The sequence below is a fragment of the Streptomyces sp. NPDC001933 genome (genome assembly GCF_042890955.1).
Taxonomy (GTDB): Bacteria; Actinomycetota; Actinomycetes; order Streptomycetales; family Streptomycetaceae; genus Streptomyces.
Genome location: NZ_JBIASS010000013.1, coordinates 1 through 55,372 on the forward strand (window position 1 = coordinate 1; position 55,372 = coordinate 55,372).

A 55,372-nucleotide genomic window follows, 5' to 3' on the forward strand; every position below is an offset into this window, starting at 1 on the left:
GTCGTCGGCGACCTCTTCCAGGTCGTTCCCCAGCTCACCGACGAGGTCAAGTCCCGCAAGGGCTGACCCCGGCCAGGCCGGAACACCCCCCATCCGACGGTCCGGGGCCGTGTGGTGCACACGCACCACACGGCCCCGGACCGTTTCCGGTCACCATTGACGCAGGTCCGACGGCCTTATAACTTCACTATACGGATTGTTGATTCCGGGAAGCGGAAACAGCGTGACTGTGGAAGGTGTGGAAATGGGTCAGCAGGAGAAGGTGGCAACGAGCCTCGCAGGTGCGGTCAGCGAGGAGATCAGCGCTTCCCTCACCGCGGTCGACGCCGAGCTGGCACGCCGCTACCCCGGGGACCCGGGTACGCGCCAGCCGGTCCACACGGTCTACGTCCCCGGCGACACGTTCGCGGCGGGCACCATCCGCTCCTGGGGCGACCAGGCACTGGAGGCGCTCGACGAGCACGCCCCCGACGCCGCCTCGTTCGCCGCGGTCCTCGGCATCCCGGACGAACTCGCCGGGCCCGTCCACGACCGGGTGCGCGCCAAGCTGGAGCGCGAGCCGATCGAGGACCTCCGCATCGACTTCGAGGACGGCTACGGCCCCCGCCCCGACGCGGAGGAGGACGAGTCCGCCGCCCGCGCCGCCCGGCTGGTCTCGGAGGCGTACGCGAACGGCACGGCGGCCCCGTACATGGGCATCCGGATGAAGTGCATGGAGGCTGCCGTACGCGACCGGGGCATCCGCACCACGGACGTCTTCCTCACCGGTCTGATGCAGGCCGGCGGCCTTCCCGACGGACTGGTCCTCACGCTGCCCAAGGTGACGTACCCCGAGCAGGTCACGGCCTTCGTCCGGCTCCTCGAAGCGTTCGAGGAGGCGCACGGGCTGCCCGCCGGGCGGCTCGGCTTCGAGATCCAGATCGAGACGAGCCAGTCCATCCTCGCCGCCGACGGCACCGCCGCCGTCGCCCGCATGATCGACGCGGCGCGGGGCCGGGCCACCGGCCTGCACTACGGCACCTTCGACTACAGTGCCTGCGTCGGCGTCAGCGCCGCCTACCAGGCCAGCGACCACCCGGCCGCCGACCACGCCAAGGCCGTCATGCAGGTCGCCGCCGCCGGCACCGGCGTACGGGTCTCGGACGGCTCCACCAACGTCCTCCCGGTCGGCCCCACGCCCCAGGTCCACGAGGCCTGGCGGCTGCACTACGGCCTCACCCGCCGCGCCCTCGCCCGCGCCTACTACCAGGGATGGGACATGCACCCGGGCCACCTGCCGACCCGTTACGCGGCCGTCTACACCTTCTACCGCGAGGGCCTGGAGCAGGCCGCGGCCCGCCTCGCCGCGTACGTGGCCAAGGCCGGTGGCGACGTCATGGACGAGCCCGCCACCGCCAAGGCCCTCAGCGGCTACCTGCTGCGCGGCATCGACTGCGGCGCCCTGGACACCGCCGAGGTCGCCCGGCTGACCGGGCTGACGCGGGACGATCTGGACGCCTTCGCCTCGCCGCGGCGCGGGGGACTGACGGTGACGGCACCGTAGGGCCCCGCCCGTACCTCGCCCCTGAAGAAAGCTCTCGACGATCCCCGTGAAGCACCGGGGGTCGTCGAGCCACGGGAAGTGACCGGCGCCCGGCCGGACGACCGGCTCCGCATGGGGCAACAACCCCACGATCGTGGCCGCTACCCGGGGCAGCGGCCCGCCGTCCAGCTCGCCCGCGAGGACCAGGACCCGGGCATCCCACCCGGCAAGTGCGTCGAGGGCTTCGGCGGGATCGAAGGCGCCGGGAGCCGCATAGCGGTCGGCGGCCCCGTAGTTGCTCTGCTCGGCGTCGGTGGCGGCGTGTGCCCGGGCGGCGCCGTCCCAGCGGCCGTAGAAGAACGGGGCGATGGCCGTCCCAGTCGTCGTCGGTGACTTCGCCCGCCCAGACGGCTTCGTAGGCCCTGTACGCGGCCGCGAACCACGGTTCTCCCGCGCGCAGGGCCACGGCTTCGCGGCGGTGCTCCTCGGTGAATTCGACACCCAGGGCGCGTGCACGGGCGGTGATCAGCGCGAGGCTGCGGACGCGCCGCGGATGCCGGGCCGCGTGGAGGAGTGCGAGATCGCCACCCGCCGAGTGCGTGAGCACGTCCACCCGGTCGAGCCCGAGGTGCTCGCGGAACGCCTCCACGTCGGCGACCTGCCGGTCGACGCGACAGGTCGCCGGATCGGTGGGACGGCGGAGTCCCCCGTACCCCTCGCATCGAGCATGATCAACCGGCGCCGGCTCGACAGCCCGCCGAGATCGCCGAGGCAGGCGGAGGCGCGCATCGGGCCGCCGGGCAGCACGAGCAGCGGCTCTCCCTCGCCCCTGACTGAGGTGGTAGGCGAGTTCGGTTCCGTCGGGAGCGGTGAAGGTGGGCAAGGCGCCATCCTGATGACCGGCCGACGGAACCGGCAATCGGTTTACGCGGCCCCGGGCCCGTCCGTCCCGCTCAGGCGGGCGGCAGTTCGCCGGAGCCGCGGGGGATGAGGGACGTCGGCAGCTCCACCCGTGCCGGGGCGTGGTCCGCGCCGTCCAGGCGGCGGAAGAGGTGTTCGGCCGCCGTCCGGCCCACGGCCGCGGCGTCCTGCGAGATGACGGTGATGCCGAGGAGATCGGCGAGCTCGATGTCGTCGAAGCCGACCAGGGCGACCCGGCGGTCCTGCTCGGCCAGTACGCGGACCGCGGTGACCGTCACACGGTTGTTGCCAGCGAAGAGTGCCGTCACCGGCTCCGGGCCCGTGAGCATCGCCTCGGCGGCCGCTCTGACCCGCGCGGGCTCGGTGGAGCCCAGCGAGACCCAGCAGTCCTCGACGGTGATCCCGGCGTCCGACATCGCCGAGTGATATCCGCGCAGCCGCTCGGTCGCGGTGTGGATGCGCGGCTGGTCACCGATGAAGCCGATCCGGCGGTGGCCGTGCGCTATCAGATGGGCGACCCCCTCGCGCGCGCCGCCGAAGCTGTCGGAGAGGACCATGTCGGCGTCGATCCGGCCCGCCGGGCGGTCCACGAAGACGGTGGCGACGCCCGCCTTTATCTCCGGCTCCAGATAGCGGTGGTCGTCACCGGCGGGGATCACGATCAGCCCGTCCACCCGGCGCGCGCACAGCGCGAGCACCAGCTCCTGCTCGCGCTCCGGGTCCTCGGCGCTCGACCCGTTGATGAGCAGGGCGCCGTGCGCGCGGGCGACCTCCTCCACGGCGCGGCTCAGCGGCCCGTAGAACGGGTCCGCGAGGTCCTCCAGGACCAGGCCGATCGAGGCGGTGCGGCCCTTGCGCAGGACGCGCGCGCTGTCGTTGCGCCGGAAGCCGAGCGCCTCGATCGCCTCCTGGACCCGGCGCTCGGTGTCGGGCGTGACCCCCGGCTCGCTGTTGACCACGCGCGAGACCGTCTTGAGGCCCACTCCGGCGCGGGCCGCCACGTCCTTCATGGTCGGCCGGTTGCCGTAGCGGGTCTCGGAGTGACGGGCGGTCTCGGCCACGGTGCGCTGTCCTGTCCTCGGGTGCGGGCGGTCCGGCGGATCCGTGGCAGGTGCCACGGAGGCGGCCGGAGGCTGTGCCGACGAGCATAGGCCCTGGACAACGTTGTCAGCTGAATGGAGACTGGGCAGACTGTTTCCAGAAGCCGCAGGTCCCCGCCCTCTACTCACGGAGCCACACCGATGCATACCGACCTCGTCGCCGCGCTGGACATCGGCGGTACCAAGATCGCCGCCGCGCTGGTGGACGGCGGCGGCGCGCTTCTCGCACGGGCGCAGCGGCCGACGCCCGCCCGCGAGAGCGCCGAGTCGGTGATGGGGGCCGTGACGGAGGTGCTCGCCGAGCTGTCCGGATCCCCGCTGTGGGAGCGGGCGACGGCGGTCGGCATCGGCAGCGCGGGTCCGGTCGACGCCTCGGCCGGTACGGTCAGCCCGGTCAACGTCCCGAGCTGGCGGGACTTCCCGCTGGTGGAACGGGTCGGCAAGGCGGTCGGCGGGCTGCCCGTCGAACTGGTCGGCGACGGGGTCGCGATGACGGCCGCCGAGCACTGGCTGGGCGCCGCCCGGGGCTACGACAACGCGCTCTGCATGGTCGTGTCGACCGGTGTCGGCGGCGGGCTCGTCCTCGGCGGCAAGCTCCACCCCGGCCCCACGGGCAACGCGGGGCACATCGGCCATGTCTGCGTGGATCTGGACGGCGACCCCTGCCCGTGCGGTTCGCGCGGCTGCGTCGAGCGCATCGCCAGCGGTCCCAACATCGCCCGCCGGGCGCTGGAGGCAGGCTGGCGGCCCGCACCGGACGGCGATGCCTCGGCCGCCGCGGTGGCCGCCGCGGCGCGTGCGGGGGACCCGGTCGCGGTCGCTTCCTTCGAGCGCGCCGCGCAGGCGCTGGCCGCCGGGATCGCCGCCACCGCCACGCTCGTCGAGATCGACATCGCGGTGATCGGCGGGGGCGTGGCCGGCGCGGGCGACATCCTCTTCGCGCCGCTGCGCCGGGCCCTGCGCCAGTACGCCACGCTCTCCTTCGTCCGGCGGATCGAGGTGGCTCCGGCGGTGATGGGCACCGACGCGGGACTGGTCGGCGCGGCCGCCGCGGCGGCGCGGGTGGGTCCGGGCGGCGTGGCGGCCGCCCGGGGCTGACCGGCGGCGGGTGGTCTCCGGGGCCGGTTCCCCGGAAACCACCCGCCCGCCGAACGCGTGGCGCCGCCGCGACCGCCGCCCCTCGTCAGCAGGTGATCCGGAGGTCCGCCCAGTCCGCGTGGTCGGAATCGACGCCGTCCCCGCCGTCGCCGACCACCAGACGTACCACCTGCGCGCCGCTCACATCGGCGGTGAGCGGCTGGGCGGGCATCGCGTTGGTCAGCACGCCGGTCGATGCCACCTTCGCACCGTCGGCCCAGACCTCGAAGGCGACCGTCCCTCTGGCGCCCTTCTCGTCGTCGACCCCGACCCGCGCCGTCACGGTGCCGCACGCCCCGCCGGTGTAGAACTCGACGGCGCTGTCGGCGTGCACGCCGAGCCCCTTGGCGAAGACCTCGCCGCCTATCGTCAGCGGATCGCCGTCGCCCGCACCGCTCTCACCGTTGCTGGTGTCCTTCTCGACCGGGCCCCAGCCGTTGGATGCCGAGAGCTGCGGCAGATCGCTCAGGTAGCCGCCGCCCGACGGCGGCGCGACCACGACATGGGCCCGGAGCGGGACCATGGATTCCACCCGGGTGCCGGCCGGCGAGCGGTACCGGACGGCGAAGGTCAGGTCGTATGCACCAGTTGCCTGCGCGGGGGCCGTCACCTGCCAGCGGGTGGTCAGGGAGCGGCCGGTGGGCAGGGCCGGTGAACCGGTCGGCGACACCGCCTTCACCTGCCAGCCCGAGGGGCCGGTGAGCTGCGCCGAGACGTTCCTCGCGGGGGTGCGGCCCAGATCGGTGACCGTGGTGGTCAGCGTGGCGGTGTGCCCGGCTTCGATCAACGGGCGGGAGTCCAGGCCGAGTTCCACCGCGGGCGGCTGTGCGGCCCACTTGTCGTCGGCGGCGACGCGCAGCAGCACCGTCCCGTGCGCCGGGACGGTCGCCGCCAGGGTGCCCGCGGTGTTGTAGGACCTGTGCTCCCACAGGTCGCGCATCGTGTATCCGTCGGCCTTCGGCAGCCCCACCTCGGCGGCTGTCGTCGCGATGCGCTGGGCGCTGCCGGTCTCGTTGAAGAGGGCGACGGCGCGGCTGCCGTCCGTCATCTCCTTGGCGACCACCCAGCGCCCGCCGGCGGAGGAGAGCACGGTGCCCTGCTTGCCGAGCGGGTCCTGATCGACGGCGATGACCTCCTGGTTGGAGAGGATCTCGAAGGTCTCCTCGCTCGCCTTGCGCAGATCGGAGCCGATGAGCAGTGGCGCCGCCATCACCGACCACATGGAGAAGTGGGTGCGGTACTCCGTGTCCGTCATGCCGCCGTTGCCGACCTCCAGCATGTCGGGGTCGTTCCAGTGCCCCGGGCCGGCGGCGGCCGCGAGGGGCAGGTTCTTCTTCATGATCGACAGCATGCTGCCCCAGCTGTCGTTGATGTCGCCGGTCGTGCGCCAGAGGTTGCCGAGTTCGCCGGCCCACTCCCAGGGCTTGTTCTCGCCCCATTCGCAGATGCTGTAGACGATCGGACGGCCCGTCGCCGCCAGTGCGTCCCGCATCGTCGTATAGCGCTTCTTCGCGTCGACACCCTGGTTGTTGCAGTTGTCGTACTTCAGATAGTCGATGCCCCAGTCCGCGAACTGCTGTGCGTCGCTGAACTCGTGACCGAGTGCCCCCGGGAGACCCACACTGTCGCAGGTCTTGGTGCCGGCGCTGGTGTAGATGCCGATTTTGAGGCCCTTGGAGTGCACATAGTCCGCGACGGCCTTGATGCCGTTCGGGAAGCGCTTCGGATCGGCCTCCAGCTTTCCTTCCGCATTGCGCTGCGGCTTCGCCCAGCAGTCGTCGAGATTGACGTACTGATAGCCCGCCGCCTTGAGGCCCTTCTCGACGAAGATGTCGGCGATTCCCTTGATCATCGACTCGTCGAACTCGGCCCGGCAGTGCGTCGAGTTCCAATTGTTGAAGCCCATCGGCGGGGTGAGCGCAAGGCTGTTTCCGGACTGCGGAGTCACGGTGTGAATGGGCGCGGAATCGGTGAGAGGCGAGTTCGCGGCGGCGGGAACGGTCGTCCCCGCGGCGCACAGCAGCCCGGCCATCAGCACTCCGATGACTCCATGACGGCTGGTTCGGGTTGTACGGGTTGGAAGATGACGCATCGTTACGTTCCTCCATACTCGTCCATGATCGGATGACAGCATGTGCACGCCAAGGCGTGCGATTACGTTAGGGCGTGTTGAAGTGTGTTGGAAGAGGGGTGGTGGCGATTGCCCCGGCATCTCGTCAAAACCCTTGACGGCACCATCAGTTGGGGGTGAGATCCAATCGCACGTTCGGTTGTGTTGGGTTGCATCTCCGAAGGAGTGGGGCATGACGCAGTCTGATTACGACAGGTCGGGTGTGCCGGGCAGTGTCGCGGGACATCGGATGTCCCGGCGGAGTCTGCTGCGTGGCGCCGCCGTTGGTGCCGGAGCGGTCGTGCTGCCCGCGCTGCTCACCGCCTGCGGGAGCGGACCCGGGGGCGACGGGAAGACGATCACCTTGGGGTCGAATTCCTCCGACCCGGTTCCGAAGAAGGCGTTCGCCGACGCCTTCGCCGCGTACGAGGCACAGTCGGACGGGCGGAAGGTGAAGGTCAACACAGTCGACCACAACACCTTTCAGGAGAACATCAACCGGTATCTCCAGGGCAAGCCGGACGACGTCTTCATGTGGTTCGCCGGATACCGGATGCAATTCTTCGCCGAAAAAGGACTGCTGCACGACATCAGCGACAACTGGCAGGACTACAAGGGATTCTCGGCCGCGCTGAAGGCCCAGTCCACCGGAGCGGACGGCAAGCAGTACCTCACGCCCTACTACTACTATCCGTGGGCCGTCTTCCACCGCAAGAGCCTGTTCGCGGACCGCGGCTATCAGGCGCCGAGGACGCTCGACGAATACGTGGCGCTCGCCGAGCAGATGAAGAAGGACAAGCTCGACCCCATCGCGTTCTGCGACAAGGACGGCTGGCCCGCCATGGGCACCTTCGACTACATCGACATGCGGACCAACGGCTACGAATTCCACAAGAGCCTGATGGCGGGCGAGGTCGCCTGGACCGACAAGCGGGTCCGGGAGGTCTTCGACACCTGGCGCCGGCTCCTCCCGTACTGCCAGCCGGGCGCCAACGGCCGTACCTGGCAGGAGGCCGCCAACAGCCTCCAGAAGAAGGAAGCCGGCATGGCCGTCCTCGGACTGCCGCACCCCGGGGCCCAGTTCCCCAAGGGCGAACAGGGCGACATCGACTTCTTCCCCTTCCCCGAGATCAACCCGGAGCACGGGCAGGACGCCGTCGAGGCACCCATCGACGGCTTCCTGCTGGCCAAGAAGTCGAAGAACCTCAAGAACGGCAAGAGCCTGGAGAGCGCCAAGGACCTGCTCAAGTGGCTGGCCACCGGGAAGGCCGAGGACATCTACCTGAAGAGTGACCCGAACAACATCGCGGTCAGCGACCAGGCCGACATCTCCGCGTACTCACCGCTCCAGAAGAAGGCCGTGGAGCTGGTCTCCGGGGCGAAGCAGATCTCCCAGTTCCTGGACCGGGACACCAGGCCGGACTTCTCCTCCACGGTCATGATCCCCGCGATCCAGAAGTTCATCAGCGACCCGGACGACGTGGACGGCCTGGTCAACGACATCGAACGGCAGAAGAAGACCGTCTTCGCCGCCGACTGACCCCGGACGACCCCGATGACATCCGACCGAACCTGGAGTACCGACCGTGTCGTTCATCCCGGCCCGGCGCACCGGACGGCGGGTCTCGCGGCGGTTCACCGGCCGCGACCTCACCGTACTCGGTGTGCTGCTCGGCATACCCGTCCTGCTCGACATCGCCGTCGTCTGGGGACCGACCCTCGCCTCCGTGGCGCTCTCCTTCACCGGCTGGGACGGCATCGGTGACATCAAGTGGGTCGGTACGCAGAACTACGAGAACCTCTTCACCAACTACCCGCAGTTCTGGCCCGCGGCCCGGCACAATCTGCTCTGGCTCGCCTTCCTCGGCCTGGTCGCCACCCCCTTCGGGCTGCTGCTGGCCGTGCTCATCGACCGGGGGGTGCGCTTCAGCCGCTTCTACCAGTCGACGCTGTACATGCCCGTCGTGCTGTCCCTCGCCGTGGTCGGATTCATCGCCCAGCTGGTCTTCTCCCGCGACCAGGGCGCCCTCAACGCGGTCATCGGCGACACGGGTTCACCGACGGACTGGCTCGGCGACCCGGACCTCAACATCTGGATGGTCATGCTCGCCGCCGCCTGGCGGCACACCGGCTACGTGATGATCCTCTACCTCGCAGGACTCAAGGCCGTCGACCCCTCGCTGAAGGAGGCCGCGGCGATCGACGGGGCGGGGGAGACCCAGACCTTCTTCCGCATCGTCCTGCCCGCCCTGCGGCCGGTCAACGTCATCGTCGGCGTCATCACCGTCATCGAGTCCCTGCGCGCGTTCGACATCGTGTACGCGGTCAACCACGGCCGCAACGGACTCGAACTGCTCTCGGTCCTCGTCACCGACAACATCATCGGTGAGGCCAGCCGGATCGGCTTCGGTTCCGCCATCGCCGTCGTCCTGCTGGTCGTCTCCCTGGGGTTCGTCGTGACGTACCTGGTCCAGGAGCTCCGAGGGGAGAAGAACCGTTGACCGCCCAAGCCACCCAGACCCGGCCCGCCACGCCGCCCGAGCCGCCGGTCCGCGCCGCCCGGCGCCGGACCCGCCCCGGCCGGATCGGGGTCCACGCCTTCCTGATGGCGGTCTCCCTCGCCTTCCTCGCCCCGCTGCTGCTCGCGGTGTACGCGTCGCTGCGGCCGTACGACGAGACCGCCGAGCACGGCTACTTCTCGCTGCCCCGCCATCTCTCCCTGGACTACTACCGACAGGCGTTCTCCGACTCCGGCATGACGAAGTACTTCGTCAACACCATGATCATCGCGGTCCCGGGGGTGCTGGTCACCCTCTTCCTCGCCTCGTTCGTGGCCTTCGCGCTGGCGCGCCTGAAGATGCGCGGCGGGCTCGTCCTGCTGATGCTCTTCACCGCCGGGAACCTGCTGCCGCAGCAGGTGATCGTGACGCCCCTGTACGTGGTGTTCAACCGCATCCCGCTGCCCTACTGGATGTCCGACTCGATGACGATGTTCGACTCGTACTGGGCCGTCGTCGTCGTCCAGGTCGGATTCCAGCTCGGCTTCTGCGTCTTCGTCCTGGCCAACTTCATGCGGACCCTGCCGCAGGAGATCCTGGAGGCCGCCGTCGTGGACGGCGCGGGCGTCTGGACCCGGTACTGGCGGATCACCCTGCCGCTGTGCCGCCCGGCCCTGGCCGCGCTCGGCACGCTCCAGTTCACCTGGATGTACAACGACTTCCTGTGGGCGCTGGTCTTCATCTCCGACGGCGACAAGCTCCCCATCACCTCGGCGCTGAACAACCTCAGGGGCCAGTTCTTCACGGACTACAACCTGCTCGCCGCGGGCTCGGTGATCGTCGCCCTGCCCACGCTGGTGGTCTTCCTGCTGCTCCAGCGCCACTTCATCGCGGGCCTCACCCTCGGGTCCAGCAAGGGTTAGCCACTGACCTGCGAAAACAGCTTCACGAGCCAACTCCGACGAGACCCTTTTCGTTCTCTGACGGGGAGGCAGACTTGGTCTGATCAGAGGCGGCCGGCCCGTTCGGCAGGGTGCTTACCCCGCCTCTACTGGGAGCCTGGGGAGAATCTGGGGAGATCTTTTGGGAATCGGCTTCGGTGGCATCCTCGAACCAGGCGTCCATCGCTGCCCTGCCCTGCCGCGCCCGTCGGCCTCCGGCATGAAGTGCCCGTAGACCCGCAGCGTGATTGCGGGGCCGGCATGGCCAAGCCACTTCGACACTGACACGACCGACTCGCGCGCGTCCAGCTGGACCGACGCGTAGGTGTGCCGCATCGCATGGAAGCCGAACTCCCGCGTGTCTCCATAGGCGAGATTGGCCGTGGAGCCCTTGGGAAGAGCCTCCGGGGTGGCGATCACCCCAGCTCGTCGTCGATCGCGTAAGCGAGGATGTTGGAGAGGTACCCCCAGACGGCGTTCGCTGTACCTGGCGCAACCGACTTCTCCATCTCCTTGAGCCAGATGCGCAGCGTGCCGACCTTGATGTCGCGCAGCTTGGCTTCGCCTGGATGCGGCAGGATATGCGTCCAGACGCGGCCCTTGATGGTCTCCAAGGTCGCCGGATCGGCCTTGAGTGCCGGCCACCAGTGAGTCTCGACGTAGTCGCGCAAGGAGATGTTGCCATCGCGCGGATCGATGAAATCGCCCCTAGTGGGTTCGTGTTCAGCCTTGGCTTTCCAGGCGTTAGCACCATTGGGGCCGGTCCCGGACGGCGCCGCGCCGTTCGTCCTCGCTCTCATCCCGACCGCGGTCACGTTCGTCTCCGGTTGGGCTGCCAAGCACAGCCCGCGCCGTCCGACCAGCGCCTGAGCACCGGAGTAGCACATGCCTGATGGGCCGACTCTCGGCGAGGTGATGCGCCGACTCGAAGATGCCCGCACCGACCTCAAGGACGATTTCCGGGAGCTGGGGCTCAGGCTCGACAGCAAGGTGTCCCTGGAGCGCTATCAGCTGGAGCAGGTGGCGCGCGAGCAGGCCGCCCGGAATCGCCGGGATGAGGATCAGCGCGCGGCGGACCGACGGGCCGCGGACCGGCGCCTCATCTTCACCGCTCTGATTGCGCCGGTCCTGCTGCTGATCCTGACCGCGTACCTGAATGAGCAGGGGGCCGGGCATGAGACGGCACAAGAGCGCGGGTGCTGAACGGCGCCGTACAGATCCGGCGTTCGCGTTGGCCGCCGCGGTGGTGCTGGCCGGGTTCGCGTTCCTGGTCGTGACGATGCAGGGGCTGTCCCATGACCTGCGGACAGCCAACGTTGCGCGCGACGCGCTGGCTCAGCAGATCGAGAGGCTGGGGGAGTCCCCGGTGGCCGGCCCGCCCGGGAGCCGCGGCCGGCCCGGTGCATCCGTCGTCGGCCCACCCGGACCGCAGGGCGGCCAGGGCGAGCCAGGGCCGATCGGTCCGACTGGCCCTGTGGGCCCGAGCGGTAGCCCCGGCGCCGACGGTGAAGACGGCGCATCCGTTGCCGGCTCGCCTGGTCCAACCGGCGCCCCGGGCGCGGACGGTCAGTCCGTCGTGGGCCCGGCTGGCCCGAAGGGCGATACCGGTCCCGTTGGTCCATTGGGCGCCGACGGAAAGAACGGACCGACGGGCGCGACGGCAAGTCCGGGCAGACCTGCCCGGACGGCTACAGTCTTCAGGTGCCGCCGGATGATCCGGATGCCCTGGTGTGCCGCCGTACTGGCGCTGACGCACCGTCCCCGGACCAGTCCCGCAATCTGCTGGGGCTCGGCACTCTAGCGGCAACCTCGATGTACAGGAGACTTGATGGCTGACTTTCCGCCGCAGCAGGTACAGCGGCACGTGGACGACAGCGCCGCAGATATGGAGACGCTCGTCGACCTCGGACTCGTTGAGGAGCAGCCGGTGCCGCAGTACGCCGGGCTGTTCCTTGAGCCCGACATCCCGCCGGCCGTCGACGAGCCCGAGTGACAACACCCCTCTCGCTTCGGCGGGAGGGGCGTTCCTGTCGCCTACGGGCAGGACTCGTCGAACTTGACCGCAGTGAATTCAACTGGTTGCCCGTTGAGTGGGGCGCCAGCCTTCGGGTCCTGGGTGCAGATCTTCCAGTTGCTCTCCATCAGGACCATGCGGTCTTCACCGGCGTCAGCGACCGTGATCGATGCACCCGAATCGAGCGCTCCTCGTGCCGCCTTGACGGACTTCCCAGCAAAGTTGGGCATGGTGTTCCCGGCAGGAGCAGGCTCCTTCTCGTCCTTGGACGGGCAGGATTCCTCAAGTTTCACCGCTCCGAAGTCGAGTTTGGTGTCGACCGGAATGCTCTTCCCTGGCGTCTGGTTCTGGGAGCAGACCTTCCAGCTCCGGTCGAAGGCCTGCATGCGGTCGCGGCCAGCACTGTCGTGGGATGTCAGGAGATGGAAGCCGTCGGCCTGCGCCTTGTCCTGTGCGGACTGCAAACCCATGCCGACGAAGTTCGCGACCGTTGCGCGCTCAACAGGCTTGCTGTCGTCCTTCTCTGGCTGTGCCGTGCCCGAGGCGGCGGCGGAAGGTGGCGGAGTGGCGGGCTGCTGGGCAGTAGTGGCCGGGTCGCAGCCCACCAGGGTCGCGATGGTCAGGCAAGCGAGCACGGCAGTAACTGTGCGGGTGTTCAAGTTGTCCCCCCAAGGGTGGTTCGTGAAGGAATGACCGTACCGGGCCTCTCTGCCGCGTGAGACACGTACTCCTGATGTGACGTATTTGTGATCAAACAGTGAGGGGAAGGTGTCATCGCTTGGGGGCAGGGTGGGCCGCTAACCGTCCGACCCGCGTAGTCTGTTGGGCGGCGTGGGGCCAAAAGAACGGAAACGCTCACGCTCAATGTCCCTGACCGCGCAGCCGACCTCTTCGGCAACCAGTTCATCCGTGACGACTTCGAGCAGGCACTCAAGGCCGCCGGACGCTTCCAGCAGATCCAGCGATCTACCTTGACGGCGGACCCTTCTCTGGCATCGTCCAGGTTGTCGACCAAGCCCTGCAAGACCTCGATCTCGCAACCGTGGCTGCCGGCGACCGCACCATGGTGGCTGGCGTCCGCACTCTGGCCCGGCAGCTCAAGCTCACCGGCTACGCCATGGCCTATGCATGCGAGGCGGGGGAGCCAGCTCGTGACGACTGGTCGAACCTTCTGACGTTCGTCCGCCAGCAGTTCACTGGGTGGGAGGAGCAGGCGGACCATGACGGGCCGACCCTGTGCATTCACTGGATCGTCGACCCCTGCGAGCACTTCCTAACAGGTTCGGGGCCAGCGGGGGTCGCAACGACGCCTCGTCGTGCGACGTGAGGACATCGGCCGTTAGGCCGTTTCGTTTGGATCGCTGCCGCTGGCCGAGGCAGTCGTTGATGATGTCCGTGTGACTAACCGCATCAGCGCTCTGATCTCGGCCTTCGGAGTCCTTGCCGGCACGTTTCTGCTCGTCCTTGCCGTTCGTGAGTACCGTTCCGGGGCGTCGGTCCTCTGGCTGGTGGCTGGATCCGTGATTTTCCTCAGTGCCCTGCACACGCTCGTGCGGGACATGCGGCGGCTCCGTACAGGGGCAGCTGTGTGACGAGCGGCGATGGTTCTGGCCGACCTTGTCGGTCGTTGTTGGTGTGTGCCGTTGGCTGACGTGCAGTGGGCGGTCCGGCCAGCGGCGTGGAGAGCGGTACTGCTGGTTGACACGTCGTGGTCACAGGGTGGGGGGCGCGTGCTGCGCGTGGATCCGTTCCATGTCGGTACGGCTGTATACCGCCCTCTTCGGTGCCTCCGCGCGCTTCCGCGGTCTTGAGCTGGATGTTCAGAGAGGGGATATTCTTGCGGCCGGGGGCCGGACGAGAATCCCGGCCCGATTACGGCGGGCCGGGATTCTCTGGTATGTGCATCAGGCGGTTGCCGGTTCTAGTAGTCGCCGAATCCGCCGCCTTCGCCCTTCTCGTCGTAGTGGCGCTTGATGACGCGGAAGCTGGCGACGACGCCGTGCTTGACCTTCACTCCGCCATTCAACTTCTCGTGGTGCTTCCTCCCATGGTGCTCGCCCTTCTCGCAGTCCTCGTCCTCGTCCCTGCCGGGGCGGATGTTGTTGGCGGAGCTGAAGCGGCCGACGGTGGCGATGGGGGCGCCGTTGTCGCACACGGCTCCGCGGAAGACCTCAACTTCGTTGCGGCTGTCGTTGCGGATGTTGATGCTCTTGGCACCCAGGCCGCTGACTACGGTGATGCAGCCGTCGGGGCGGCCGGAGTATTCGCGCTCGTTGATGTGGATCCGGCCCTCCTCGTAGTGGCGCTTGCCCCCGCGCTCGTTGCCGCCACCCCCGTAGCCTTCATTGCCCTTGCCTTCGTTGCCCTTGCCGCCTTCGCCACCCATGGGGGCCTGGGCGGGGAGGACGACCGGGGCCACCTGGGCCTGGGGGGCGGGGACCGCGGAGGCGTAGGTGATGCCGGTCGCGGTCAGTGCCGCGGCGGCCGAGACGGCCGCCGCGATCGCGTGGGAACGGGTCATGATCATGTCGCTTGTTCTCCTTCTTGGACTCAGAGACAGTCTTGCTGTGACAGCCGGTGCGTGATTGAACGTACTAACACCCTCCATTGCTGTCATATCGAGCAAATCGGGATCCCTGTTCTAGTGGGCCGATCGGGTCTGCAGAGCCCCCTTACGCCGCCTCGACAAGAAATTGATTAACCGTCAAAAATGCTTTGAGCATGGGTGATTGAAAGGCAATTAGTCCTTGCGGGTGATCTTCTGACGTCTAGTCACCCTCTGGCAGTGGGAAGTGTCGGCAAGTCGCTGCTTGACATGTGGCCTGCCTGGGTTTCAAGGGGCCTGACGACGTCGCCGAAGCGGTCGCCGCCCGGGTCGCCCCCCGGTTCTTCTACGAGGGCGGTCACCGCTGCTTCGCGCTCGTGGAGGGATCCGTCCTGCGCTACCGCACGGCCGACCTCGACGCCATGGAAGGGCGGCTGCGCCATCTCCTGGCCGTGATGCCGCTCGCGCCCGCCGATCGGGCCGCCAACCGCTCACGCCTCGGCAGCTGCGGCGGCAGGCCACCGGTCTTCGACCGCGACGCTTGCAAACAACGCAACACGGTCGAGCGCCGCATCAACAAACTCAAGCAGTGGCGCACCCACCCGCTACGACAAGACCGCCACCATCTACCTCGCCGGACTCCACCTCTCCGCCATATTCATCTGGTCAGCGAGATGCTCCGAAAGAAGCGTCCTAAGGGCTGTCCCGTAATCCCTGGTGGATCAGCGTGCGGCGTCAGACGCGGTGCATCGCAAGGCGGAGGGACGCCCGAATACTGGATGTATTCGGGCGTTCCGACAACGCGGCGAGGTGCCGTGGCTGTCGTCGCACGCCCGCCAGGGATTACGGGACAGCCCTTAGGTCGCAACCGAGGTGCCCTGTAGCTCAGTCGGCTACGGGGCGCCTCGGTCGACCTCCTTGTGGGGGAGGGGGCACCTCTACGGCTTGGTCTGGACGTCGTGACTGAGTCGGGCGGCCAGCCGGCTCATGACGCGAACACTCTCGGGCGTGTGCCCGGCCCAGTCGCCAAGAGCCCGCAGGATGGCGAGGCCTTCTTCGCGGGTGATGTGAAGGGTGTAGACGCCGCCGTCTTGCCCGGTGAGGGCTTCAAAGGGGGTGGTCATGCTCGGGCAACGCCGCAGCAGCATCGCAGGTCACGCTGGTTCGTACCGATGCGCCCGCCCGCCGCGCCATTCGATCCAGTGCGGGTCGTCGAGAATGTCCCAGGCGTCGTCGAGGCCGGCCCGTCTGAGGAACTCGACGGGGTCGCGGTCGTCGTGGGCGCGCCCGGCAATCTCCCCGTTGATCGTGACTCTCCGCCCACCGGTGAGGGACAAGCCGTGGACGACTATCGGGGCGCTCGTCCCTCTAAAAGCTGTCCCGTAACTGCTGGTCACGGGTGAGATGATCTTGTCGTGACTCGTGTGATCACGGCGCCGGAGCCGTCTTGGGCAGCCCCGTTCGCCGGGTTGAGCCCGCGTCAGTTCGGCAAGCTGATCACCGCGTTGCGGCGCGAGGGGGCGGACCCGGTCCGCAAGGGCCGGCCCTGGAGTCTGCCGCTCGAGGACCGCGTCCTGCTGGTCGCCGCATACTGGCGAACCAATCTCACGCTGCGGCAGTTGGCGCCGCTGTTCGGCATCTCGAAGTCGGCCGCTGACTGCATCATCGACCACCTCGGCCCGTCGCTGGCGCTCCAGCCCCGGCAGCGGTTCCGCAAGGACACCGTGCTGATCGTAGACGGCACCCTGGTCCCCACGCGTGACCACCAGGTCGCCGAGGAGTCGAAGAATTACCGGTACTCGACCACCAGGTCGTCATCGGTGCCGACACCCAGCTCGTCGTCACGGTCGGCCGGGCGCCGCCCGGCAACCGCAACGACTGCAAGGCGTGGGAGCTGTCCGGCGCGAAAGCCGCCGTCGGCCGCACCACGGTGATTGCGGACGGCGGATACCGGGGCGCCGGCCTGGTCATCCCGCACCGCCACGAGAAAGGCCAAACCGAACTCCCGGCCTGGAAAGAGGAACACAACGCCGCCCACCGCAAGGTCCGCGCCCGCGTAGAGCACGCCTTCGCCCGGGTGAAGACCAGGAAGATTCTGCGCGACTGCTGCCTCAAGGGCGACGGCGTACACCACGCCATGCTCGGCATCGCCCGCCTGCACAACCTCACCCTCGCCGGATAACGAAGAAACAGGCAGGTCAACGACCATGTCGTAGATCATTAACGGGACAGCGCTTACGCTTAGTTCACCTCTCCCCGAGTTGGCTCAGTATCCGCCGTAGCCACCGGGTACGCCCACCACGACAATGGCTACGCGGCCGTAGCCGTTGTCGTACCCGTACCCGTTGCCGTATCCGTAGCCGTACCAGTTGCCGTATCCGTAGCCGTACCCGTCGCAGTCATCCCACCAGCCGCACCGGTCGTAGGAGTGGCTAGCCGCGGAGGTCGCGTGGGCAGGGGCGGCCGCAGCTACCCCTCCGGCACCAACGGCGGCGCCACCAGCCAGCATCACACCGGCGGCGGCTACAGCGAGGGAACGCTTGATATGAGGTGCTCGCATGAGTCTCTACCTTTCCTTCCGCCACCGAAGATCGAAGGCGGGTGGCCACAGCGCATGCAAGACATACGGTGCGGTTCGCAGAGGTCACAGCTCCAAGCGGGAGCACGTTTTGCCGCTCATTGGTTCCGGTTCTTCCGGAATCTTGCCGCCCGAGGCGTGCCCCGGTTGCGACTCTCACAGGCATCACGTTAATAGCACATGCCCTCTCCAGCATCTTGGGTAGAAGTCTGCTCAATTCCGCAGGTCAGCGGTCGGCGGTCAGGCCCGAGCCATGACGTCCCCCCTGACGCCGTCCCTCTTTGACGGTGACGCCCCAGAGCCCACACCACGTGCATGGAGTATGGGCAGAGAAGTGGAGTCACAAGGCGGTCGGCGGTCCGAGGGTGGGCCAGACGGTTCAGACCGTTGAGCAGCGCGGGAAAGGGACACGGAACGGGCACCGACATCGATGCTGAGCTCCATCACCCAGTCCGGGGTGTGTGGCCGCTGCTTCTCACCCTGCTGCCGCTCGGCTTCCCGCCGAGCCTGCGGGAGACAACTATCAACTCGCCGTGTGCGGGTCTTGCATCCTTGAGCTGGAGAACGAGCGCCGGTATTACGCTGTCCGCCGCGGCCTGGACCATGAGCCGGGCACTGTAGGCCTGCAGACAGCGACAAGAGGGCCGTTTCCCGATGGTTCGGGGAGCGGCCCTCTGTTGTAGACGCCCTGGCGGAAGGCCATTTTCCGGGGAGTGTGTGGGGAGAATCTGGAGTCGGGGAGCGTCCGGGGAGTGGCGATTCTCCTAGGATCTACCTTCGATCCACTCGCCATCGGAACAGGTCGGAACGGGTCGGAACGCAGGTCAGAGGGTCACGACGGTGTGGGCGAACAGAATCGGCTGGCTGAACAACCTCAGGGGCCAGTTCTTCACGGACTACAACCTGCTCGCCGCGGGCTCGGTGATCGTCGCCCTGCCCACGCTGGTGGTCTTCCTGCTGCTCCAGCGCCACTTCATCGCGGGCCTCACCCTCGGGTCCAGCAAGGGCTAGCAGTCATCGGACCCGAGGGAGCACCCCCGCTCCGGACGGCGGCTATTCGCAGCCGACCCCGTCCCCGTCCCGGTCGAGATGGCGACCGTAGCCGGGCTCGCCCGCGTGGACGGGCGCGGCGCCGGCCGCCCGCGCGGCGGAGCAGTTGGCGTAGTACGTGGCGGCGCCGCCCCCGCCCGAACCGGATCCGCCGGAGGAGCCGTCGTCCTCGGCCGCGGGCGGGACGGTCACCCTGACGGTGCGGGTCTTCGTGACGGTGGGCGCAGGCTCCGGGCTCGCGGTCACGGTCTCGGTGACCGACGGCGCCGGGGTGGCCGTCACCGTGGCCGTCGCGGTCACCGTCGCGGACGGCGCCGCCTTCGCGTCGGCGGCCTTCTCCGTCGCGGCGGGATCGTCCGCGGCCCCGATGCCCACGCCCACGAGGAACAGGACGACGGCGGCCGGGATCACTATGCGCTTCCGTGCCCACTTCGGACAGCGGTCCGGTGGAACGGGCGGTCCGTACGGGTTGTTGCCGGGCGGCTGGGGCAGCGGCCCCCACGGCGGTTGCTGGCTTTGAGACATATGTCCCCCCTGGTGCTGCTCATGGAGAGATGACCGTAACCGTCCCGGCAGGCGTCCAGGATTCGAATATTCCGGTGGTGATGAAATTGTGATGGCGGGGTGGAAGGGCTGTGGCCGCCGGTAGGCCGTCCGGGGGTTGTCGCAGCTGCCGGGGGTGCCGGCGCCGGACAGCCGTCGGTTCCGCTGGGGAAACAAGCATCGCCACAACCGGGTTTTCGCGGCAGGGTGTTGCGGGCAAGCCACAGGGGGCTACGGAAGAGGGGGAACCGTGATCGTCTGGATCAACGGTGCGTTCGGCGTGGGCAAGACGAGCGCCGCGCGTGAACTGATCGATCTGATCCCGAACAGCACCTTCTACGACCCCGCACTGGTCGGCGCGGGGCTGCGGCAGCTGCTGCCCCAGAAGAGACTCGCCGAGGTGACGGACTTCCAGGACCTGCCGATCTGGCGGCGACTGGTGGTGGACACCGCGGCGGCCCTGCTCGCCGAGGTGCCCGGTGTGCTGGTGGTGCCGATGACCCTGCTGAGGCAGGAGTACCGCGACGAGATCTTCGGAGGGCTGGCCTCCCGGCGCATCGCGGTGCGCCATGTCCTGCTCTCACCTGAGGAAACGATCCTGCGCAAACGGATCGCCGACCGCGTGGAGTATCCCGACGATCCGGCGCACAGCGACCGGGTACGGCAGTGGGCCCGCCAGCACATCGAGCCGTACCGGGCGGCGCTCGGCTGGCTCACCCAGGACGCCTACGCCATCGACACCGGCGCGCTCACCCCGTACGAGACGGCCGAGCGCATAGCCGAGGCGGTCGGCAGCGGCGCCGCCACCCCGTGCGAGATCGTGCAGACACCCGAACCGACCGCGGAGACCGTGGCGGCCGGCGTCCTGCTCTTCGACGAGCACGACCGGGTGCTGCTCGTCGACCCGACCTACAAACCCGGCTGGGAATTCCCGGGCGGAGTCGTCGAGTCCGGCGAGGCACCCGCCCAGGCCGGGATCCGTGAAGTGGCCGAGGAGATAGGCATCCGTCTCGACCGGGTGCCGAAACTCCTCGTCGTCGACTGGGAGGCGCCCCGGCCGCCCGGCTACGGCGGCCTGCGGCTCCTCTTCGACGGCGGCCTGCTGGCCGGCGCGGACGCGCAGCGGCTGCTGCTGCCCGGCTCCGAACTGCGCGGCTGGCGGTTCGCCACCGAGGCGGAAGCGGCCACCATGCTGCCCCCGACCCGGTACGAACGGTTGCGCTGGGCGCTGCGCGCCCGCGAGCGGTCGGTCGTGCTCAACCTGGAGGCCGGAGTCCCCGTCGGCTGAGCGCGCGCCAGGGCGTGGCCGCCCGATCAGAGTTCACCCGACTGGCTCTGCGGCGCGCAGCAGCGCCGGGGCGTCCGCGGTCAGCGGTTCGCCGTGCCCGAAGCAGACCGTGGCCGGCTCCAGCGCGGCCAGCCGCCGGAAGGAGGCCACGGCCCGCGCCCGGTCGATGTTGAAGACGCCCAGCATCACCCGGTCGACCCCGGCCACGCAGTCCCCGGTGAACAGCACGCCGTGGCGCGGGAGATGGATGCCGATGGAGCCCGGGGTGTGGCCGGGGGCGTGGACCACCCGCGCCCCCGCGCCGAACCCGAGGTCGTCGCCGTCGGCCAGTTCACGGTCGACCCGGGTCGGCGGGGCGGCGGGAACGGTCCGCGCGTGCTCCCACAGCGGGAGTTCCCAGTCGAGCAGTACGGGATCGGCGATGACCTCCTCGCCCCGGATCACCGCCGCGTCCAGGCCATGGGCGAGGATCTCGGCGCCGTGCCGGTCGGCGAGCTCCTGCGCGGCGCCGTAGTGGTCGCAGTGCCCGTGGGTGATCACGATCCGGCCGATCCGGCCCGGGTCCAGGCCGAGACCGCGCACCGCGCCCTCGATCGCGGGCGCGGCGTCGATGTCGCCCGCGTCGATCAGGGTGAGGTCCGCACCGTCCTGCCACAGGTACGCCTGGCCGATGGGGAAGCGGAACATGTGCAGTTGGGGGAGTACTTCGACGACATCCATACGGCGAACGTACGTGGACGTGCCCGCCCGCCGGACGGATCTACGCTCTGGGCGAGCTTCGCTCAGCGCGTAGCGGCCGTGCAGCCGTGTGTCAGTGCGTCCGCGCGGTAAGCGCGGAACCCCGCGGTCCGGCTGTTCGCCGGGAGTCCGCGGGGCTCCGGATCGTACGGCGTGCGGTCAGACCCGCTTGGACTCCGCGTAGTTCCGCAGGAACAGGGCCTCGGCGAGCGACAGCCGCTCCAGTTCCTCGGGCGAGACGCTCTCGTTCACCGCGTGGATCTGCGCCTCCGGCTCGCTCAGGCCGATCAGCAGGATCTCGGCCTCCGGGTAGAGGGCGGCGAGGGTGTTGCAGAGCGGGATCGAGCCGCCCATGCCGGACGTCTGCATCTTCTCGCCCGGGTACGCGGCCTCCATCGCCTGCGCCATCGACGTGTACGCCGGGCTGGTGGTGTCCGCGCGGAACGGCTGGCCCTGGCCGACCTGTTCCACCGCGACCCTGGCCCCCCACGGGGCGTGCGCCTCGAGATGGGCGGTCAGCAGCTCGGTCGCCGCGGCGGCGTCCTGGCCCGGCGGGACCCGCAGGCTGATCTGCGCCCGCGCGCTCGCCTGGAGCGACGGCGTCGCGCCGACCACAGGCGGGCAGTCGATGCCGATGACGGTGACGGCGGGCCGGGCCCAGATGCGGTCGGCGACCGTGCCCGTGCCGATCAGCCCGACCCCGTCGAGCACCTTCGCGTCCTTGCGGAACTCGGCCTCCGGGTACTGCAGTCCGTCCCACTCGGTGTCCGTGGCGAGCCCGTCGACGGTCGTGGTGCCGTCCTCGGCGCGCAGCGACGCCAGCAGCTGGATCAGCGCGGCCAGCGCGTCCGGGGCGGCGCCGCCGAACTGCCCGGAGTGCAGGTTGCCTTCGAGGGTGTCGACGGTGACCCGCAGCATCGTCATGCCGCGCAGCGTCGCGGTGACCGTCGGCAGACCGACCCGGAAGTTGCCGGTGTCGCCGATGACGATGGTGTCGGCGGCCAGCAGTTCGGGGTGCGCCTCCGCGTACCGCTCCAGACCGCCGGTGCCCTGCTCCTCGGAACCCTCGGCGATCACCTTCACGGAGACCGGGACGCCGCCGTCGGCCTTGAGGGCGCGCAGGGCGAGGAGGTGCATGATGAAGCCGCCCTTGCAGTCGGCCGAGCCGCGCCCGTACCAGCGGCCGTCGCGCTCCGTCAGCTCGAACGGGGGCGAGAGCCAGGCGGACTCGTCGAGCGGCGGCTGCACGTCGTAGTGCGCGTAGAGCAGTACGGTCGGGGCGCCGGCCGGGCCGGGCAGGAAGCCGTAGACCGACTGGGTGCCGTCGGGGGTGTCGAGAAGGGCGACGTCCTGGAAGTCCTCGGCGCGCAGCGCGTCGGCGACCCAGTTGGCGGCCGCCTCGCACTCGCTCTTCGGGAACTGCGCGGGATCCGCCACCGACTGGAAGGCCACCAACTCGGCCAGCTCCGCCTTGGCGCGGGGCATCAGCGAGGCAATGGTCTCGGAAATCGGACGGGCGGTCATGGGCACGCTCCTCGTGGGTGCGACGTTATATGTACGAATCCGGCCACATGCGCACCGAGTGTGCGGCGTCGCATGCGGGACGAACGTACGGTCGATCCTCCCACAGCGGGGGCCGGGGGCAAGGCGCCGTAGGATGCCGTGAGCAGCATGGGCCACTGGTGGGATCGGGAGCAGAAGCACATCGTGAGCAGCGAGAACGCAGACGCCGTACAGGAGCACGAAGACTCGTCCGTCTGGGATGTCGTCGTAGTCGGTGGTGGACCGGCCGGAGCATCCGCGGCATACGCGGCGGCGGTCGCCGGCCGGCGGGTGCTGCTTCTGGAGAAGGCGGAGCTTCCCCGGTACAAGACATGTGGCGGCGGCATCATCGGGTTTTCGCGTGATTCGCTGCCGCCCGGGTTCGAACTGCCGCTGCGGGACCGGATCCACGCGGTCACGTTCTCGCTCAACGGCAGGCTGGCGCGGACCCGCCGCTCCAAGCGGATGCTCTTCGGGCTCATCAACCGCCCGGAGTTCGACGCGGGTCTGGTCGAGGAGGCGCAGAAGGCGGGCGCCGAGCTCCGCACCGGCGCCACGGTGATGCGGGTCGAGCAGCACGGCGCCTCGGTGCCCGACCGGCGCACGGTCGCCGTGGTGCTGTCCGGCGGCGAGACGGTCCTGGCCCGCGCGGTCGTCGGTGCCGACGGCAGCGCGGGGCGGATAGGGGCTCATGTCGGGGTGAAGCTCGACCAGGTGGACCTCGGCCTGGAGGCGGAGATCCCGGTTCCGGCCACGGTCGCGGAGGACTGGGCGGGGCGGGTGCTCATCGACTGGGGCCCCATGCCCGGCAGTTACGGCTGGGTCTTCCCCAAGGGTGACGTCCTGACGGTCGGTGTGATCTCGGCGCGGGGCGACGGGGCGGGAACCAAGCGGTACCTGGAGGACTTCATCGCCCGGCTCGGCCTGGCCGGCTTCGAGCCGAAGATCTCCTCCGGTCATCTGACGCGCTGCCGCAGCGACGACTCGCCGCTGTCACGCGGACGGGTGCTGGTGTGCGGCGACGCGGCGGGGCTGCTGGAGCCGTGGACCCGCGAGGGGATCTCCTTCGCGCTGAGGTCGGGGCGGCTGGCCGGTGAGTGGGCGGTCCGGATCGCGGAGTCGCACGACGCGGTGGACGCCCGGCGCCAGGCGCTGAACTACGCGTTCGCCATCAAGGCGGGGCTCGGCGTCGAGATGGGTGTCGGGCGGCGCATGCTGAAGCTGTTCGAGCGCCGTCCCGGGGTGCTGCACGCGGTGCTGACGGGATTCCGCCCGGCCTGGAACGCGTTCGCGGGCATCACGCGCGGCACGACCTCGCTCGGCGAGCTGGTCCGTACGCATCCGCTGGCGCAGCGGGCGCTGAACGCGATGGACCGCTAGGGTCTTTCGTCCGGATCAGGCCGGGGGCCGACCGGCCCCCGGCCTGATCCGTGAAGTCCCGTCGTACGCCGGGCGGCGCCGGACGCACGGTCAGCGCTCCACGGCGATCCGGAAGACGGGGTGGTCCGGGCAGGCCGCCAGCAGTTCGGCGTCCGAGGACTTCGCGGTGATGCCCTGGAAGTAGTCGTTGACCTCCCAGCCCCACCGCTCCAGGTAGGTGCGGATGACCAGCGACTTCTGCTCGTCGTCCGGGATCTCCACGGCGGTGAAGGCCCGGACCTTCCGGCCCACCCGCAGCTCGCCGCCGCCCGCGGCCCGCATGTTGCGCACCCACTGGGAGTGGCCCCGGGCGGAGACGAGGTACTGCGCGCCCTCATGGGTGTGGGGGTTCACGGGTATGCGCTGCAGCTGCCCGCTCTTGCGGCCGCGCACCGACATCTCGGCCGACCCGAGCATGCTGACGCCGTGCCGGGCGAGCCAGCCGACTATGCCGTTCATCCGGACGTTGAGGGTGCTGCCGCGGAGGTAGTACGGCTGAGACATGGTGACTCCCCAAGGTTTTGAGAGCGGTGCTCTCGCTTGAGATCAGTGTGCACGGGATGGGTGCTCAAAAGCAAGAGCACTGCTCTCGTTATTGGTCGGTGCTCTGCTTCCGTGGCAGACTGCTGTCCATGAGCACTGTCCGAGGAGCCAGGGAACGGGCCCGTATCGAGGTCACCGCCGCCATCAAGGACGAGGCGAGGAAACAGCTCGCGGCCGAGGGTGCCGCGAAGCTGTCGCTGCGCGCCGTCGCACGGGAGCTCGGCATGGCGTCCTCCGCCCTCTACCGCTACTTCCCCAGCCGGGACGAGCTGCTCACGGCCCTGATCGTCGACGCGTACGACTCCGTCGGCGCGGCCGCCGAGGCCGCCCACCGGGCCGCCGGCGCCGAGGCCGCCACCCACCTCGCCCGCTGGATCGCGGTCACCCGGGCCGTGCGCGACTGGGCCCTCGCCCACCCCCACGAATACGCCCTGATCTACGGCTCGCCCGTGCCCGGCTACACCGCACCGCAGGCGACGATCGGCCCCGCCTCCCGCGTCGGCCTCGTCCTGATCGCCGTGGTCGCGGACGCCCACCGCGCGGACGGCCTGGCCCTGCCGCCGCTCGCCGACGATCTGCGTGACGAGGCCGCGCGGATGGTCAGCGAGTTCGCTCCGGACCTTCCCCCGGAGGCCGCCACCCCGCTGATCGCCGCCTGGGCGCAGCTGTTCGGGCTGATCTCCTTCGAGATCTTCGGCCAGTTCAACCGGGTGGTGGAGGCCCGGGACGTCTTCTTCCGGGAAGCGGTCACCGAGATGGCCCGCTCGGTCGGCCTGCCCGCCGGCGGGAACGGCTGAGGGCTCTCCCGTACGACGTACTCCCCGGGGAGTACGGGTGAGCACCACGCCCGGCTGACGCCCCGGGCGCGGCCCGCGGTCTAGCGTGGCCGGCATGGAAGAGCAGCGCTCACACGGAAGCGGCGGTGGTCCCCCCTGGGCGCACGGCGAGCCGCCGCGGTGGCTGACCGGGGCGCCGGGGTGGTCCACCACCCGGCTGGCCTGGCCCTCGACGATCCTGATCGGTGCCGTCGTCATGATCGGCTCGACCATCGCGGCCCGGGGGCAGATGGACGAGCGGGCCCCGCTGGACCTCTTCGCGCGGCTGCTGCTCTTCCTGGCCGTGGCCGTGCTCCTGGTGCGCCACCGCCACCCCGTGGTGGCCGTCTTCGGCAGCTCGGCCGCGGCGATGATCTATCTGGTGGCCGGATATCCGTACGGGCCGGTCTTCCTGGCCGTCGCCGTGGGCTGCTTCAGCGCCGTCGTCTCGGGGCACCGGCGGGCCGCCTGGTCGGCCGTCGGCATGGTGTGGCTGGGACACGTCCTGGTGGCGCACTGGCTCTACCGGTGGCTGCCGCCCTCGGACGACCGTCCCGCCGCCTGGGGACAGGAACTGGGCATCGCCGCCTGGGTGGTGGCCATCATCGCCGCCGCCGAGTTCGTACGCGTACGCCGTGAGCAGTGGGCGGACCGGCAGGCGGAACGGGAGGCGGCGGAGCAGCGCCGGGCCGATGAGGAACGGCTGCGGATGGCGCGCGAACTCCATGACGTCCTGGCCCACAGCATCTCCGTCATCAACGTCCAGTCGAGCGTGGGACTCGCGCTGCTGGACTCCGATCCCGAGCAGGCGCGTACGGCGCTGACCACCATCAAGGCCGCCAGCAAGGAGGCGCTGGGCGAGGTGCGTCAGGTACTCGACACCCTGCGCACCCCCGGAGACGCCCCCAGGGCCCCGGCCCCCGGACTCGACCGGCTCCCCGAACTCGTCGAACAGGCGGCGAGCACCGGACTGACCGTCACCGTCGAGACCGAGGGCGAACGGCCGGCCGTGCCGCCCGGCGCGGACCTCGCCGCCTTCCGTATCGTGCAGGAGGCGCTGACCAACGTGGTCCGGCACTCCGGATCGCGTACCGCGCGGGTCCGGATCGGCTACGGGCCCGGCCGCATCCTGCTCCGTATCGACGACGAAGGACCCGCCACCGGCGGCGACGCCGGAGGCAGCGGCAACGGGCTGGCGGGAATGCGGGAGCGGGCCGCCGCGCTCGGTGGCACGATCGAGGCGGGCCCCCGGGCCGACGGCGGCTTCCGGGTGCGCGCCGAGCTTCCGCTGCCGTCCGGTGCGTCCGGCACGGCGGCACACGAGGAGGAGACACCGTGATCCGCGTACTGCTCGCCGACGACCAGTCGCTGGTCCGGGCGGGCTTCCGGGCCCTGCTCGACGCCCAGCCCGACATCGAGGTGGCCGGGGAGGCCGCCGACGGCGCGGAAGCCGTGCGCCTGGTGGGTGAACTGCGGCCCGACATCGTGCTGATGGACATCCGGATGCCGCATCTGGACGGCCTCGCCGCGACCCGCGCCATCACCGGGGACGCCCGGCTGGACGAGGTCCGGGTGGTCATGCTCACCACCTTCGAGCTCGACGAGTACGTCTTCGAGGCGATCCGGTCCGGGGCCTCCGGCTTCCTCGTCAAGGACACCGAACCGGACGAACTGCTTCGCGCCGTACGGGCGGTGGTGGGCGGCGACGCGCTGCTCTCGCCGGGGGTCACCCGGCGCCTGATCGCCGAGTTCGCGGCCCGTTCCAAGGAACCCGCGGCATCGGCCGGACTGGGCGAACTCACCGAACGGGAGCGGGAGGTGATGGCGCTCGTCGGCATTGGGCTCTCCAACGAGGAAATCGCCCGGCGCCTCGTCGTCAGCCCCCTCACCGCCAAGACCCACGTCAGCCGCACCATGGTGAAGCTGGGCGCCCGCGACCGGGCCCAGCTCGTCGTGCTCGCCTACGAGTCGGGGCTGGTGCGGCCGGGCTGGCTCGGCTGAGCCGGGCGCGAACGGCGCTCGCGGCAGCACACCGGCGCGGTGCCCGGCCGACGGGCAACCGCCCCGGCCGGACACCGCACCGTCCCCCTCGCCAGGTGGTCAGTCCCGCACGGACACCTTCTGCGCGGGGGCCGTCGTCCCGGCCCCGGCCGCGCGGTCCGTCTCCGACGACGCGACCAGCACGGTGTGCTGTACGGGCCTTCGGCGTCGCAGGCCGGTGAGCGTGATCAGCAGACCGGCGAACGCGACCGCGGTCACCACGGCCAGGCCGGGCCGGTAGCTGTCCAGGACCGCCTGGCGCGAACCGTCACCGCTGCCGTGCGCCGTGATCACCGCGGTCACGACTGCCAGGAAGATCGCCCCGCCGACCTGGATCGAGGTGTTCAGCAGGCCCGACACCATGCCCTGCTCGTCGTCGTCCACCCTGTTGGTGGCCTGGATGTTGAGCGAGGGGAAGGTCAGCGCGCAGGCCGCGCCGAGCAGCAGCATGGACGGCAGGATCACCACGGCGTACGACGGGGTGAGGGTGATCCGCAGGAAGAGCGCGTAGCCGATGACGAGAAAGGTGAATCCGGTGGCGATGACGCGCGGTGTCCCGAACCGGTCCACCACATCACCGATCTTCGTGGAGGAGAGGGCGACCAGCACCCCAGCGGGCAGGAAGGCCAGCGCGGTCTCCAGCGCGGACCAGCCGAGCAGCGACTGCATGTACTGGGTGACCAGGAACTGGAAGCCCACGTAACTCCCGAAGAAAGCCGCGGCGCCCAGTTGCGCCCTGACCTGGGTCCCGGAGCGCAGCACCCCGAGGCGGATCAGCGGGTTCGCGGTGCGCCGCTCGATGGTGACGAAGACGGTGAGCAGTACGGCGACGGCGAGGAACGACAGCAGGGTGCGGGTGGAGGTCCAGCCGGCCTCGGGCGCCTGCACGACCGTGAACACCAGCAGCAGCATCGCGCCCGTGCCGGTGACGGCGCCCGGCAGGTCGTAGCCGCGGTGGGTGTCCTCGCGCTCGCTGTGCGGGATCAGCTTGAGACCCGCGACCAGGGCGATCAGGGCGATCGGGGCGGGCAGCAGCATCGTCCACCGCCAGGACAGCTGGGTGAGCAGGCCCGAGAGGACCAGGCCCATGGAGAAACCGGTGGCCGCGCAGGTGGTGTAGATGGACAGGGCGCGATTGCGCTGCGGGCCCTCCTTGAACGTGGTGGTGATGATCGAGAGCCCGGCCGGTGCGGTGAAGGCGGCGCTCAGTCCCTTGATGAAACGGCTGGCGATCAGCAGCGGTCCGGAGTCGACGAAACCGCCGAGCAGCGAGGCGAGGGCGAAGACGCCGAGCGCGACGAGGAAGACCTGGCGCCTGCCCAGCAGATCGGCCGCCCGGCCACCGAGGAGCAGCAGGCCGCCGTAGCCGAGGATGTAGCCGCTGACGATCCACTGGAGGGTCGAAGTGGTCAGTCCGAGATCATCGGCGATGGACGGCAGCGCGACGCCGACCATGGAGACGTCGAGGGCGTCCAGGAACATCGCGGCGCAGAGCACGAGGAGCGTGCCCCACAGGCGCGGGCTCCAACGCGCATGGGAATCGGGGACGTTGAGCGGAGTGGTCATGCGCAGCACAGTACATGCACATGCATTGAATGCAAGTGCATTTAATGACGATGCAACAAAGGGTGTCGTCTCTGCTAACGTGCGGTCATGGCAGCGAACAAGTCCGAGCGGGTGCTCGTGGACGAGTGGCGGGACATCCTCGCGCTGCACGCCAGGACTCTCTGCGAGCTCGACCGCGAGCTGCACCGGCACGGCCTCGGCGCCAGCGATTTCGAGGTGCTCGACGTACTGGCGGAGGGGGCGTCCGAAGAGGGCGGCTGCGCCTATCGCATGCAGGAGCTGGCCTCCCGGGTCCACCTCAGCCAGAGCGCGCTGTCCCGCCTGGTGGCACGGCTGGAGAAGGACGACCTGGTGCGCCGGGGGATGTGCAGCGAGGACCGCCGGGGTGTCCAGGTGGAGCTGACGGCGAAGGGCCGGGAGCGCCACGCCGAGGTGAAGCCCCTGCAGAGGTCGGTGCTCGCCCGGATGCTCGACGGGCCGGGGGAGTGAGCGCGGCGCCGGATCCTTCCCGGGGAGCAGCGGGTATGGCGAAAGAACGTGCCGGGGGAGTGGGTGCGGCGAAGGAACGGGCCGCTGCGCCGGGCGGGTTCTCGGCCGCCGCTACGCCCCGGTCGCCGGTGTCCTCGGCGGTCCGGACCAGCTGATCGCGGAATTCTCGCGCCAGATCCGGGCGGGCTCCGGGTCGCCCGTCACGGTGACCGCGGCGAGCGGCAGCCGGTTCCAGAGCGTCAGGTAGAGCTCCTCGGCCGAAGCGGTCAACTCGCAGTCCACGAGCCCCGCTTCGGATCCCTCTTCGGGCGCTGCGTCCGTCCGTACGGCCCGTGGCGGCTCCGGCGAGAGGTGTACGGTCCAGTAGGCGTCGGCGTCCGTGGCGCGCATCCGGAGGGTGCGCGGCGCCGAGGTGCGTACCAGGCTCTTCGGGCGGGCGTGGAACCCGAGCAGCAACTCGTCGATCCCGTCCGCCGCGAGAGCGGCCGGGACCGGCGACGGCCGCCCGCCCAGGGCCGACTCCGCGTCCATTCGGTGGATCGTGGTCTCGTGCGCCTGGCGCCGGGCCCAGAAGGCCAGGGGCGACGGCGCGGGCAGGAAGCTCCAGCACTCCAGCCCGGCCGGCGCGGCGTCCAGGGCGTCCACCAGGAGGCCGTGGCCCTCGCGGAACCAGTCGATCAGTTCCGGCCCGTCCAGATCGGGTTCCCCGCCGTCGGGGTGGTACGAGGTGTGGCCCTCGGTGACGAACGCGGTCGCCCAGCGGTGCACCATCCCGGTGTGCCGCAGCAGATCGCGCACCCGCCACTGAGGACAGGTCGGCACCGGGGTACCGGTCCCCGCCTCCTGCGCGGCGGTCGCCAGCAACTGTCCTGCGACGGCCAGGGACTTGATGTGGTCCGCGATCTCCATGGCCTCGATTGTGCCAGCGGTCCGGGCTCCTGTCCCCGCCGGATCAGGCCACGGGCGCATGGGTCGCGTTGCGTGCCCCGTACCCCAGCGCCGCGGCCGCGGTGGCCAGCAGCGCCACCGTGGTGAGGGCCACCGGGAGCGAGAACCAGTCGGTCAGGAAGCCGATCGCCGGCGGCCCGAGCAGCATCCCGCCGTAGCCGAGCGTCGACGCGGCGGCCACCCCGCCGGCCCCGGCCAGCTCACCGGCCCGGCCGACCGCGACCGGGAAGATGTTGGCCAGGCCGAGCCCGGTGACCGCGAAGCCCAGAAGGGCCGCCCACGTGCTGGGGGCGAGCGAACCGAGCAGCATCCCGACGGTGGCCGTCGCACCGCCCAGGACGAGGGTGCGGGTCTGGCCGAGCCGTTCGAGCAGGGCCGTGCCGCTGAGCCGGCCCGCCGTCATGGCCAGCGCGAACAAGGAGTAACCGGCGGCCGCGACGCCGGGGTGGGCCCGCAGGTCCTGCTCCAGGTGGAGTGCGCCCCAGTCGGCCAGGGCGCCTTCGCCGTAGGCGGTGCAGAGCGCGATCAGGCCGAACAGGAGCACCAGTCGGCGGGCCCGCCCGCTCAGCCGCCGGGGCGCCTCGGCGCCCGGTGCCCGGACCGCGGGCCGGGGCGCCGGGCGACGCAGCAGCACAGGCCCGGCCACCGCGGTGACCAGGAGCCCGGCCCCGGTGAGGGCGAGGAGATGGGTGGCGGGGGAGAGGCCGCCCGCGACCAGCCCGCCGAGCCCGGCGCCGACCATGCCGCCGAGGCTGAAGGCGGCGTGGAAGCCGGGCATCACGGGGCGCCTCAGCGCGGCGACCAGATCGACCGCGGCGCTGTTCATCGCCACGTTCATCCCGCCGTATGCGGCACCGAAGACCAGCAGGACCATGCCGAGCGCCGGGGCCGAACGCGTCTGCGCGGGAAGGGCGATGGCGAGGGAGAGCAGGACGCCGCAGGCCACGGTCACCGGATGGCTGCCGAAGCGCCGGCACAGCCGGCCGGTGAACACCATGGTCACCACGGCCCCGGCGGAGACCCCGAGCAGCGCGAGGCCCAGGGTGGCGGCGGAGGCGCCGGTCTGGTGCTTGATGGCCGGGATGCGGACCACCCAGCCGGCGAAGAGGAAGCCGTCGAGGGCGAAGAACACGGTCAGGGCGGTACGGAGGCGGGCCGACGGAGGTACGGCGGTGTTTCCGCCCGGTCCCCCCGGTAGGGCCGTCCGCAGTTTGTTTAATTGCGGCACAAACTAAGCATAGGGGCGCCGCGACAATGGACGCAAGACGGTCGGCAGGGGCGCAGCCGGGCCACCGGGGCGTCGGGCGTACCCCAGGACCGTGGGAGACTCGCCCCCATGAACGGCAAGGTGTCCACCACCCGGACAAAGTTGGAGAGGGGCCGCAGCGCGCTCGGACCCGCGCTGGAACTGGTCCACACCGGACGTGCGCCCACCCGCTCCGTCCTCACCTCCGAGCTCGGGGTCACCCGGGCGACAGCCGGTGCGGTCGCCGCGGAACTGGAGGCGCTCGGCCTGATCCGGGTCGACTCCCGGCCCGGTTCCGCCGCCGGATCGCAGGGCCGCCCCTCGCACCGGCTGTCCGTCCGGGAGTCCGGTCCCGTCGCCATCGCCGCCCAGGTGCACGCCGACGGATTCCGCGCCGCGCTCGTCGGCCTCGGCGGGCGGCTGGTGGCCACCGCTCCCGGCCGCGTCAACGTCACCGCGGACCCGGCCCAGGTCATCGGCGAAGTGGTCGACGACTGTGCCCGGTTGCTGCGGGACAGCGGACTGCGCTGCGTCGGTGCTGGGCTCGCGGTGCCGTCGGCGGTCGCCGAACCGGAGGGCACCGCGCTCAACCCGCTGCACATCGCCTGGCGGGCCGGCGCCCCGGTGAGCGAGATCTTCGCCGAATGCGTACGCGGAGCGGGCATCCCCGGACCGGCGTTCACCGGGAACGACGTCAACCTCGCCGCGCTCGCCGAACACCGGCACGGCGCCGGCCGCGGCGCTCAGCACCTGCTCTGCGTGGCCACCGGCCACCGGGGAGTGGGCGGCGCGCTCGTCCTCGACGGCCGCCTGCACACCGGGAGTTCGGGACTCGCGCTGGAGGTGGGCCATCTCACGGTCAATCCCGAGGGGCGCCCCTGCCACTGCGGCGGGCGCGGCTGCCTGGACGTCGAGACCGACCCGCTGGCCTTCCTCGTCGCCGCCCGCCGCGAACCCGGCCCGGAGGAGTCGCTGCTCAAGCAGGCCGGCGACCTGCTGCGCACGGAGTACGAGGACGCCGCGGTACGGGGCGCGGCCGAGGAGCTGATCGACCGGCTCGGCCTCGGGCTGGCCGGCCTGGTCAACATCCTCAACCCGGACCGCATCATCCTCGGCGGACTCCACCGCGCCCTGCTCGACGCGGACCCGGAGCGGCTGCGTGCGGTGGTCGCCGACCGCAGCCTGTGGGGACGGAGCGGCAGCGTCCCCATCCTGCCGTGCACGCTCAACCACAACAGCCTGGTGGGCGCGGCCGAACTGGCCTGGCAGCCGGTGCTGGACGACCCGCTGGCCGCGCTGGCCTGACGGGGCCTGGCGGTACGGGCCTCGGCCGCCGGCCGCGTCCGAAGGCACCCGCCACGCGAGCACCCGAGCCGGGCCGGTCGCCGTGATCGCATCCAACGCCCTTTCTCCCGGGGCCCGTTCGGGTTGGTCCAGCTCCTGTTGCGGAAGCGACGGGCCGCGCGGGATGAGGTGGCCGGGTGCGTCGCGGGCGCCCGGTTCGGCGGCCGGGACGTCGCCCAGGACCGCGCGCACGGTGCCTACCACCGCGGCCGGAGGACCGTCTCGTCCAGCGGTGCGCGCAGCTCGTCCAGCGGTCCCGGTCACTGTCGGGAGCAGCCGTGGTGGCGCCACGTACTCCCGAGGGGGTACGCGCACGGCCGCTGGCCGTACGACGACTCGGACGCCTCTTCCGGCGAGGCTCGGAAGCGTCAGGAAAACCTGACCACGAACCCCTGAACCGAGGGAGCCGACCGAGATGAACACCCTGGCGTACAGCGGTGGACCCGGGCCCTGGATCCTCCTCTTCCCGCTCTTCTGGGCGGCCGTCGTCATCGGCGGCGTCACCCTGCTGCGCCGTACCGCGTGGCGCGGCCGGCGAGGACCCGGGCAGGCCCGTACCACCCGGGAAGCACCTGCCGAACCGTCGCCGATCACCTTGCTCGGCGGGCGCTTCGCGGCCGGCGAGATCGACGAGGACGAGTACTGGCGCCGGCTCTCCGTCCTGGACGAACAGTTCGGCCGCGGCAGCAGGGGAGGCGTGGCATGACCACCACCGTCCCCACCTCCGAACCCACCCCCACCCCCGCCGCCGCGCCCGCTCCCGCCGCCCGGGTCGTCGACGCGGTGAAGCTCTACGGCGCGGGCGACACCCGGGTCAGGGCACTGGACGGGGTGAGCGTCGACTTCCCGGCCGGGCGCTTCACCGCGATCATGGGGCCCTCCGGATCCGGCAAATCCACCCTGATGCACTGCGCCGCCGGACTCGACACGCTCACCTCGGGCTCCGCCTTCATCGGGGAGACCGACATCAGCGCGCTCGACGACCGCAGGATGACCCTGCTCCGCCGTAGCCGGATCGGCTTCGTCTTCCAGTCCTTCAACCTGCTGCCGACGCTCACCGTCGCCGAGAACATCACCCTCCCCCTGGACCTCGCGGGGGAGCGGCCCGACCCCGAGTGGCTCGACACTCTCATCGACACCGTCGGGCTCCGGGACCGGCTGCACCACCGGCCCGGCGAGCTGTCCGGCGGACAGCAGCAGCGGGTGGCGGTGGCGCGGGCCTTCGCGGGCAGTCCCGACGTCGTCTTCGCCGACGAACCGACCGGCAACCTCGACTCCCGCTCCGGTCAGGAAGTGCTCCGGCTGCTCGGCAGCACCGTCCGGCGGACCGCCCGTACGGTCGTGATGGTCACCCACGACCCGGTCGCCGCCGCCCACGCCGACGAAGTCGTCTTCCTCGCCGACGGCCGGCTCGTCGACCGGATGCCCGACCCCACGGCGGAGCGCGTGCTCGACCGCTTCAAGTCCTTCGCCCCCCACCCCTCACGCAGGCGGTGACGGCATGAACAGCACCCGGGCCTCGGTACGCCTGAGCATCTCCTCGCTCCGCGCCCACAAGCGCCGTTTCGCCGGTACGTTCGTCGCCGTCCTGCTCGGCGTCGCGTTCCTCACCGGGACGCTCGTCATGGGCGACACCCTGCGCGCCAACTTCGACACCGTGTTCGCCGTCGCCAACGCCGGCACCGACGCCGTCGTGCGCGGCGCCGACGTGGTCACCGTCGCCGGTGAGGCCCGGGGCACCCGGCAGCCGGTGAGCACCGCACTGATGAAGCGGATCGAACGGACCCCCGGCGTCGCCGCGGCGGCCCCCGACATCCAGGGCGCCGGCCAGCTCGTCGGCGCCGACGGCAAGCCGATCGGCGGCCAGGGACCGCCCACCCTCGCGGGCAACTGGATCGACGACCCGGAACTCAACCCGTACCGGCTCGCCGCCGGACGCGCCCCAGCCTCCCCCGGCGAGGTCGTCGTCAACCGCGGCACCGCCGACCGGGGCGGGCTCAGGATCGGCGACACGACCGTGCTGCGCACCCCCGACCCCGTACACGTGAGGATCGTCGGACTGGCCACCTTCGGCGGCCAGGACGGCATGGGGCAGGTCACCTACACGGCCATGACCCGGGCCGACGCCGAGAAGTACCTGACGCCGAAGCCGGGCGAGGCATCGGCGATCCTGGTCCGCGCCGGACCCGGCACCAGCCAGCAGGAACTGGTCGACGCACTGCGGCCCGTGCTGCCCGGCAACGTCGAGGCCGTCACCGGACAGGCAGCCGCGGCCGAGAACCGGGACATGATCTCCGGCGCCTTCCTCGGCCTGTTCACCACGCTGCTCCTGGTGTTCTCCGGGATCGTGCTGCTCGTCGCCACCTTCTCCATCCACAACACCTTCGCCATCGTCGTCGCCCAGCGGACCAGGGAGAACGCGCTGCTGCGCGCGCTGGGCGCCGCACGCCGCCAGGTCGTCACCGCGACCCTCGTCGAGGCGACCGCGGTCGCCGTGATCGCCTCCGCCGCGGGCCTGGCCGGTGGCATCGGCATCGCCGCCGGACTGCGGGCCCTCTTCCCCGCCGTCGGCTTCCCGTTCCCCGACGGCGCGCTGGTGATCGGCGCCGTCTCCCTGCTGCTGCCGCTCGCCGTGGGCATCCTGGTCTGCGTCGGCTCGGCCCTGCTGCCCGCCGTCCGGGCCGGCCGCACCGCGCCGCTCGCCGCCCTGCGGGAGAGCGCCGTCGACGACTCCGGGGCGTCCCGGACCAGGGCCCTGACCGGACTCGTGCTGCTGGTGGCCGCCGTCGGCGCCATCCTGACCGGCACCCTGGCCACCTCGTCGGTCCAGCTGTCGGCGGCCGGTGCGGTGGCGGCGTTCGCCGCGTTCGTGGTTCTCGGACCGGTCGCCGCCACGTACGCGGTACGGGTCCTCGGCGCCCCGCTCGGCCGGCTGCGCGGCGTCACCGGCGGGCTCGCCCGGCGCAACGCCCTGCGCAGCCCCCGGCGGACCGCCTCCACCGCGACCGCGCTGATGATCGGCGTCGCCGTGGTCTCCCTCTTCACCGTCTTCGGCGCATCGCTGAAGGCGACGATGAACCAGACCGTCGACCGCTCCTTCGCGGGCGATGTCGCCATCAGCGCGCCCGCCTTCGGCGCGGGCGGCAGCGGCCTCAGCCCCGGGCTCGCCCAGGCTGTCGACCGGCTGCCGCAGGTCGCGACCGCCGTCGGCCTCGGCAAGGGGGTCGCGGAGGTCGACGGCGCCGGACGCGCCCTGACCGTCACCGACCCGGCAGCCCTCGGCAGGGTCTTCGACCTCGGTCGGGTCGACGGCTCGCTGACGGGGCTGGGCACGGACGGGATCGCCGTCTCCGGCACCGAGGCCGCCAAGCGCGACCTGCGCCCCGGATCCTCGGTCCGGCTCGGCTTCACCGACGGCACGCAGCACGACTTCGCCGTCCGCGCCGTCTACGACCACTCGGAACTGGCGGGCGACTACGTCATCACCCGTCAGGCCTGGGCCCCGCACCGCGCACAGGACTCCGACTCGTTGATCGCCGTCTCCTTCGCACCCGGCGTGTCCACCGCCGACGGCAAGGCGGCGGTCGCGAAGACCGCGGCGGCGTACGGCAACCCGGAGGTACAGACCCGCGACGAGTACGCGCGGTCCTCGGCCGGCGCCATCGACATGATGCTCACCCTGGTCTACGCCCTGCTGGCACTCGCCGTACTGATCGCCCTGCTGGGCATCGCCAACACGCTCACCCTGGCCCTGCACGAACGCACCAGGGAGCTGGGCCTGTTGCGAGCCGTGGGCCAGACCCGGAGCCAGCTGCGCTCGATGGTCCGCTGGGAGTCCGTACTGGTGGCCGCTTTCGGCACGGCGGGCGGACTGCTGCTCGGCGGCTTCCTCGGCTGGGTGCTGGTCGAGGCGTCGGCGGGCGACACCGCCGTCGCGTTCGACCTGCCGCCGCTGCGGCTCCTGGTGGTCGCCCTCGTGGGGGTCGCCGCCGGAGCGCCGGCGGGCCTGCGCCCGGCCCACCGGGCCGCACGGCTGAACGTGCTCCGCGCGATCGCCGCCCAGTAGCGCGCAGCGATGAGGGGCGAGGCGCGGTCCGGCGCCTCGCCCCTCCTCGTCACGTCACGGTCTTCCCCGTCCGGACCCGGCACGTCAGCCGAACACCGCCGACCGTGCGGCGGAAGGCGTGCCGCTCTCCAGGTATATGACGGAGTCCAGCTGGAACGGCCCGTCGGTGGTGGCCCCGTACACCGGATGCGGGGCGAGCACGGCGCTCCGGGGAGGCGCCGGAAGGGTGAACCAGACGATCTTTCCGGACCCGCCCCTCGGACGGACCCCCCAGCTCTCGCTGACCGCGGCGATCAGTGCGAGCCCGCGCCCCGAGGTACTGGACGCGCTGGGCTCACGCACGGTCGGCAGCCGTGGGTCGTGGTCGTGGACGGACACCGTCAGCCGTTCGAGCAGCAGCTCGATCTCGACGGTGCATGATTTGTCCGGCTGGGCATGCCGGTGGACATTGGTCAGCAGTTCGGTGACGCCGAGCGCGGCCTGGTCGATCAGAGGATCGAGATGCCAGTAGCGCAACTGCGCCGAGATGATTCTGCGGACCTGACCGATCCGCGACGGCAGGGCCTGGAGCTCCACCGTGCAGTGCCTGCTTGGCTCGCTGATCACGGCTGCGACTCCCCGAAATAGGTCCGGAAGAAGACGGAGGAACGGATCCCGCGACCGGCCGGCCGCTGATCCGGGCCCGGCGGTGTGGATCGCAGTGTCACCGCCGGTGAACCATGAGTGACGTGTCCAATGTCGCCCAGGGGTCACGGCTCCGCAACTCGCGATGTCCGGGCGCGGCCGCCGGTATCAGGTCATCCGCCCGCCCGCGCTGCGCAGCGTTTCGAGGAAGCGGTGGGCTGGCCCGCCCCGGTCCGGACCGCGGTTGCGCTGCCCCATCGTCAGCCGGTACCGCGTCCCGTTGAGGCGGGCCACGGCCGCGCCGGTTCCGGCGAACCACGGCCTGCCCGCGCTCACCGTCACCACCGGGGCGCTGTCGATCTCCCGTCCGTTGCTGGTGAGCAGGGCCAGTCTGCCGTCCTTGACGATCACCTGCCCGGCCCTCGTGAGCGAGCGGGCCCACCGCTCGATCCGTACCCCCGTCGCACTGAACTCCGTTTCCGACATGGTTGCTTCGCCCCCTTCGTGACACTTCTGATGGGAAGTCTGCACAAACCTGGACCGGCACGCCAGGCCGCGTGCCGGTCCGGTGCCAAGGCTCCGGGCCGCTCGACGCCAAGGCAGGGCTATGGACCATCAAAGTGAACATTTGTGCAGGTAGGGGGAATACGGTTGTCGGTGGAGTGATGGTGACACGAGGAGGAACGCGATGATGGGCACCGAGAAGCACGGCGGCGAGGGGCGGGCCGCTGCGACGATCGACATCGACCGCTCCGACCCCGGGTACCGGGCCTGGCTGAAGGAGGCGGTACGCAAGGTCCAGGCCGACGCCAACCGCTCCGCCGACACCCATCTGCTGCTCTTCCCGCTGCCCGAGGCGTGGGGCATCGACCTCTACCTCAAGGACGAGTCGACGCATCCCACCGGCAGCCTCAAGCACCGGCTGGCCCGCTCGCTCTTCCTCTACGGGCTCTGCAACGGCTGGATCCGGCCGGGCAAGCCGGTGATCGAGGCGTCCAGCGGTTCGACGGCCGTCTCGGAGGCGTACTTCGCCAAGCTGATCGGTGTGCCGTTCATCGCCGTGATGCCCCGCACCACCAGCCCCGAGAAGTGCCGGCTGATCGAATTCCACGGCGGCCGATGTCATTTCGTCGACGACTCGCGGAAGATGTACGAGGAGTCCGCCAGGCTCGCCGCGGAGACCGGCGGCCACTACATGGACCAGTTCACCTACGCCGAGCGGGCCACCGACTGGCGCGGCAACAACAACATCGCCGAGTCGATCTACCAGCAGCTGAGGCTGGAGCGCTATCCGGAGCCGACGTGGATCGTCGCCACGGCGGGCACCGGCGGCACCTCGGCGACCATCGCCCGCTATGTGCACTACATGCAGTTCGACACCCTGATCTGTGTGCCCGACCCGGAGAACTCCTGCTTCTTCGACGGCTGGACCCGGCACGATCCCCTGGCCACCAGCGACTGCGGCTCCCGGATCGAGGGCATCGGCAGGCCCCGGATGGAGCCGAGCTTCGTGCCCGGGGCCATCGACCGGATGATGAAGGTGCCGGACGCGGCCAGCGTCGCGGCCGTGCGCGCCCTGGAGCAGGCCATCGGCCGCAAGGCCGGCGGCTCCACCGGCACCGGGCTGTGGAGCGCGTTCAAACTGGTCGCCGAGATGGTCGAGCAGGGCAGCACGGGCAGCGTCGTCACCCTTATCTGTGACCCGGGCGACCGCTACCTCGACAAGTACTACTCCGACAGCTGGCTCGCCGCGCAGGGCCTGGACATCGCCCCGTACACGGCGACCATCGACTCCTTCCTGGCCGACGGCAACTGGCCCTGACCACCGGCCCCGACCACCGGAACGGGGCGCGGGCGCGCTGCGCGGGGTCTCAGGCCGCGGATCCGGTCAGCCGCCGGTCGAGCTCGCGGACCGCGTCCCGGAAGGAGCGGCCCACCCCCGACCGGGCCAGCCGCAGGGTGAACCGGAACGGTGCGGAACCGTCGGCGGCGAACGTCCACTGCACCAGCGTCCCGGTCCCGGCCGGGGTGAGCCGCCACTCCTCCAGCAGGGCCCGCATGCCGGGGGCGTTGGTCCGGTCGGCCCGGTAGGCGTACCGCTTGCCGGGCTCCGCCGCCATGATCGTCTCCTGGATCAGGAAGCCGCCCTTGAGCCGGACCTCGCGGCCCGCGCCGTCCTCGGTGGGCCGGGCGGACGTCACCGCCGCGAACCAGCCCGGCCAGCCCGGCACATCGTCGGCGAGCGCCCGGTAGACCTCCTCGGGGGCCGCGGACACCTCGGCGGCGAAGACCAGCCGCAGCGGAGCGGATTCGACGAACTCGAGCTCCACGGAACGGAGTCGGCGTGGCATGGGACGCACCTCCCGTGCGGTCGGCGGCGGACGGGGCCGCGCCACACCATAGCTGACGCATCATCAGATGTCGCGGTCCGTGCGGCCGCCGTATCCCGGCGCGTCCGGGGCCGGCCCCGGACGCACGCTACGGACGGTGCGCCGGACGGTCCAGCATGCTGTCGAGCACCCGGCCGAAGACCCGGCGGCCCGCCCCGGCGATCAGCGGATCGCACCACCCCGGCAGCAGTCGCACGCCCAGCTCCTCCACCCACACCACATGCGAACCGGAATCCGTCGGATACACATCGATCGACGCCCGGCCCCGCACCAGCGAACCGCGCTTCTCCAGTCGGCACAGCCCCGCGCGCCCGGCTGCGGGCGGTGTCCACCGCACCACTTCCATCGGGTCGTCGAACCCCAGCGGCCCCACGCCCGTACGCGCCACGAAAACGGTTCCGACACCGGTCGGCAGCCCCGTGGGGACGGTGATCGTGGTCAGCGGTACGCGCGCCGCGTGCCGTTCCCAGTCCGTCACCCGGCGCCAGGACTCGGCGGCGGGCAAGGAGGTGAAGCGCTCGATCCGGAAGACGGCCACAGCACGATCCTAAGGGCCCGGACACCGCCCGGCGCGAGCCGAGCGGAATCCGCCCAGGGCCAGACAGCAGCTCAGGAGCCGCCCTCCGCGACCGGGCCGGTCACCACCAGCCCCGGCAGATGCTCCTCGATCTCCGCACGGGCGGCGGCCGACAGCCCCGCGTCCGTCACGAAGGTGTCCACCTGGTCCAGCGAAGCGAACGAACTAAGGCCGACCGTGCCCCACTTGGTGTGGTCGGCGACCACCACCACCCGCCGCGCCGACTGGACGAAACGGCGATTGGTCTCGGCCTCCGCCAGATTCGGCGTCGAGAGACCGGCCTCCACCGAGATCCCGTGCACGCCGAGGAACAGCACATCGAAGTGGAGGGAGGCGATCGCCTGATCGGCGACCGGACCGACCAGCGAGTCCGAAGGGGTCCGCACCCCGCCGGTCAGCACCACCGTGGCGGCCCCGGGCCGGGTCCCCGCCGCGCCCCCCGACCGTTGCGCGGTGTGGAAGACATCGGCGACCCGCACCGAGTTGGTCACCACCGTCAGATCCGGTACGTCCAGCAACTGCTGGGCGAGCGCGTACGTCGTCGTGCCGCCGGAGAGCGCGATCGCGCTGCCGGGCACCGCCATGGCCGCCGCCGCCCGCGCGATGTCCTCCTTGGCGGTCAGCTCCAGCGCCGACTTGGCCTCGAAGCCGGGCTCGTGCGTACTGGCCTCGACCACCGGCACGGCCCCGCCGTGCACCTTCTCGATGACCCCCTGGCGGGCCAGCGCGTCCAGATCCCGGCGCACCGTCATGTCGGAGACATTCAGCTTGCGGGTCAGCTCATTGACCCGGACCCCGCCGCGCCTGCGCACCTCGTCGAGGATCAGGGCACGCCGCTGCTCCGCGAGCAGGTTCTGATTGTCGCTCAACGCCGGGTCCGGTCCTTCCCGATGGCCGTGCAGCAGTCTCTTCGAACGGGGTCATCCTGCCACGCGGTGTCGCCGGCCGCCGCACTGGGGAGATTCGGTGAGAGCGGTGCGGCCACCGGCCCCTTTCCGCGATTCTGGTGACCGCGCACCGAACCCCCCCACGACCGAGAGAGCGAGCCACTCCCGTGCCACCTGCCCCCCAGGCCCCGCAGAGCCCCGGGCCCGCGCTGGAACTGCTGGTCCACGGCGTGGGCGGCGCCACCCCCCAGGAGATGCTCGACGACCCGCGTACCGTCCGGATCACCGGCGACGCGACCGCCGCCATCTACCGCCGGGCCGAGGACACGGACGCCGAACAGCACCCGGAGCGCTACCGCGACCGCCCCATCCCCGAGGCCTACTGCTGGTCCAACCTGACCTCCGGCAACGGCTCCCGCGCCCTGTGGCTGCTGCTGCTCCCGTTCATGGTGGTCAACCTCGCCCACTGGATGCGCCCCACCGCCCGCTCCCGTACCCGCACGGTGCGCCTGTACGGCGTCCTCGTCCGGCTCGTCGCGCTCAGCCTCACGGTGCTGCTGACCGCGGCGGCCTGCGAGGTCGCGCTCGACCTGGCGGCCTGGCAGTGCGCGGGCGTGCCGGACTGCTCGAACCAGCGGTCCTGGCTCGGCTTCCTGTCGACGGCACAGGGCGGCTGGTGGTCCCAGCCGGGCCGCAGGCTCGCCCTGGCCGCCCTGGTGCCCACCGCCCTGGTGGCGCTGCTCTGGTTCCTGTCCAACCGGACCTGGAGCGCGTACGAATCACAGCGCCCGCTCACCGGAACCGAGCCGGACGATCTCGACCCCACGCCCGCCCCGGCCGCCACCGGCACCGTGCCCGTCGTCCGCCCCGCCCTCGGCCGGCCCGGATTCTGGTACGGCCGCCGGCTGGTCGCCCGGCTGCGCGCCGCCCACACCGCCGCCGGATTCCTGACCGTCGCCGCCTCGGTCGCGGGCGCCGCGGCCCGCCACGACCGGGCCGTCACCGGACCCGTACCCGGCATTATCGGCCGGCTGATCGAGGCGGCACTGGTCCTGGGCGGACTCGTCGTGCTCTGGGTGGTCTGCCGCCGCGGCCGCAGCGAACGGCGCCTGGACAACCGGCTCGACCGCGCCCTCATCACCTACCTGCCCGGCGCGGCCCTGGCCCTGCTGGTCCTCGCCGCGGCGTACGCCGCCTGGTCCCGCCCCGACTGGACCTCGGCCGGCGCCCTGCCCGGCGATCTCGCCTTCAGCGTCATCACCCTCGCCCAGGGGACACTCGTCGTCGCACTCGCCGTGGTGTCACTGAGCCTGTACCGCCGGACCCCGGAACCCCGCACCGTCATGTACGGACTCGGCGGGCCCGTGGTCGCGATGCTCGCCTGCGCCCTCGGCGGCGTCATGAGCGGCGGGGTCTCCCAGCGCGTCGCCGACTGGCTCGACGGCCCCGGCACCCCCGGCATGGGCCGGAGCTCCGTCATCGAGGGCCCGCCGGTACTGCTCAGCTGGCAGGCGTCGGTCATCCCCGTGCTCCTGGTGCTGCTGGCGGTCCCCGCCCTGGTGCTGCTCGTACGGACCTGGCTCGCCGCCCGCGCCCTGGAGCCGGAGATCGACCGGGCGTACGCGGACGAACGGCCGGACCCGGCCCGCACCCGGCAGATCGCCCGCATCCAGGCCACGGCCGCCCTCACCGACTCCGCCCCCTGGATCCTCGGGCCGGTCTGCGCCGCCACCTTGCTGCTCGGCGCGGCGGCGGTCTTCGGGGCCTGGGTGAGCGACCAGGTGCCAGGACTCGCGATGAAGGGCAGCGGCCCGTTCGTCGAGTCCGTGGCCCAGGCCGCGCAGTCCACCGGCTCCTGGATGGTCGGACTCGGCTTCATCCTCTTCGTCACCTGGGGACGGCGCGCCTACCGCGACGCCTCGGCCCGGCGCACCATCGGCATCCTCTGGGACGTCGGTACGTTCTGGCCGCGCGCCGCCCACCCCTTCGCACCGCCCTGCTACGCCGAGCGGGCCGTCCCCGACCTGGCGTCACGGATGTCCGCCTGGACCGCGCTCACCCGGGGCAGGCTCGTCATCTCCGGGCACTCCCAGGGCAGCGTCCTCGCCGCGTCCGCGGTCTGGCAGCTGCCCGCCGAGACCCGCAGCCGGGTCGCCCTGCTCACCTACGGCTCGCCGATCGAGCGACTGTACGCGCGCTGGTTCCCGGCCTACTTCGGCCCCGGGCCGCTGCACGCCCTGCACCGCTCCGTGCACTGCTGGCGCAACCTGTGGCGGGCCACCGACCCGATCGGCGGCCGGGTCCGGCTCGACGAGGGCCCCGGGCCCGAGGTCGACCGAGGGCCGCTGAAGGACCCCCTGGCCTACGGGCGGACCCGCGAACATCCGCTGCCCGAAGCCGTACTGGGGCACTCGGACTACCAGGCCGACCCGGTCTTCGCCCAGGAGCGGGCCGCGCTCCTGGAACGACTGGACCCGGTCCTGCCCCGCCAGTCCGACGGGGAGGACACCACCAAGACCCCGCGGACTCAGGGCAGTTCAGGGAGGTCTTCCGGGTAGAGCAGGGTCAGGTCGTCCGTGCTCGGCTCGGCGAGCTGGGCGACCCGGCCCGCATGCCGCTCCACCATCGACTCGAAGGTCTGGCGCGCGGTACGGCCGTTGCCGAACGCCGGCCCCTTCGGCAGCTCGGCGAAGTACTTCAGCAGCGCCTCCCCGGTCCCGGAGGCCAGGCTGTACTCGTGCTCGTCGGCCTGCTGCTCCACGATGCGCAGCAGCTCGGCGGGCTCGTAGTCGCTGAAAGTGATGGTCCTTGAGAAACGGGACGCCACCCCGGGGTTGACGGTGAGGAACCGCTCCATCTCGTGGGTGTAGCCGGCGACGATGACGACCACCGCGTCCCGGTGGTCCTCCATCAGCTTCACCAGCGTGTCGATCGCCTCCCGGCCGAAGTCCCGGCCGGAGTCCTCGGGCGACAGGGCGTACGCCTCGTCGACGAACAGCACCCCGCCGCGCGCCCGGTCGAAGGCATCCTGGGTCCGGATGGCGGTCGAGCCGATGTGCTCACCGACCAGATCGACACGGGACACCTCGACCAGATGGCCCCGCTCCAGCACCCCGAGCGAGGCGAGGATCTCGCCGTACAGCCGGGCCACGGTGGTCTTCCCGGTGCCGGGGGAGCCGGTGAAGACGAGATGGCGGCGGACGGACGCCGCCTTGAGTCCGGCCTCCTGGCGCCGCCGGCCCACCTCGATCATGTCGGTGAGGGCGCGCACCTCCCGCTTGACGCTGTCCAGGCCCACCAGCGCGTCCAGTTCCCCGAGCACCGCGTCGGACCCGCGCGCCGGCGCGGTGGCGGGCACCTCGGCCGGGGCGGGCTCGACGGCGCGCTGTCCGGGAACGCCGCCGAGCAGTCCTGGGGCCGACTGCGTCGCCGTCAGCACGGTGGGTGCCGGGGGAGCGGGGGGACGCAGCGCGCTCTCGTCGCTCGTGCAGTCCTCCACCACGGGGCCGGTTCCCTGGCCGTCGCCGTGCGTGACAGCGGGCTCGGCGAACTCGTAGCCACCGCGGGCGCACCGCTCGGTCCGGCAACGGGTCAGCGTCGTACGGCAGCCGTCCATCACATGGAAGCCGTAGCCGTCGCTGCCGGTGACCCGGCAGCTGTTGAACGTGCCGCGGCCCTCGGCGGACACGTAGAAACCGGCCTCGGCGGGCGAGGTGACCGTGCAGCGCTCGATCGTCGGGTCGGCGCCCTTGGTGACGATCACTCCGGTCTGCGCCGCGTCGATGGTGCAGTTGTTCAGCGTGCCCCCGCTGCCGTGGTCGCGGAACCAGGCGCCGGTGGACGCCTCACGGATGCGGCAGTCGTCCAGCTGCGCGGTCGCCCCGTCGCTCACCGACACCGCGGTGTTGCGGACCTGGGACAGATCGCTGTCGACGACGTCGGCGCGCGAGCCCCGGTCGAGCACGAAGATGGCGTCCGGCACGTCATGGACCCGGCAGGAGTCCAGTATCACCGTCGCCCCGTCGCTCACCCAGACCGCCGGGTAGTCGCCCGTACTGTCGTGGATCTCGCACTGGTTGGCGTCGACCCGGGTGCCGGGATCCCAGACCGAGAGGCCGTTGCGGCCGAAGCGGCGCACCGTGGAGCGGGTCAGAGTGAGGACCGAACGGGAACGCAGGTCCACCGCGTTCTCCGGGATGTCGTGGATGTCGCAGTCGGCGAGCGTCAGTACCGCGTCGGTGTCGAGCGTGACACCGTCCGCCGAAGTGCGGTGCACCGTGCAGTCGGTGAGATGGGCGGCCGCACGCGCGGTCACCTGTATCCCGCTGCCCTTGATCTCGTACACCTCGCAGCCGACGCCCTCCAGGGCGCTGCCCTCGCCGGTGACGCTGAGGCCCGCGCCCGACGCGTGGTGGACCCGGCAGCGCTCCAGCCGCGGATGCGCGCCGTCGCGGACCGAGACCCCGGACTGCCCGGCGGAGACGACCTCGCACTCCTCGAACACCCCGCCCGCGCCGTCGAGTACGGCGATGCCGACCCCGGCGGGGTTGTCGACCGTGCAGCGGCGCACGGTCGGCCGGGCCGTACCGCGCACCTCGATCCCGGCGGCGGAGCGGGTGACGATCCGCAGGTCCGCGATGTCCGGTGCGCCGTCCTCGACGAGCAGTGCGGGGGCCGTCGAGTCCTGGCCCTCCACATGCAGGTCCGTGACGACGGCGGAGGCGCGGACGGTCAGCGGGACCCCGTCGGGCGGGGCGATCCGGACGGAGCCGACGGAACCCTCGGGTCCGCGCAGGGTCACCGCGCGGTGCAGGACCAGATTCTCCCGGTAGGTGCCCGGCGCGATGGTGAGGACATCACCGTCGGCCGCGGCCTCCAGGGCTGCGGTGAGGGAGGCGTATTCGCCTGTGCGGCGCCGCCACCGCGATGTGCCGGTGTGCGTCACCTGGACCGTGCCCTGTGCCATGGCGCTGTTGTGCCCCCACCTCGTGCGTGCGTGATACCCGTGTCACCGGCCTTACGGCAGCGGCGAATCCCGGGACCGCCCACCGGGAAAGCGGGCGGGCCGGTCCACCGTAGCGCGCGCGGCGGGCGGGAGTTGCCCCGATCACCAGCTGATCAGCTGCCGGTTCCGGTCCTGCCCCAGTCCGGACCGGTCTTGGCCCAGTCCTGGTCGATCCGGTTGTACCGTCCGCGCACCATGTGCCGGACGATCAGTTGCCGTACACCCTCGATCAGTCCGACGGCGAGCATCGTCGCGCCGAGCCCGGCCAGCACCGCGTGGGTACGGGCCGTCGGGGCGTCCATGGGGCGTATGGCGGGGCGGCCGTCGAGATCCGTCCAGATCTCCACCCTGGTGCCCGGGGCGGTCCTCCGGGACGAGGTCATCACCGTGCCGCGGCGGGCGGTGCCGTCCGGGGCCTTCCAGCGCGCCACCACCGGGGTCTGCGAACCGCGCTCCGAGGACACCTCGGGGTCGGTGGCGAAACGCGGCGGCCGCGGTGCCCGGCGCAGCACGACCGCGGTGGTGGCACGACGTTCGGCCTGCTGGAGCCGCACCGATTCCTGCAGGGCGTCGTCTGCGTACGACCCGCACACCCAGCCCAGGGCCGGCGCCGCCAGCACCATCAGGAGCAACGCGACAAGAGCCACCCATGCCTCGCGCCGGTCAGTGGCGCGGCGCAGGGGATTGTGCCGCCAGCGCCAAACACCCGTAACCGCTCGCACAGTCCTGCACCCCCTTCCGTATCCGTCTTAGCCTGATACGGCACGCTTCGCGTGGTGAAGGAGCGAAGAGAGAGCAACCTCACCCCGGCCAACGCGCGACCCACCCCCATGAGTTCCCGTCGGCCCGCCCCGGACTGACGGCACGTCCGGAGCGAGAACGCCGAAGTCGCCGTCGAGTCCCCATGGCTCGACGACGACTCCGTGCGACTGCGTGTGATGTCGGCTCAGTACCCCCGGCCCTGGTACGGGCGGTTGTACGGGTCCTCGTAGGGCGAGGGAGCCGGGGCCGGCCGGGTGGGCGCCGGGCGGGGCGACGCCGGACGCATCGCCTCGTAACCGGTGCCCGGCGCGGGCCGCTGCTGTTGCTGCGGGTAGGGCGCCTGGTATCCGCCGCGGGCCGCGGACGGCTGCTGCGGGATGTACGGCGCCGGCGCGTGCTGCAGTTGCGCGGGCTGCATCGGCGCGTAACCCTGCTGAGCCGCCGGCTGCTGGTAGCCGTACGACGGACCGGGCTGGGAAGGTGCCGCAGGAAGAGCCGGCAGCGCCGCCGGGAGCGCCGGCAGATAGCTGTTGCCGGTGTCGTAGGCGGCAGGCACTCGGATCGGAGCGATCTGAGGGGTGCCCCGCTCCGCGACCAGGGAGTCGTAGATCGGAGTGTCGGGGAACGACGGTGCGGCGTAGTAGCCGCCGCCGTAGGTGGAGCGGGGGGAGGTCATGACACCTAAGTTAAGCCCACGATGTGCTGGTTGGGGAGACCTAATCTTGGGGTCATCCGTTTTACGCCGGTTCTGGCCGCCTGACCTGGCAAAACAGGGATAAAGGATCCGTTAGGAGCGGGGGCTTTTCCGCCCCTGACGGACCGTGTGGAAGAACATGCGGCCCACGGCATACTGGGCCGCCACGGCAACGGGAGGGCTCAGCGGTGACCCGAGAGCACACGGAGTACGACGTCCTGGTCGTCGGAGGCAGTGGCGTGGACACCATCGTGCGGGTCGACACCCTGCCCGTCCCGCTCGCCGACTCGGTCCATGTCGGGCCGATCGAGGAATGGCCGGGCCATACCGGGGGGAACGTGGCGCTCGGCACCCGGGCACTCGGACTGGAGGTCGCGCTCCTCGACTGCATCGGCGACGACTGGACCGGTGCCCAGGTGCGCGAGCGCCTGGCCGAAGGGGACGTGGAGTTCGCCCCGTTGATCTCCGCTGCGGGCACCCGCCGCGCCGTGAACCTGGTGGACGCGACCGGACGCCGGATGTCGTTCTACGACGCCCGCGACCCCGCCGACCTGAGAATGCCCCGGGATTTCTACCTGCCGAGGCTGCGGCGTACCCGCCACGTCCACCTGTCCATCATGAACTTCACGCGCTTCCTCTACGACGACATCGAGGAACTCGGCGTACCCGTCTCCACGGACCTGCACGACTGGGACGGACTGGCCTACCACCACCGGGAGTTCGCGCTCCGCTCCGACCTCGTCTTCCTCAGCGCGGCGGGCGCGGGCGAGGGCACCTTCGCCCTGATGCGGGAGATCCTCCGCGAGGGCCGCGCCGACACCGTGGTCGCCACGGCGGGCGCGGGCGGCTCCCACGTACTCACCCGGGACGGCGGCCCCACCCCGCACCACGTCCCCGCGACCGTCCCGCCCGCACCGGTGGTGGACTCCAACGGCGCGGGCGACGCGTACGTCTGCGGCTTCCTGTACGGGAGGCTCGCAGGCCGGGATCCGCTGGAGTGCGCCCGGCTGGGAGCCGTGGCGGGGGCTTACGCCTGCACCGCGCCGGGATCCACCGCCCTCGTCCCGAGGGAAGTCCTGCTGGCGTCGGACCACGACCGGGACGGGAGCCAGTAGCCGGGGCGGCACCGAGCGCTGCTGTCCCGGGACTCGCTCCGGGTGCCGGACGGAGTGCTGTACGGGCCGGTGCGCAGGATTTCCCAAGCCCTGGCTGCATGCGGGGGCCGGCGCCGCCGTAGCGTCGCGCGGCGTAGGCGGCGAACCAGGCGGAGTGGTCCAACGGCCCCGTTCGCCAGGACAGTTCGGCGAAGAAGCCCGTACGCGGCCGGCTTGCCGCCGGTGCCCTCCGGGAGATGGACGATGCCCCGGAGCACACTGCCCGGCGTGGTGCGGGAGCAGGCGCCGCAGCGCCGCCCCGGCCGGACCCGAGTCGAAGGCGGGCCCGCCGCGGGAGGCGGCCGCCGCGTCACCGGCCGACGGGCTCTTGGCCGTGACGGAGCTCGGCGCGGTGACCGGTACGGCGCGAGCGGACGAACCGGCGACGATCCAGGATCTGAGGCCGATCAAGGGTGACCTCGTCCGCCGAAGGGATACGGGGCTCGCCCGGGACACGGTGCGCCACCGGGCCACCCACGGAAACCGGCGGAGCCGGCGCAGCCGCGCACCGGCCGCGTCGTGCCGGGGCGGCGCACCGGCACCGGCAGCATGGTGCGAGCATCGAAATCCATGAGGCTCAGCCATAGAAGAATGCGCTTTTATGACCTCCTGTGCAGGCCGCAGGATGGCTGCGAGCCGGCTTCCGGGGAGGAACGCATGACGTCAGCCATCGAATCGGGCCTGCTGCCCGGCACTTCCGAAACACGTCCGGAAGGGCTGGCCGTCGGTGGCGTCCTGCTCACCGAACTGGCACGGCGTTTCGGAACGCCCCTCTTCGTGTACGACGAGGAGCATCTGCGCCGGCGCTGCCGGGAGGCGGTCGCCGCCTTCGGCCGGGACAACGTCGCCTACGCCTCCAAGGCGTTCCTGTGTACGGCCATGGCCAGGCTGGCCCACGAAGAGGGGCTGCTGCTCGATGTCGCCTCCGGCGGCGAGCTGCGGGTCGCGCTGCACGCCGGGGTGCCCGCCGACCGGATCGTCCTGCACGGCAACAACAAGGACGCGACGGAGCTGCGCACCGCCATGTCCGCCCGGGTGCGGCACCTGGTGGTCGACAGCTTCGACGAGATGGACCGCATCGAGCGGCTGCATGCCGAGGAACACCTGCCGCCCGCCCGGATCCAGCTGCGGGTGGCGCCCGGAGTGGCCGCCGGTGCGCACGAGGCGATCCGCACCGGTGGCAACGACTCGAAGTTCGGCTTCGGCCTCGCCGGCGGAACCGCGGCGGCCGCCGTGCGCCGAGCCGCCGGTTCCCCGGCGATGACCCTGGAAGGCGTCCACGCGCATGTGGGCTCGCAGGTGCTGGACACCGCGGAACTCGCGGCCGGCGCCGCCGCCGTCGCGCGGTTCGCCGCCGACACCGGGATGCACCGGCTCACGGTCGGCGGCGGCCTCGGCGTCGCGTACGAGGCGGGACAGACCGCACCGTCGTTCGCCGAATGGGCGGCCCGGGTACGGATCGCGGTGCGTGACGCGGGCTGGGGTTCCCCGGTGACCGTGGAGCCCGGCCGTTCCATCGCCGCCCGCGCCGGGCTGACCCTCTACCGGGTGGGCACGATCAAGCGCATCGAGGGCGTGCGGACGTACGTCGGCGTGGACGGCGGGATGAGCGACAACCTGCGCCCCGCCCTGTACGGCAGCCGCTACGAGGTGTTCCTGCCGCGCAGCCCGCGCGCCCCCAGGCCCATGCGGGCACGGCTGGTCGGCAAGCACTGCGAGAGCGGTGACGTGATCGTCGACGACGCCGCCCTGCCCGCCGACGTCGCGGTGGACGACCTCCTGGCCACGCCGGTCACCGGCGCCTACGGATACGCCATGGCCTCCAACTACAACAAACTGCCGCGTCCCGCCGTCGTCTTCGTACGCGACGGCCACGCCCGCACCGTGGTGCGCCGGGAGACCGAGGAGGACCTGCTGCGCCTGGACGTGGACGAGCCCGCCAGGGATCACGGGACAGCCCTTAACCTGACCCGATGCTGAACAGTGCCCGACTGCTCGTCCTGCTGGAGATCGCCCGTACCGGCACCATCGTGGCCGCGGCCCAGGCGCTGCATCTGAGCCCCTCCGCGATCTCGCACCAGCTGGCCCGGCTGGAGCAGGAGCTCGGAGTGGCGTTGGTGGAACGGCAGCCGCAGAGCCTGCGGCTGACCGCGGCCGGGGTGCGACTGGCCGAACACGCGCAGGCGGTTGCCGACCTGATGGCCGTGGCCCGGGACGACCTGCGGGCGCACTCCGAGGGCGAGGCGGGGGTCCTGCGGCTGGGCTTCTTCGCCTCCTCGGGCCTGGAGCTGCTGCCCCGGGCCCTGTCGGCGTTCTCGGCGAACCGGCCCCAGGTCGAGCTGGAGCTGATTCTGGGACAGCCGCACGAGCTGGTGCCCGACCTGGAGGCGGGCCGGCTCGACGCCGCGGTCGTCTTCGAGCATCCGCTCGACCCCTGGTGCCGGCAGGCAACCGTGGACGTGGAGATGTTCTTCGACGAGCCGCAGCTGGTGGTCCTTCCCCTGCGGCACCGCCTCGGGCGGCACGCCGCGGTCCGGCTCGCCGCCCTTGAGGGGGAGAGCTGGATCGGTACGCACGGCGGCCACACCGGCGAACCGGTTCTGGAGCGGGCGTGCGCGGCAGAGGGTTTCCGGCCCCGGGTGCGCTGCCGCAGCGATCACTACCAGGTCACGATCAACCTGGCCCGCGCGGGCATGGGCATCGCACTCGTCCCGGCCCTCGGGCTCGGCGACACCGCAGGCGTGCACGTCTGCCGACTGGACCACCCCCGGCTGCACCGGCGCATCGGCGTCGCCACCCGGCCCACCAACCGCAACCCGCTGCTGAAGATCTTCCTCGCGGACCTGCGGTCGGCCGCCGAGGAGATCCGGTCGCTGCTGGAAGTGCAGTGGGCGTGACCGGTACGCCGGTCACGCCCACCGCGTCCCCGGGGGTTTCTCAGCCGGCGGTCGGGCGCCCGGCACAGGCCGCGAGGGTCCGCCCCACGTCCCGGATGGCATGCACCGCGGCCCGCTCGGTGCTCGGGCCCAGCGCCGTGTCCCAGTGCGCCACCACCGCGTACGCCAGCCGGCGCCTGCCCACGATGACACCGGCGTCGGCACGGACCCCGGTGTCGGTGCCGGTCTTGTTGGCCACCAGGAGCCCGTCGCGCAGCCGTTCGGGAAAGCCCGGGGCGTACGGGTCGTGGTCGATCAGCGCGGGGACCAGGCCGTGGTCGGTGTTGGCACGCATCCAGCTCAGCAGCCGGGCGGAGGCCGCCGGGCTGCTCATGGTGCCGCGCACCGCGTGCGTCACCAGCCGCGCCAGGTCCCGTGCGGTGCCGGTGGCGAAGACGGGTGGCACGCCCGGGCCCCGGACGTCGCGGACCCTGTCGTGCAGCGTGAGGTGATCGAGCCCGAGCTCCCGTGCCAGCCGGGCCGTGGACTCCCGCCCCACGAGGCGCAACAGGGCGTTGGTGGCGGTGTTGTCGCTCACCGAGGCCGTCAGCCAGGCCAGATCCTCGACGGTCCAGCCGCGCCCGCTCAGCCTGCGCAGCAGACCGGTGCCCTCCGCCACGTCCTCGTCGAGGACCTCCACGACACGGTCGGCGGGCAGTTCCCCGCTGTCCAGCCGGTGTGCGACCTCGGCGAGCAGCAGCAGCTTCGAGGCGGACGCCACCGGCAGCACGGTGCGCTCGTCCACCCCCACCGTGCCGCCGCCGTCGATGTCGACGGCGGCGACGGCGAGGGTGAGCGGCAGCGCGGCCGAGCGCCGCGCCGCCGCGGCCACCTGGGCCAGACTCATCGGATCCTCACCACTTCTCCCGCCCGCGCCGAGGTCGGGCGGCCGTCTCTCGCCGCGATCCGCCCCGACACCACGACAGTATCGATGCCTTCGGGCGTCAGCAGGGGCCGGTCGAAGTCGGCGGTGTCGCGCACCGACGCCGGGTCGAGTACGACGAGATCGGCGACGGCGCCGTCGCGGACCACGCCGCGGCCGGTGAGGCCGAACCGCCCGGCGGGCAGTCCGGTCATCTTGTGCACCACGCTCTCCAGCGGGAGCAGTTGCTCGTCGCGGGCGTAGTGGCCGAGCACCCGGGCGAAACTTCCCGCCCAGCGCGGATGCGGACGGCCGGGTTTGGGCACGCCGTCCGAGCCGATCATCGACAGCGGGCTGGCGAGGACCCGGCGGACGTCGTCCTCGCGCATGGAATGGCTGATGATGGTCACTTCGCCCTGCTCGGCCAGCAGGAGATCGCACGCCTGGTCGACCGGATGGACGCCCCGCTCGGCCGCGAGTTCGGCGATGGTGCGCCCCTCGGCCTCGGGATGTGTCTGCGCGGCGGCCACCGAGATGAGGTCCCAGCCGCCGTTCCCCACGGTGTTCTCCCACCCCTCGACGCCCCGGGCGATATCCCTCCTGATCCGGTCGCGAGTCTCGGGGCGGCGCAACCGCTCCAGCAGGGCGCCGACGCCGCCCTCACTCGCCCACGGGGGCAGCATGGCGTGCAGGACGGTGCTTCCCGCCGTGTAGGGATAGACATCGCACAGCACGTCCACGCCTTCGGCGCGGGCCCGTTCCAGCCGGGGCAGGGTGCGCAGTGTGGCGCCCCAGGCGTGCCGGCCCGCGGTCTTGTGGTGGGAGATCTGCAGCGGGGCGCCGGAGCGCACCGCGATCTCCAGGGCCTCTTCCAGGGCGGACTCCACCTGTGACATCTCGTCGCGCAGATGGGTGACGTAGGGCTTGCCGTGCCGGGCGGCGACCCCGGCCAGCGCGACGATCTCCTCGGTGTCGGCGTAGGTGCCGGGCGGGTAGATCAGCCCGGTGGACAGACCGGCCGCCCCCTGGGCCAGCGCCCGGTCCAGCAGTGCGCACATGGCGTCCAGTTCACCGGGCCGGGGCGGCCGGGCCTCGAAGCCCATCACTCCGGCGCGCAGCGTGCCGTGGCCGACCAGCGAGGCGATGTGGGTGTGGCGCAGAGCGGGGTCCTGACCGGCGGCGAACGCGTCGAAGTCCACGGCGGGCCGCACCGGTCCGAGCCCGAACGTCACCCTGAGGTGCTCGGCGAGTTCCGGCAGCCGCGCGGGGAGCGAGGGGAACAGGCTGGTCCCGCAGTTGCCGCAGATCTCCGTGGTGACGCCCTGGAGCAGGGGAGCGAGACGGAGGTCGTCGGCCGCCTCCGCGGTACCGCCGTCCCCGTGGGGCGCCGCGAGGGCGTCGGAGTGCGTGTGCACATCGATGAAGCCGGGTGCGACGACCCGCCCGGCCACGTCCAGGGTCTCGGCTGCCGTGGCGGGGGCGCCGGCGGGGAGCACGGCGATCCGCCCGTCCACCACCGCGATGTCCGCCTCCCGCGCGGGTGCTCCGGTTCCGTCCACGATCGTGCCGCCGCGCAGCAGCAGATCGAGGGGGCGGCCCATCACAGCACCGTCGACAGGAAGGCCCGCGTGCGCTCGTGCTGCGGGTCGGTGAACAACAGGTCGGGGCTCCCGGCCTCGACGACGGCGCCCCGGTCCATGAACAGGACCCGGTCGGCGACCTCACGGGCGAAGCCCATCTCGTGGGTGACCACGACCATCGTCATGCCGCTGCGGGCCAGGTCGCGCATGACCCCGAGCACTTCGCCGACGAGTTCGGGATCGAGGGCGGAGGTGGGTTCGTCGAAGAGCATGAGGGCGGGTTCCATGGCCAGCGCGCGGGCGATCGCCACGCGCTGCTGCTGCCCGCCGGACAGCTGCCCCGGGTAGTGGTCCGCCCGGTCCGCGAGACCGACGTCGGCCAGCAGCCCGCGGGCCTGCTCCTCGGCCTGCGCACGGGTCCGTCCCTTGACGACGACCGGACCCTCCATCACGTTCTGCACCGCGGTGCGGTGCGGGAACAGGTGGAACCGCTGGAACACCATGCCGATCCGTTCGCGCTGGCGCCGCACATCCCGGGCGCGCCGCTCGCGCAGCACCCGGCCGGACGGGCCGTGCTGTTCGTAGCCGACCAGCTCACCGTCCATCCACACCCGCCCCGCGTCGATCCGCTCGAGGTGGTTGAAGCAGCGCAGCAGCGTGGACTTCCCTGACCCGGAGGGGCCGATGACACAGAGCACCTCACCGCTGCGGACATCGAGGTCGATGCCCCTCAGCACCTCGGTGTCACCGAACCTCTTGCGGACCCCGCGGGCCTTGAGGATCACGTCGTTCATGCCGTTGCCCCCTTCTTGGCGCGTCCGGGCAGGAGATTGGCCAGGATCCTGCTCCGCAGCACGGGAGCGGTACCGGGGCTGTAGCGCCGCTCGACGGCGTGCTG

49 protein-coding genes and 4 pseudogenes (1 of these 53 cut by a window edge) are annotated in these 55,372 nt (G+C 71.3%); 25 read left to right on the plus strand and 28 right to left on the minus strand.

The window, feature by feature from the left end; translation table 11 throughout:
• The first annotated feature begins 244 nt into the window (after nt 1–244).
• On the plus strand, nt 245–1,543 hold the full coding sequence (locus tag ACFYY7_RS28210; protein ID WP_388665643.1) for a DUF6986 family protein: 1,299 nt from the start codon (nt 245–247) through the stop codon (nt 1,541–1,543).
• A gap of 21 nt (nt 1,544–1,564) precedes the next feature.
• On the opposite strand, the pseudogene ACFYY7_RS28215 reads toward ACFYY7_RS28210, so the two are convergent.
• Nucleotides 1,565–2,405, minus strand: a pseudogene (locus tag ACFYY7_RS28215) (alpha/beta fold hydrolase); the annotation flags it as partial.
• Nucleotides 2,406–2,475: 70 nt separating this feature from the next.
• Complete coding sequence (locus ACFYY7_RS28220; RefSeq protein ID WP_388665644.1) at nt 2,476–3,504, minus strand: LacI family DNA-binding transcriptional regulator; 1,029 nt, start codon at nt 3,502–3,504, stop codon at nt 2,476–2,478.
• A 180-nt stretch (nt 3,505–3,684) separates the two neighbouring features.
• Between ACFYY7_RS28220 and ACFYY7_RS28225 the strand changes: the two genes are divergently transcribed.
• Nucleotides 3,685–4,641 carry an ROK family protein gene (locus ACFYY7_RS28225; RefSeq protein ID WP_388665646.1) on the plus strand — a complete coding sequence of 319 codons (957 nt, stop codon included), beginning with the start codon at nt 3,685–3,687 and terminating at the stop codon, nt 4,639–4,641.
• 85 nt (nt 4,642–4,726) lie between these two features.
• Here the strand turns inward: ACFYY7_RS28225 and ACFYY7_RS28230 are convergent, their stop codons facing one another.
• Nucleotides 4,727–6,712 (minus strand): NPCBM/NEW2 domain-containing protein, encoded by a 1,986-nt coding sequence (locus ACFYY7_RS28230; protein ID WP_388666106.1) that lies wholly within the window; start codon nt 6,710–6,712, stop codon nt 4,727–4,729.
• 328 nt (nt 6,713–7,040) lie between these two features.
• Between ACFYY7_RS28230 and ACFYY7_RS28235 the strand changes: the two genes are divergently transcribed.
• Genes ACFYY7_RS28235 through ACFYY7_RS28245 form a run of 3 tightly spaced genes read left to right on the plus strand, consistent with a single transcriptional unit; the run spans nt 7,041 to nt 10,211 of the window.
• Nucleotides 7,041–8,330, plus strand: coding sequence for an ABC transporter substrate-binding protein (locus ACFYY7_RS28235; RefSeq protein ID WP_388666109.1), 1,290 nt, complete (start codon nt 7,041–7,043; stop codon nt 8,328–8,330).
• A 46-nt stretch (nt 8,331–8,376) separates the two neighbouring features.
• Nucleotides 8,377–9,291, plus strand: coding sequence for a carbohydrate ABC transporter permease (locus ACFYY7_RS28240; RefSeq protein ID WP_388665648.1), 915 nt, complete (start codon nt 8,377–8,379; stop codon nt 9,289–9,291).
• Nucleotides 9,288–10,211 carry a carbohydrate ABC transporter permease gene (locus ACFYY7_RS28245; RefSeq protein ID WP_388665649.1) on the plus strand — a complete coding sequence of 308 codons (924 nt, stop codon included), beginning with the start codon at nt 9,288–9,290 and terminating at the stop codon, nt 10,209–10,211. Before ACFYY7_RS28240 ends, ACFYY7_RS28245 begins: the two co-directional genes overlap by 4 nt.
• Before the next feature lie 434 nt (nt 10,212–10,645).
• Here ACFYY7_RS28245 and ACFYY7_RS28250 read toward each other — a convergent pair whose 3' ends face one another.
• A complete protein-coding gene (locus ACFYY7_RS28250; protein ID WP_388665651.1) occupies nt 10,646–11,044 on the minus strand; it encodes a hypothetical protein in 399 nt (132 codons plus the stop codon).
• A 70-nt stretch (nt 11,045–11,114) separates the two neighbouring features.
• On the opposite strand from ACFYY7_RS28250, the gene ACFYY7_RS28255 reads away from it, so the two are divergent.
• Together ACFYY7_RS28255 and ACFYY7_RS28260 are read left to right on the plus strand one after the other, a co-directional pair.
• Nucleotides 11,115–11,432, plus strand: coding sequence for a hypothetical protein (locus tag ACFYY7_RS28255; RefSeq protein ID WP_388665653.1), 318 nt, complete (start codon nt 11,115–11,117; stop codon nt 11,430–11,432).
• Nucleotides 11,433–12,057: 625 nt separating this feature from the next.
• Nucleotides 12,058–12,222: a hypothetical protein gene (locus ACFYY7_RS28260; protein ID WP_388665655.1), complete on the plus strand. Its 165-nt coding sequence runs from the start codon at nt 12,058–12,060 to the stop codon at nt 12,220–12,222.
• Between the two features lie 41 nt (nt 12,223–12,263).
• Here ACFYY7_RS28260 and ACFYY7_RS28265 read toward each other — a convergent pair whose 3' ends face one another.
• Both ACFYY7_RS28265 and ACFYY7_RS28270 read right to left on the minus strand, forming a co-directional pair.
• Nucleotides 12,264–12,878: a hypothetical protein gene (locus ACFYY7_RS28265; RefSeq protein WP_388665656.1), complete on the minus strand. Its 615-nt coding sequence runs from the start codon at nt 12,876–12,878 to the stop codon at nt 12,264–12,266.
• 1,286 nt (nt 12,879–14,164) lie between these two features.
• Nucleotides 14,165–14,770, minus strand: coding sequence for a hypothetical protein (locus ACFYY7_RS28270; protein ID WP_388665658.1), 606 nt, complete (start codon nt 14,768–14,770; stop codon nt 14,165–14,167).
• A gap of 449 nt (nt 14,771–15,219) precedes the next feature.
• On the opposite strand from ACFYY7_RS28270, the pseudogene ACFYY7_RS28275 reads away from it, so the two are divergent.
• Nucleotides 15,220–15,499: pseudogene (locus tag ACFYY7_RS28275) on the plus strand (hypothetical protein); the annotation flags it as partial.
• Between the two features lie 227 nt (nt 15,500–15,726).
• Here the strand turns inward: ACFYY7_RS28275 and ACFYY7_RS28280 are convergent.
• Both ACFYY7_RS28280 and ACFYY7_RS28285 read right to left on the minus strand, forming a co-directional pair.
• Entirely contained in the window at nt 15,727–15,936 is a 210-nt protein-coding gene (locus ACFYY7_RS28280; protein ID WP_388665660.1) for a hypothetical protein, read from the minus strand.
• A gap of 6 nt (nt 15,937–15,942) precedes the next feature.
• Nucleotides 15,943–16,185 (minus strand): hypothetical protein, encoded by a 243-nt coding sequence (locus tag ACFYY7_RS28285; protein WP_388665662.1) that lies wholly within the window; start codon nt 16,183–16,185, stop codon nt 15,943–15,945.
• 18 nt (nt 16,186–16,203) lie between these two features.
• Between ACFYY7_RS28285 and ACFYY7_RS28290 the strand changes: the two are divergent.
• Nucleotides 16,204–16,970 (plus strand): annotated as a pseudogene (locus ACFYY7_RS28290) (transposase).
• An 84-nt stretch (nt 16,971–17,054) separates the two neighbouring features.
• Here ACFYY7_RS28290 and ACFYY7_RS28295 read toward each other — a convergent pair.
• Nucleotides 17,055–17,348 (minus strand): hypothetical protein, encoded by a 294-nt coding sequence (locus ACFYY7_RS28295; protein ID WP_388665664.1) that lies wholly within the window; start codon nt 17,346–17,348, stop codon nt 17,055–17,057.
• An 882-nt stretch (nt 17,349–18,230) separates the two neighbouring features.
• On the opposite strand from ACFYY7_RS28295, the pseudogene ACFYY7_RS28300 reads away from it, so the two are divergent.
• Nucleotides 18,231–18,377 (plus strand): annotated as a pseudogene (locus ACFYY7_RS28300) (carbohydrate ABC transporter permease); the annotation flags it as partial.
• A 42-nt stretch (nt 18,378–18,419) separates the two neighbouring features.
• On the opposite strand, the gene ACFYY7_RS28305 reads toward ACFYY7_RS28300, so the two are convergent.
• On the minus strand, nt 18,420–18,941 hold the full coding sequence (locus ACFYY7_RS28305) for an excalibur calcium-binding domain-containing protein (RefSeq protein ID WP_388665666.1): 522 nt from the start codon (nt 18,939–18,941) through the stop codon (nt 18,420–18,422).
• A 268-nt stretch (nt 18,942–19,209) separates the two neighbouring features.
• Here ACFYY7_RS28305 and ACFYY7_RS28310 point away from each other — a divergent pair, with 268 nt between their 5' ends.
• On the plus strand, nt 19,210–20,247 hold the full coding sequence (locus ACFYY7_RS28310; protein ID WP_388665668.1) for an NUDIX domain-containing protein: 1,038 nt from the start codon (nt 19,210–19,212) through the stop codon (nt 20,245–20,247).
• A gap of 33 nt (nt 20,248–20,280) precedes the next feature.
• Here ACFYY7_RS28310 and ACFYY7_RS28315 read toward each other — a convergent pair whose 3' ends face one another.
• Both ACFYY7_RS28315 and ACFYY7_RS28320 read right to left on the minus strand, forming a co-directional pair.
• A complete protein-coding gene (locus ACFYY7_RS28315; RefSeq protein WP_388665670.1) occupies nt 20,281–20,967 on the minus strand; it encodes an MBL fold metallo-hydrolase in 687 nt (228 codons plus the stop codon).
• Nucleotides 20,968–21,144: 177 nt separating this feature from the next.
• Entirely contained in the window at nt 21,145–22,509 is a 1,365-nt protein-coding gene (locus tag ACFYY7_RS28320) for a dipeptidase (RefSeq protein ID WP_266735029.1), read from the minus strand.
• A gap of 183 nt (nt 22,510–22,692) precedes the next feature.
• Between ACFYY7_RS28320 and ACFYY7_RS28325 the strand changes: the two genes are divergently transcribed.
• Nucleotides 22,693–23,907: a geranylgeranyl reductase family protein gene (locus tag ACFYY7_RS28325; protein WP_388665672.1), complete on the plus strand. Its 1,215-nt coding sequence runs from the start codon at nt 22,693–22,695 to the stop codon at nt 23,905–23,907.
• 90 nt (nt 23,908–23,997) lie between these two features.
• Here ACFYY7_RS28325 and ACFYY7_RS28330 read toward each other — a convergent pair whose 3' ends face one another.
• Nucleotides 23,998–24,450, minus strand: coding sequence for a nitroreductase family deazaflavin-dependent oxidoreductase (locus tag ACFYY7_RS28330; RefSeq protein ID WP_388665674.1), 453 nt, complete (start codon nt 24,448–24,450; stop codon nt 23,998–24,000).
• Between the two features lie 128 nt (nt 24,451–24,578).
• Between ACFYY7_RS28330 and ACFYY7_RS28335 the strand changes: the two genes are divergently transcribed.
• The 3 genes from ACFYY7_RS28335 (at nt 24,579) to ACFYY7_RS28345 (ending at nt 27,305) form a co-directional block, all read left to right on the plus strand.
• Nucleotides 24,579–25,286, plus strand: a complete 708-nt coding sequence (locus ACFYY7_RS28335) for a TetR/AcrR family transcriptional regulator (protein WP_388665676.1) — start codon at nt 24,579–24,581, stop codon at nt 25,284–25,286.
• Nucleotides 25,287–25,380: 94 nt separating this feature from the next.
• Nucleotides 25,381–26,643, plus strand: a complete 1,263-nt coding sequence (locus tag ACFYY7_RS28340) for a sensor histidine kinase (RefSeq protein ID WP_388665678.1) — start codon at nt 25,381–25,383, stop codon at nt 26,641–26,643.
• Nucleotides 26,640–27,305 (plus strand): response regulator, encoded by a 666-nt coding sequence (locus ACFYY7_RS28345; RefSeq protein ID WP_388665680.1) that lies wholly within the window; start codon nt 26,640–26,642, stop codon nt 27,303–27,305. The genes ACFYY7_RS28340 and ACFYY7_RS28345 overlap by 4 nt, the downstream gene beginning before the upstream one ends.
• A 99-nt stretch (nt 27,306–27,404) precedes the next feature.
• On the opposite strand, the gene ACFYY7_RS28350 is transcribed toward ACFYY7_RS28345, so the two are convergent.
• The gene (locus ACFYY7_RS28350) at nt 27,405–28,910 is read right to left on the minus strand and encodes an MFS transporter (RefSeq protein WP_388665681.1); all 1,506 of its coding nucleotides are present in this window, start codon (nt 28,908–28,910) and stop codon (nt 27,405–27,407) included.
• A gap of 87 nt (nt 28,911–28,997) precedes the next feature.
• Between ACFYY7_RS28350 and ACFYY7_RS28355 the strand changes: the two genes are divergently transcribed.
• Nucleotides 28,998–29,399 carry a MarR family winged helix-turn-helix transcriptional regulator gene (locus ACFYY7_RS28355; RefSeq protein ID WP_266735018.1) on the plus strand — a complete coding sequence of 134 codons (402 nt, stop codon included), beginning with the start codon at nt 28,998–29,000 and terminating at the stop codon, nt 29,397–29,399.
• A gap of 111 nt (nt 29,400–29,510) precedes the next feature.
• On the opposite strand, the gene ACFYY7_RS28360 is transcribed toward ACFYY7_RS28355, so the two are convergent.
• Nucleotides 29,511–30,308: a maleylpyruvate isomerase family mycothiol-dependent enzyme gene (locus ACFYY7_RS28360; protein ID WP_388665683.1), complete on the minus strand. Its 798-nt coding sequence runs from the start codon at nt 30,306–30,308 to the stop codon at nt 29,511–29,513.
• Between the two features lie 43 nt (nt 30,309–30,351).
• On the minus strand, nt 30,352–31,575 hold the full coding sequence (locus ACFYY7_RS28365; RefSeq protein WP_388665685.1) for an MFS transporter: 1,224 nt from the start codon (nt 31,573–31,575) through the stop codon (nt 30,352–30,354).
• A gap of 108 nt (nt 31,576–31,683) precedes the next feature.
• Here ACFYY7_RS28365 and ACFYY7_RS28370 point away from each other — a divergent pair, with 108 nt between their 5' ends.
• The 4 genes from ACFYY7_RS28370 (at nt 31,684) to ACFYY7_RS28385 (ending at nt 37,003) form a co-directional block, all read left to right on the plus strand.
• Nucleotides 31,684–32,898, plus strand: a complete 1,215-nt coding sequence (locus ACFYY7_RS28370; RefSeq protein WP_388665687.1) for an ROK family protein — start codon at nt 31,684–31,686, stop codon at nt 32,896–32,898.
• Nucleotides 32,899–33,352: 454 nt separating this feature from the next.
• Nucleotides 33,353–33,643 (plus strand): SHOCT domain-containing protein, encoded by a 291-nt coding sequence (locus tag ACFYY7_RS28375; protein WP_388665689.1) that lies wholly within the window; start codon nt 33,353–33,355, stop codon nt 33,641–33,643.
• Nucleotides 33,640–34,434 (plus strand): ABC transporter ATP-binding protein, encoded by a 795-nt coding sequence (locus tag ACFYY7_RS28380; protein ID WP_388665691.1) that lies wholly within the window; start codon nt 33,640–33,642, stop codon nt 34,432–34,434. Before ACFYY7_RS28375 ends, ACFYY7_RS28380 begins: the two co-directional genes overlap by 4 nt.
• Before the next feature lie 4 nt (nt 34,435–34,438).
• The gene (locus tag ACFYY7_RS28385; RefSeq protein WP_388665693.1) at nt 34,439–37,003 is read left to right on the plus strand and encodes an ABC transporter permease; all 2,565 of its coding nucleotides are present in this window, start codon (nt 34,439–34,441) and stop codon (nt 37,001–37,003) included.
• Nucleotides 37,004–37,087: 84 nt separating this feature from the next.
• Here the strand turns inward: ACFYY7_RS28385 and ACFYY7_RS28390 are convergent, their stop codons facing one another.
• Both ACFYY7_RS28390 and ACFYY7_RS28395 read right to left on the minus strand, forming a co-directional pair.
• Nucleotides 37,088–37,609, minus strand: a complete 522-nt coding sequence (locus tag ACFYY7_RS28390) for an ATP-binding protein (RefSeq protein ID WP_388665694.1) — start codon at nt 37,607–37,609, stop codon at nt 37,088–37,090.
• Between the two features lie 186 nt (nt 37,610–37,795).
• The gene (locus ACFYY7_RS28395) at nt 37,796–38,113 is read right to left on the minus strand and encodes a hypothetical protein (protein ID WP_388665696.1); all 318 of its coding nucleotides are present in this window, start codon (nt 38,111–38,113) and stop codon (nt 37,796–37,798) included.
• 205 nt (nt 38,114–38,318) lie between these two features.
• Here ACFYY7_RS28395 and ACFYY7_RS28400 point away from each other — a divergent pair, with 205 nt between their 5' ends.
• Nucleotides 38,319–39,449 (plus strand): PLP-dependent cysteine synthase family protein, encoded by a 1,131-nt coding sequence (locus ACFYY7_RS28400; protein ID WP_266737277.1) that lies wholly within the window; start codon nt 38,319–38,321, stop codon nt 39,447–39,449.
• A 49-nt stretch (nt 39,450–39,498) separates the two neighbouring features.
• Here ACFYY7_RS28400 and ACFYY7_RS28405 read toward each other — a convergent pair whose 3' ends face one another.
• The 3 genes from ACFYY7_RS28405 to ACFYY7_RS28415 all read right to left on the minus strand — a co-directional run bounded on the left by ACFYY7_RS28405 (nt 39,499) and on the right by ACFYY7_RS28415 (nt 41,463).
• The gene (locus ACFYY7_RS28405) at nt 39,499–39,978 is read right to left on the minus strand and encodes an SRPBCC family protein (protein WP_388665698.1); all 480 of its coding nucleotides are present in this window, start codon (nt 39,976–39,978) and stop codon (nt 39,499–39,501) included.
• Nucleotides 39,979–40,105: 127 nt separating this feature from the next.
• Nucleotides 40,106–40,555: an SRPBCC family protein gene (locus ACFYY7_RS28410; protein ID WP_388665700.1), complete on the minus strand. Its 450-nt coding sequence runs from the start codon at nt 40,553–40,555 to the stop codon at nt 40,106–40,108.
• Between the two features lie 71 nt (nt 40,556–40,626).
• Entirely contained in the window at nt 40,627–41,463 is an 837-nt protein-coding gene (locus ACFYY7_RS28415) for a DeoR/GlpR family DNA-binding transcription regulator (RefSeq protein ID WP_388665702.1), read from the minus strand.
• 185 nt (nt 41,464–41,648) lie between these two features.
• Between ACFYY7_RS28415 and ACFYY7_RS28420 the strand changes: the two genes are divergently transcribed.
• Complete coding sequence (locus tag ACFYY7_RS28420) at nt 41,649–44,039, plus strand: hypothetical protein (protein WP_388665704.1); 2,391 nt, start codon at nt 41,649–41,651, stop codon at nt 44,037–44,039.
• On the opposite strand, the gene ACFYY7_RS28425 is transcribed toward ACFYY7_RS28420, so the two are convergent.
• The 3 genes from ACFYY7_RS28425 to ACFYY7_RS28435 form a co-directional block, all read right to left on the minus strand.
• Nucleotides 44,009–46,447 carry a right-handed parallel beta-helix repeat-containing protein gene (locus tag ACFYY7_RS28425; RefSeq protein ID WP_388665706.1) on the minus strand — a complete coding sequence of 813 codons (2,439 nt, stop codon included), beginning with the start codon at nt 46,445–46,447 and terminating at the stop codon, nt 44,009–44,011. The two genes, ACFYY7_RS28420 and ACFYY7_RS28425, sit on opposite strands and share 31 nt — an antisense overlap.
• 152 nt (nt 46,448–46,599) lie before the next feature.
• Nucleotides 46,600–47,133, minus strand: a complete 534-nt coding sequence (locus ACFYY7_RS28430; protein ID WP_388665708.1) for a hypothetical protein — start codon at nt 47,131–47,133, stop codon at nt 46,600–46,602.
• A gap of 299 nt (nt 47,134–47,432) precedes the next feature.
• Entirely contained in the window at nt 47,433–47,924 is a 492-nt protein-coding gene (locus tag ACFYY7_RS28435) for a DUF6643 family protein (RefSeq protein ID WP_266734996.1), read from the minus strand.
• 206 nt (nt 47,925–48,130) lie between these two features.
• On the opposite strand from ACFYY7_RS28435, the gene ACFYY7_RS28440 reads away from it, so the two are divergent.
• The 3 genes from ACFYY7_RS28440 to ACFYY7_RS28450 all read left to right on the plus strand — a co-directional run bounded on the left by ACFYY7_RS28440 (nt 48,131) and on the right by ACFYY7_RS28450 (nt 51,993).
• Nucleotides 48,131–49,057, plus strand: coding sequence for a carbohydrate kinase family protein (locus ACFYY7_RS28440; RefSeq protein ID WP_388665710.1), 927 nt, complete (start codon nt 48,131–48,133; stop codon nt 49,055–49,057).
• A gap of 696 nt (nt 49,058–49,753) precedes the next feature.
• Nucleotides 49,754–51,076: a diaminopimelate decarboxylase gene (lysA, locus tag ACFYY7_RS28445; protein ID WP_388665712.1), complete on the plus strand. Its 1,323-nt coding sequence runs from the start codon at nt 49,754–49,756 to the stop codon at nt 51,074–51,076.
• Nucleotides 51,070–51,993: a LysR family transcriptional regulator gene (locus ACFYY7_RS28450; protein WP_266734991.1), complete on the plus strand. Its 924-nt coding sequence runs from the start codon at nt 51,070–51,072 to the stop codon at nt 51,991–51,993. The genes lysA and ACFYY7_RS28450 overlap by 7 nt, the downstream gene beginning before the upstream one ends.
• 40 nt (nt 51,994–52,033) lie before the next feature.
• Here the strand turns inward: ACFYY7_RS28450 and ACFYY7_RS28455 are convergent, their stop codons facing one another.
• The 4 genes in view from ACFYY7_RS28455 to ACFYY7_RS28470 are tightly spaced (each overlapping or abutting the next) and all read right to left on the minus strand, a layout consistent with a single transcriptional unit that may run on beyond the window.
• A complete protein-coding gene (locus ACFYY7_RS28455) occupies nt 52,034–52,879 on the minus strand; it encodes a serine hydrolase (RefSeq protein ID WP_388665714.1) in 846 nt (281 codons plus the stop codon).
• Complete coding sequence (locus ACFYY7_RS28460) at nt 52,876–54,495, minus strand: amidohydrolase family protein (RefSeq protein WP_388665716.1); 1,620 nt, start codon at nt 54,493–54,495, stop codon at nt 52,876–52,878. Before ACFYY7_RS28460 ends, ACFYY7_RS28455 begins: the two co-directional genes overlap by 4 nt.
• Nucleotides 54,495–55,268: an amino acid ABC transporter ATP-binding protein gene (locus ACFYY7_RS28465; protein WP_388665720.1), complete on the minus strand. Its 774-nt coding sequence runs from the start codon at nt 55,266–55,268 to the stop codon at nt 54,495–54,497. Before ACFYY7_RS28465 ends, ACFYY7_RS28460 begins: the two co-directional genes overlap by 1 nt.
• Nucleotides 55,265–55,372, minus strand: the end of a protein-coding gene (locus tag ACFYY7_RS28470) for an amino acid ABC transporter permease (RefSeq protein ID WP_388665722.1). Its footprint extends 867 nt past the window's final position; the window shows 108 of its 975 coding nt (coding positions 868–975); its start codon lies beyond the right edge, outside the window; the stop codon is at nt 55,265–55,267. Before ACFYY7_RS28470 ends, ACFYY7_RS28465 begins: the two co-directional genes overlap by 4 nt.

What these genes read in the sequence shown, in the direction of transcription:
- ACFYY7_RS28210 (WP_388665643.1), top strand. Translation starts at nt 245, where the DNA reads ATGGGTCAGCAGGAGAAGGTGGCAACGAGCCTCGCAGGTGCGGTCAGC.
- ACFYY7_RS28225 (WP_388665646.1), top strand. Translation starts at nt 3,685, where the DNA reads ATGCATACCGACCTCGTCGCCGCGCTGGACATCGGCGGTACCAAGATC.
- ACFYY7_RS28230 (WP_388666106.1), bottom strand. Translation starts at nt 6,712, where the DNA reads ATGGCCGGGCTGCTGTGCGCCGCGGGGACGACCGTTCCCGCCGCCGCG.
- ACFYY7_RS28235 (WP_388666109.1), top strand. Translation starts at nt 7,041, where the DNA reads ATGTCCCGGCGGAGTCTGCTGCGTGGCGCCGCCGTTGGTGCCGGAGCG.
- ACFYY7_RS28255 (WP_388665653.1), top strand. Translation starts at nt 11,115, where the DNA reads ATGCCTGATGGGCCGACTCTCGGCGAGGTGATGCGCCGACTCGAAGAT.
- ACFYY7_RS28260 (WP_388665655.1), top strand. Translation starts at nt 12,058, where the DNA reads ATGGCTGACTTTCCGCCGCAGCAGGTACAGCGGCACGTGGACGACAGC.
- ACFYY7_RS28270 (WP_388665658.1), bottom strand. Translation starts at nt 14,770, where the DNA reads ATGATCATGACCCGTTCCCACGCGATCGCGGCGGCCGTCTCGGCCGCC.
- ACFYY7_RS28280 (WP_388665660.1), bottom strand. Translation starts at nt 15,936, where the DNA reads ATGCTGCTGCGGCGTTGCCCGAGCATGACCACCCCCTTTGAAGCCCTC.
- ACFYY7_RS28295 (WP_388665664.1), bottom strand. Translation starts at nt 17,348, where the DNA reads ATGCGAGCACCTCATATCAAGCGTTCCCTCGCTGTAGCCGCCGCCGGT.
- ACFYY7_RS28305 (WP_388665666.1), bottom strand. Translation starts at nt 18,941, where the DNA reads ATGTCTCAAAGCCAGCAACCGCCGTGGGGGCCGCTGCCCCAGCCGCCC.
- ACFYY7_RS28315 (WP_388665670.1), bottom strand. Translation starts at nt 20,967, where the DNA reads ATGGATGTCGTCGAAGTACTCCCCCAACTGCACATGTTCCGCTTCCCC.
- ACFYY7_RS28320 (WP_266735029.1), bottom strand. Translation starts at nt 22,509, where the DNA reads ATGACCGCCCGTCCGATTTCCGAGACCATTGCCTCGCTGATGCCCCGC.
- ACFYY7_RS28330 (WP_388665674.1), bottom strand. Translation starts at nt 24,450, where the DNA reads ATGTCTCAGCCGTACTACCTCCGCGGCAGCACCCTCAACGTCCGGATG.
- ACFYY7_RS28335 (WP_388665676.1), top strand. Translation starts at nt 24,579, where the DNA reads ATGAGCACTGTCCGAGGAGCCAGGGAACGGGCCCGTATCGAGGTCACC.
- ACFYY7_RS28340 (WP_388665678.1), top strand. Translation starts at nt 25,381, where the DNA reads ATGGAAGAGCAGCGCTCACACGGAAGCGGCGGTGGTCCCCCCTGGGCG.
- ACFYY7_RS28350 (WP_388665681.1), bottom strand. Translation starts at nt 28,910, where the DNA reads ATGACCACTCCGCTCAACGTCCCCGATTCCCATGCGCGTTGGAGCCCG.
- ACFYY7_RS28355 (WP_266735018.1), top strand. Translation starts at nt 28,998, where the DNA reads ATGGCAGCGAACAAGTCCGAGCGGGTGCTCGTGGACGAGTGGCGGGAC.
- ACFYY7_RS28360 (WP_388665683.1), bottom strand. Translation starts at nt 30,308, where the DNA reads ATGGAGATCGCGGACCACATCAAGTCCCTGGCCGTCGCAGGACAGTTG.
- ACFYY7_RS28370 (WP_388665687.1), top strand. Translation starts at nt 31,684, where the DNA reads ATGAACGGCAAGGTGTCCACCACCCGGACAAAGTTGGAGAGGGGCCGC.
- ACFYY7_RS28375 (WP_388665689.1), top strand. Translation starts at nt 33,353, where the DNA reads ATGAACACCCTGGCGTACAGCGGTGGACCCGGGCCCTGGATCCTCCTC.
- ACFYY7_RS28380 (WP_388665691.1), top strand. Translation starts at nt 33,640, where the DNA reads ATGACCACCACCGTCCCCACCTCCGAACCCACCCCCACCCCCGCCGCC.
- ACFYY7_RS28385 (WP_388665693.1), top strand. Translation starts at nt 34,439, where the DNA reads ATGAACAGCACCCGGGCCTCGGTACGCCTGAGCATCTCCTCGCTCCGC.
- ACFYY7_RS28395 (WP_388665696.1), bottom strand. Translation starts at nt 38,113, where the DNA reads ATGTCGGAAACGGAGTTCAGTGCGACGGGGGTACGGATCGAGCGGTGG.
- ACFYY7_RS28400 (WP_266737277.1), top strand. Translation starts at nt 38,319, where the DNA reads ATGGGCACCGAGAAGCACGGCGGCGAGGGGCGGGCCGCTGCGACGATC.
- ACFYY7_RS28405 (WP_388665698.1), bottom strand. Translation starts at nt 39,978, where the DNA reads ATGCCACGCCGACTCCGTTCCGTGGAGCTCGAGTTCGTCGAATCCGCT.
- ACFYY7_RS28425 (WP_388665706.1), bottom strand. Translation starts at nt 46,447, where the DNA reads ATGGCACAGGGCACGGTCCAGGTGACGCACACCGGCACATCGCGGTGG.
- ACFYY7_RS28435 (WP_266734996.1), bottom strand. Translation starts at nt 47,924, where the DNA reads ATGACCTCCCCCCGCTCCACCTACGGCGGCGGCTACTACGCCGCACCG.
- lysA (WP_388665712.1), top strand. Translation starts at nt 49,754, where the DNA reads ATGACGTCAGCCATCGAATCGGGCCTGCTGCCCGGCACTTCCGAAACA.
- ACFYY7_RS28450 (WP_266734991.1), top strand. Translation starts at nt 51,070, where the DNA reads ATGCTGAACAGTGCCCGACTGCTCGTCCTGCTGGAGATCGCCCGTACC.
- ACFYY7_RS28455 (WP_388665714.1), bottom strand. Translation starts at nt 52,879, where the DNA reads ATGAGTCTGGCCCAGGTGGCCGCGGCGGCGCGGCGCTCGGCCGCGCTG.
- ACFYY7_RS28460 (WP_388665716.1), bottom strand. Translation starts at nt 54,495, where the DNA reads ATGGGCCGCCCCCTCGATCTGCTGCTGCGCGGCGGCACGATCGTGGAC.
- ACFYY7_RS28465 (WP_388665720.1), bottom strand. Translation starts at nt 55,268, where the DNA reads ATGAACGACGTGATCCTCAAGGCCCGCGGGGTCCGCAAGAGGTTCGGT.